The organism is Curtobacterium sp. MMLR14_006, assembly GCF_001864985.1.
Classification (GTDB): domain Bacteria; phylum Actinomycetota; class Actinomycetes; order Actinomycetales; family Microbacteriaceae; genus Curtobacterium.
This window is the reverse complement of record NZ_MJGU01000026.1, coordinates 57,281-114,951: the sequence shown is the minus strand read 5'-3', so window position 1 is coordinate 114,951 and position 57,671 is coordinate 57,281. Positions and strand designations below refer to the sequence as shown.

Sequence of the window (57,671 nt, the reverse complement as noted above, 5' to 3'; positions counted from 1 at the left end):
CGGGCCGTCGCTGCCCCGGCCGAAGCCGGCGAAGCGCGGCGAACGCGCCGTGCTCCGGCAGCCCGACGAGATGACCGTCCTGCTCGACCGCTGGTCCGAGCGGCGTGACGCCGCCGGTGGCGACGTCGTCCGCGGCTGGGACCGCCCGGCGCTCGTGGCCGGCGCCGTCGCGCTGGCCCTGCTGGTGGTCTCGCTGCTCGCCGTGACCCTGGGCAGCTGAGGCGCTCGCCTCCGCGACCACGGACGGACGGGAGGCCCGGTGCCAGCTGGCACCGGGCCTCCCGTCCGTCTCCGCGCGCGTCCACTGCCCCGCTTCGTGAGGAGGAGGTGTCGGGTGCGCGGCCCGGACCCGACCGCTTCTGCTCAGCATCCGATGCGGCGGGCGGGAGGCGGGCCTCCCGTCCGGCACCTTGCGTCCGCCGCCCCGCTTCGTGAGCAGAAGGTGTCGGATGCGCTGCCCGGACCCCCGTGCCAGCGCTCAGACGACGGCGCCGACCCGCTCGGTGAGCAGGTGCTCCTGGTCGGTCTGGATGCACGCGACCCCGCGGCCGTGCACGTCCTGCAGGCGCGGGTCCACGGTGCGGCACTGCTCCTGGCGGCCCTCGTCGAGCAGCTGGTAGAGCGGGCAGCGGGTGCGGAAGCGGCAGCCGTCGATGCGTTCGGTGGGCGAGGGCAGGTCGCCCTCGAGCAGGATCCGGCCGCGCGCTGCCTCGGCCGACGGGTCCGGCACGGGCACCGCGGAGAGCAGCGCACGGGTGTACGGGTGCTGCGGGTCCGAGAACACCCGGTCGCCGTCGCCGTACTCGACGATGCGGCCGAGGTACATCACGGCGACGTCGTCGGCGATGTGCCGCACGACGGACAGGTCGTGCGCGACGAACAGGTAGGACAGTCCGAGCCGGTGCTTGAGGTCCTCGAGCAGGTTGATGACGCCGGCCTGCACGGAGACGTCGAGCGCGGAGACCGGCTCGTCGAGCACGAGGATCTTCGGCTCGACGATGAGCGCGCGGGCGATGCCGATGCGCTGGCGCTGCCCGCCGGAGAACTCGTGCGGGTACCGGTCGATGTAGCTCGGCTCGAGGCCGACGAGCTCGAGGGCCTCGCGCACCCGGCGACGGATCTCGTCCTTCGCCACCCCGTGCACGGTGAGCGGTTCGCCGATCACCGAACCGATGTCCAGGCGCGGGTCGATCGACGCCATCGGGTCCTGGAAGACGACCTGGATGTCGCTGCGGAGCGACCGACGGTCGCTCTTCGACAGCGACGCGGTGTCCACCCCGTTCACCCGGATGGTGCCCTGCTGGGCGCCGGCGAGCTCGAGGATCTCCATGATGGTCGTCGTCTTGCCGCAGCCGGACTCGCCGACCAGGCCGAGGACCTGACCGCGCTTCAGGGTGAGGGAGATGCCGTCCACGGCGTGCACCTCGCCGATCTGCCGGCGGAAGAGCGCGCCCTTGGTGAGCGGGAACGTCTTCACCACGTCGGTGAGCTCGAGCACGACGTCGTCGCCGTGGTCGATGGTCGACTCGGGGACGTCCTCGGGGCGCGGGAAGATCTCCGAGCGCTCGAGGGTGCCGGCGGCGATCTCGTCGCGCCGGATGCACGCGGCGGTGTGCTCGTCGAGCAGGGTGCCGTTGCCGATCGTGGGCACGGCGCCGGTGAGCACGGGGTTGTCGCCGCTCTGCGGGACGGTCGGGGCGACCAGTGCGGGCTCGCCCTCGCGGCAGGCATCGAGGACGGCGGGGCAGCGGTCGGCGAAGGGGCACCCGGTCGGCTTCGCGGTGAGCAGCGGCGGCCGGCCCTCGAGGGGGACGAGCCGTTCGGTGCGCGCCGCGGTCATGTTCGGCATCGAGCGGAGCAGCCCGATCGTGTACGGCATCACCGGCTCGCGGAAGAGCGGTTCGACCGGGGCGGTCTCGACGATCCGGCCCGCGTACATCACGGCGACGCGGTCCGCGTTGCCGGCGACGACGCCGAGGTCGTGCGTGATGAGGACGACGGCGGCACCGGTCATGTCCTTCGCGGTCTGCAGGACGTCGAGGACCTGTGCCTGGATCGTCACGTCGAGTGCCGTCGTCGGCTCGTCGGCGATGATGAGCTTCGGGTCGTTCGCGATGGCGATCGCGATCATCGCCCGCTGGCGCATGCCGCCGGAGAACTCGTGCGGGAATGCGTCGAGCCGGCGGGCCGGGTTCGGGATGCCGACGACGCGGAGCAGCTCCTCGGCGCGCACGCGGGCGGCGTGCTGCGTGAGGGCGCGGTCGTGCAGACGGAGACCCTCGATGATCTGCTGACCGATCGTGTACACGGGCGTCAGTGCCGAGAGCGGGTCCTGGAACACCATGGCGATGTCCCGACCGCGCAACCGCGACAGCTCGCGGTCGTTCTGGCCGAGGAGTTCCTGGCCGTCGAAGCGGATGCTCCCGGTGACGTGGGCGGACGAGGGCAGCAGCCCCATCACGGCCATCGAGGACACCGACTTGCCGGAGCCGGACTCGCCGACGATGCCGAGGAACTCGCCGGGGGCCACCGAGTAGTCGACCCCGCGGACGGCGTAGACCGGCTTCGTCTTCGGGTTGAACGTGACCGAGAGGTCGGAGACGGTCAGCAGCGGCTCAGTCACGGTTGGCTCCGGAGGTCGGGTCGATGGCGTCGCGCAGGGCGTCGCCGAGCAGGCTGGTCGAGAGCACGGTCGCGACGAGGGTCGCGGCGGGCAGGACGAAGAGCCACGGGCGGGTGACGGCGGACTGGCTGCCGGCGGCGAGGAGCGTGCCGAGGGACACGTCCGGCACCTGGATGCCGAAGCCGAAGAAGCTCAGCGAGCTCTCCGCCAGGATCATCGCGCCGACGCCGAGCGTGGCGTCGATGATGAGCAGCGACGCGACGTTCGGCAGGATGTGCCGGCGGATGATCGTGAACGAGGGCACACCCATGAACCGGGCGGCCTTCACGTAGTCGCGTTCGCGCAGGGACATCGTCTGTCCGCGGATCACGCGGGCCATGATCATCCAGCCGAAGATCGCCAGGCCGATGATGAGCGCCAACCAGCTGAGGTTCTTGAACACCGGGCTGAGGAGCACGAGTGCGTAGAAGGACGGGATGACGAGCAGCAGGTCGATGCCCCAGACGAGGGCGCGGTCGATGAACCCGCCGAAGTAGCCCGCGATCGCACCGACGATGCCCGCGATCAGGGTCGCGGCCGGACCGGCGATGAGGCCGATGAGCAGCGACTTCTGCAGGCCGACCAGGGTCTGCGCGTAGATGTCCTGGCCGATGTCGTTCGTACCGAACCAGTGCGCGGCGCTCGGCGGCATGCCGAACGCGAGCCCGTCGGAGTCGACGGCGTTCCAGTGGTACAGGTGCGGGCCGACGAACGCCCAGAGCAGGATGAGCAGCAGGGCGCCGCCGCCGATCCGCGCCCGCCAGGTGCGGAAGACCTTGCGCCAGAGCGGTGTGCGCCCGCCCGTCACCTCGATGACGTGCGCCGGCTCGCCGGCCGAGCCGTCGCCGGGGTCACCGGCGGTGGTCGTGGTCGTGGGGTCGAGTACGGACATGGGTCACACCCTCACTCGCGGGTCGAGCGCGGCGTACAGCAGGTCCGCGAGGGTCCCTGCGATGAGCACGAGGATCGCCGTGAAGAGGATCGTGCCCGACGCCGCGTTGATGTCGTTGTTGGTGATGCTCGTGATGAAGTACTCGCCCATGCCGTGCCAGCTGAACACGAGCTCGGTGATGCTCGCGCCGGTCAGGATGAGCCCGAACGAGTAGGCGAAGAAGGTGGACATCGGGATGAGCGCGACGCGGACACCGTGCCGCATGATGGCCGATCCCCGCGTCCGGCCCTTCGAACGCGCGGTCCGGATGAAGTCGTTCGAGAGCACGTCGAGCATCGCGGAGCGCTGGTAGCGCGAGTACGACGCGACGGCGCCGACCGTCAGCGAGATCGTCGGCAACAACAGGTGCACCAGCCGGTCGCCGAGCACCGGGAAGAACCCGGTCACCCCCGGGGTGTACTCACCGGTGAACCGGATGGCCTGCACGCCGAGGCCCTGGTTCAGGGCGGTCGTCAGGATCATGAGCACGACGGCGATCACGAAGGTCGGCGTCGCGAGGACGGCGAAGGACAGGTAGGTCGACACCTGGTCCGACGCGCGGTACTGCCGGACGGCGTTCCAGACACCGAGCAGCACACCGAGCAGCGCACCGAGCAGGCTCCCGATCACGAGCAGCCGCAGGCTCGTGCCGGACCGGGCGATGATGTCGGCCGTGACCTCGGTGCCGCGCGTGCTGAGCCCGAGCGAACCGTGGGTCACGAGGCCGACCCACCAGTCCCAGGTGCGGACGATCAGCGGGGTCCCCGGATCGGCGCCGAGCTTCTGCAGCGACGCGTCGATCGTGCCCTGCGGCACCGCCGGGTTGCGGCCGAGGAACCGGGCCGCCGGGTTGAGCGTCGTGCTGGCGAGGATGTAGCCGAGGGTGGTCGCCACGATCGTCAGGATGACGTAGTTGACGATCCGCTTCGCGATGAAGGCAAGCATTCGTGTGACCTCGTGGGGTACGGCCGTCCGTCCGGACGGCGTTGTCGGTGGCGACAGGTTAGCCGGTCCGGGCAGGCGGGTGGGACAACGGAAGTGACGCTATGCAACATTCGTTACGAGCATGTTTCGATTGACGGCACAGGCTCTTGTGGAGCCTTCGGATGTGACTAGGGTTCTCAACCAACAGACGTGACGGCCGGGGGTCGGTCGCGTTCCAGCGCTCCGGCGCGAACCACACGAAAGGGAATCCTCGCCATGCGAAAGAGGATCAAGGGCATCGGTGTGCTCGCCACCGCGGCGGCTGCCGTCGTCGTCCTGGCCGGCTGCTCCGGCGGCGGGAGTGCTGGCAACAGCAGCTCCCCGGTCGCCGAGTCGTCGCTGAAGTCGACGGGTTGGACCGTCGCGGACCGCGCCGACGTCAAGGACGGCGGGTCCATCACCCTGCCGATCGACTCGGCTCCGGCCAACTGGCAGCTGCTCAACCTGGACTCGGGGACCGTGGACGACACCACGATCTCGCAGACCTACCTGCCGAGCTTCATCCAGTTCAAGGAGAACGGCGAGTGGGAGGCGAACAAGGACTACGTCGACTCGATCGAGCTGACGAAGGACTCCCCGCAGACCGTCGAGATCAAGATCAACCCGAAGGCCGTCTGGTCCGACGGGACGCCGCTGTCCGCGAAGGACGTCATCGCCAACTGGAAGGCGCTGAACGGCTCGGACAAGGCCTTCGCACCGCTGGCCACCAACGTCTGGGAGGACGTCGACTCGGTCAAGCAGGGCTCCGACGAGCGTGACGTCATCGTCACCTTCTCGAAGACGAACGCCGACTGGGCGAGCGTCTTCACCGCGATCTACCCGTACTGGGCGGTCGACACCCCCGACCACTTCAACAAGGCGTGGGCCAAGGGCCCCTACGAGGCCGACGGGAAGACCTACGTCTCCGGTGGCCCGTACATCCTCAAGTCCTTCGACGCCAACGGTGGCGTCGTGACCTTCGAGAAGAACAGCAAGTGGTGGGGCGACCCGGGCAAGCTCGACACCATCGTCTTCAAGACGGTGTCGCGCGACGGCGTCGCACAGGCCTACGGCAACAAGGAGCTCGACGCGTTCAACCTGAACGGCAGCGCCGACAACTTCAAGACCGCCAACTCGCGCTCCGACTCGAAGATCGAGCGCTCGCTCGGCACCACGCAGCGCCAGATCACGCTGAACGGCACCTCGGACGTCTTCAAGGACCAGGAGGTCCGTCAGGCCTTCGCGCAGGCCATCAACCGCAAGGTGCTGGCCCAGGCCATCCTGTCCCCCGTCAAGAGCCCCGGTGACGTGCTGAACAACCTGACGTTCCTGCCCGGCCAGAAGGGCTACGAGGACGACGTGACGAGCGTCTACGGCTACGACACCGCCAAGGCGAAGAAGAAGCTCGAGGACGCCGGCTACACGATCGGCTCCGACGGCTACGCCACGAAGGGCGGCAAGGCGCTCGAGGTCCGCTTCGTGATCCCGTCGGACAACCCGAACTCGGCCAACGTCGCGCAGCTCGTGCAGCAGCAGACGAAGGCGGCCGGCTTCAAGGTCACCATCGACACCGTCCCGACGGACGACTTCTTCACGAAGTACATCACCACGACGACGCGTGACTTCGACGCCACGTACTTCGCGTGGCAGGGCACGCCGTTCCCGATCTCGTCGCTGAAGTCGATCTACTACCCCGCCGACGCCGGTCAGAACTACACCGGTGTCACCGACGACTCGCTCGGCGAGGCCTGGGACACCGCCAACGGTGAGCTCGACCCCGACGCGCGCATCAAGGACGCGCAGGAGATCGACAAGAAGATCGTCGCCGTCGCCGGCACCATCCCGCTGTTCGCCGAGCCCTACGCCTGGGGGGTGCGGAAGGACCTGGTGAACTACGGTCCCTCGCAGTTCCAGCAGTCCTCGGTGAAGTGGCAGGACGTGGGCTACACCGAGTAGCCACCGGTCGCACGACCCGCGACGACACCCCCGACGTCACACGACGTCGGGGGTGTCGTCCGTCGTCGGAGCGTCACACCCTCACAGCCGTGCCGCGGCGAGGGACGCCGCGACGCCGAGCACCACGAACGCCAGGACGGTCCAGCCGTGGACGCGGTGCGTGATCGGCGCAGCCGTCACGGTCGCCGGGGGCGGGCCGTCCTGACGGACCGGAGCGGGTACCCGGGCCCGGATGCGCGCGGCCGCAGCGTCGACGTCGAGGTGATCCGTGCCTCCCGACCGGGTCTCGGTGCCCGTCCCGAGCACGGCGAGCCGCGCCGTCGGGCGGGTGGCGATCCAGACGCGGCGGACGCCCTCGCTGGTCACCACCTCGAGGCCGTACTTCGTCCGCACGTCCGTGATGCGCGACCACGTGACCTCGCTCGTGCGCCGGACGTCCACGATGCGCAGTGCGTCGGGCGTGAGCTCGAGCCGCGGGCGCCAGAGCGCCGCCCACGCGACGAACGCGACGCAGATGCTCGGGATCGGGGCGAGCCAGGGCGAGCCGCCGCCGACCAGCGCGAGCGGGACCATGACGACGGCCACGATCCACAGGACGACGGCCAGACGGCGGAGACCCAGGGCGACGATCGTGGTGTGCACCGGACGAGGCTACGAGATGCCTCCCCGGGAACGCCCGGGGAGCGGGTGTGACACACCGGCGCGTACCTCCGGACGACCCGATTCCCCGGGGAGGCAGATCCAGTTCGGACCGCTCGTAGACGTCAATGGTCACCGCCCCCAGTTCGGGTGTCAACACCCCACGGGCACCGATTCCGGGATCGCCACGCCGGACGGTGCGTGATCCGGCCGACGGGCCGCGTGCCGGTCAGGCGACGAGGAGCTCCACCTGGTGGCGGATCGCCTCAGCCTTCGGGAACCGCAGGCCGACCAGCCCGACGTGCCGCCAGCGCACGAGTCCGTCCGGGCCGATGACGAACACCGAGCGGCGCAGCGGCAACCCCGGCGCGTTGACCCCGTACGCGCGGATGACCTCGCCGCTCGTGTCGCTCAGCAGGGGGAAGGTGAGCGACGAGCCGCGGGCGAAGGCCTCGTGCGAGTCGAGCGCCTGCGGGCTGATGCCCCACACGACGGCGCCGAGGTCGGCGAAGTCGTCGAGCTCCTCCTGGTAGCTGCAGAGCTGCGCGGTGCAGACCGGGGTGGCGTCGCCGGGGTAGAACGCGAGCACGAGGGGACGGCCGACGACGGACGACCGCGAGTACTCGTCGTCCGCCCGCACGCCACCGCGCACGATCATGCCGGGCAGGGTGAAGTCCGGTGCGGGCTCGCCGACGGCGGGGATGCTCATGCGCTCACGGTAGGGGTGCCGGACGGGTACGTCCCCTCGGCGCGCTGGACGGACACCGTGGATGCGCTCAGGGTCGCCCGTGGGTGCACCGGTGCACGGGCGCTCGTGCTCGGGCGGGCGCTCAGCTGAAGAGCTGCGGGAACGCGTGCGCCACCCAGGGGTAGCCGACGAACACCACTGCGTCGAGCAGGCAGTGCGTGACGACGAGCGGCAGCAGTCGCCCCCACTTCGTGTAGATCCACCCGAACACGATCCCCATCACCGCGTTCCCGACGAACGCGCCGAAGCCCTGGTACAGGTGGTAGCTGCCCCGCAGCACCGCCGTCGACAGGATCACTTGCCACCGGCCCCACCCGAGGTCGCCGAGCCGGGCGTACAGGTACCCGATGACGATCACCTCCTCCTGCAGGCCGGAACGGACCGCGGACAGCAGCAGGACGGGCACCGTCCACCAGTAGGAGTTGAGCGCCGCCGGGTCGACCGCCACCGTGATGCCGAGCGCACGCCCCGCGAAGTACAGGGCGAGGCCGGGGACCCCGATGCAGAGGGCGATGAGCGCCGGCCCGCCGAGGTCCGGCTTCACGCGGAACCGGTCGATCCCGAGCCGACCGAGGTGCGGGCGCGACGAGCTCCAGAGCAGGTAGCAGACGAGCGCCACCGGGGCCAGGTCCACCGCGATCCCGAGCAGCTGCCGCGCCAGGTCGACGTACTGCACCGTCGTCGACGAGGTGTTGAGGGCCGTGGACTGCTCGCCGAGCGGGGTCGGCTGCGACAGGTCGTCGATGATCTGCAGGATCGAGTACAACGCGCTGCCACCGAGTGAGAGCAGGAGCACGATCGTGATCTCGACCCACGTTCGCCGTCGGCTCATGCCCTGTACTCCTGTCGATTGCGAACTACCGGTAGACTGGCGTGTCGGGCGTTCTGCCCACGGGTGCGGTGCTGTCAAGTCGCTGGCCCGACACTCACCCAGAAATCGAAGGATGTCCTGTATGGCGCTCGCCACCCGGTCCGACCTGCGCAACGTCGCCATCGTGGCACACGTCGACCACGGCAAGACCACCCTCGTCGACGCGATGCTCACGCAGACGAACTCGTTCGACGCCCACTTCGAGGGCGAGGACCGGATGATGGACTCGAACGACCTCGAGCGCGAGAAGGGCATCACGATCCTCGCGAAGAACACCTCGGTGCTCTACAACGGGAAGCACGCGACCGAGTTCGGCTCCGACGGTCCCATCACCATCAACGTGATCGACACCCCCGGCCACGCCGACTTCGGTGGCGAGGTCGAGCGCGGTCTGTCCATGGTCGACGGTGTCGTCCTGCTCGTCGACGCGTCCGAGGGCCCGCTGCCCCAGACCCGCTTCGTGCTCCGCAAGGCGCTCGCCGCGAAGCTCCCGGTGATCCTGCTCGTCAACAAGACGGACCGCCCCGACTCCCGCATCGACGAGGTCGTCTCCGAGTCGCAGGACCTGCTCCTCGGCCTGGCGTCCGACCTGTCGGACGAGGTCGACGACCTCGACCTCGACGCGATCCTCGACGTCCCCGTGGTCTACGCCTCGGGTCGCGCCGGTGCCGCGTCGCGCAACAAGCCGGCCGACGGCTCGCTGCCCGACAACGAGGACCTCGAGCCGCTGTTCGAGGCCATCCTGCAGCACGTCCCCGCGCCGAAGTACGACGACCAGCACCCGCTGCAGGCCCACGTCACCAACCTCGACGCGTCGCCGTTCCTCGGCCGCCTCGCGCTGCTCCGCATCTTCCACGGCACGATGAAGAAGGGCCAGACGGTCGCGTGGGTCAAGCACGACGGCACCGTCGCGAACGCCCGCATCACCGAGCTCCTCATCACCAAGGCGCTCGAGCGCTACCCGGCCGAGTCGGCGGGCCCCGGTGACATCGTCGCCGTCGCCGGCTTCGACACGATCACCATCGGTGAGACCCTGACCGACCCCGAGGACGTCCGCCCGCTGCCGACCATCACGGTCGACGACCCGGCGATCTCGATGACGATCGGCACGAACACCAGCCCGCTCGTCGGCAAGGTCAAGGGCCACAAGCTCACCGCCCGCATGGTCAAGGAGCGCCTCGACCGCGAGCTCATCGGCAACGTCTCGCTCAAGGTCCTCGACATCGGTCGTCCGGACGCCTGGGAGGTCCAGGGCCGTGGTGAGCTCGCGCTCGCCATCCTGGTCGAGCAGATGCGTCGCGAGGGCTTCGAGCTCACCGTCGGCAAGCCGCAGGTCGTCACGAAGCGTGACGAGAACGGCAAGCTGCAGGAGCCGTACGAGCACATGACGATCGACACGCCGGAGGAGTACCTCGGCGCGATCACGCAGCTCATGGCCGCCCGCAAGGGCCGCATGGAGAACATGACGAACCACGGCACCGGCTGGGTGCGCATGGAGTTCATCGTCCCGTCGCGCGGCCTCATCGGCTTCCGCACGTCGTTCCTGACCGAGACCCGCGGCACCGGCATCGCGAACGCGATCTCGCACGGCTACGACGAGTGGGCCGGCCCGATCCAGACCCGCATCAACGGCTCGATCGTGTCCGACCGCTCGGGCGTCGTCACGCCGTTCGCCATCACGAACCTCCAGGAGCGGATGACGTTCTTCGTCAACCCGACCGAAGAGGTCTACGAGGGCATGGTCATCGGCGAGAACTCGCGCGCCGACGACATGGACGTCAACATCACGAAGGAGAAGAAGCTCACGAACATGCGTTCGGCGAATGCCGACTCCTTCGAGTCGATGACGCCGTCGCGCCAGCTCTCCCTCGAGGAGTGCCTGGAGTTCGCGCGCGAGGACGAGTGCGTCGAGGTCACCCCCGACGCCGTCCGCATCCGCAAGGTCGAGCTCGACGCGCAGGCCCGCCAGCGCTCGTACGCCCGCCTGAAGCGCCAGGACGCGTAAGCACCAGCGCGAGCGATACCCGGGAGGCCCGTCCTCCGTCCGACGGTCCGGTCACCTGCAACAGGTGGCCGGGCCGTTCGCGGTTGTACCGTGGTCAGCGTGACTCTCGACCTGCTCTCGATCTACCAGGACCTGCACGCCCACCCGGAGCTCGGCTTCCAGGAGCACCGCACCGCCGGTGTCATCACTGCGAAGCTCGCCGAGATCGGCGGGATCGAGGTGACGACGGGCGTCGGCGGCACCGGTGTCGTCGGTGTCGTGTCGAACGGCGAGGGCCCCGTGGTCTGGCTCCGTGCCGACATGGACGGCCTGCCGGTGCAGGAGCGCACCGGGCTGCCCTACGCGAGCGAGCACCGCGGCACCGACGAGGACGGCAAGGACGTCCCGACGATGCACGCCTGCGGCCACGACATCCACGTCACGTGGCTGCTCGGCACGTTGGAGCGCCTGGTGGCGTCCACGGGGGACTGGCGTGGCACGGTCGTCGCCGTGTTCCAGCCCGCGGAAGAAGTGATCTCCGGCGCCCGGGCGATGGTCGAGGACGGCCTGGCCGACCGGTTCCCGAAGCCGGACGTCGTGCTCGGTCAGCACTCCGCCCCGGCACCCGTCGGCATCGTCGCGGTCGGCACCGGCCCCGTGATGGCCTCGAGCGACCGGCTCACCGTCACGTTCAACGGCCGGGGCGCGCACGGCTCGGCGCCGCAGGCGTCCCTCGACCCGATCGTCACCGCGGCCTCGGCCGTGGTGCGACTGCAGACCGTCGTCGCACGCGAGGTCTCGCCCAGCGACGCCGGCGTCGTCACCGTCGGCAGCTTCCACGCCGGCACCCGGGCGAACATCATCCCCGACCAGGCCGTCATCGAGATCTCGACGCGTGCCCGCAACGAGGAGACCCGCGCGCGCATCATCGCCTCGATCGAGCGCATCGTGCGGGCCGAGAGCACCGCGGGTGGCCTGCCCGAGCCGACGATCACCCGCGCGCCGGGCGCCGAGGTGACGGTGAACGACGCCGAGGCCGCCGCCCGGGTGCTCGAGGCGGTCCGCGCCGTGGTGCCCGGGGCCCGCGACCTGGAGATCGGGCTCGCCATGGCGTCGGAGGACGTCGGCCAGCTCGCCACCGCTGCCGGAGCGCCGCTCGTGTACTGGTTCACGGGCATCACCGACCCGGAGCTCTTCCGCCGCGGCGCGGACATCCCGAGCAACCACTCGCCGTTCTACGCCCCGCAGGCCGAGACCGCGATCCCCGTCGGGGTCGACGCCCTCGTGGCCGCCACCCGCGCGTACGTCGGGGAGCGCTGAGGGCTCGGGGCCCTTGTCCGCGCCGAGGCTGCGCCGCGCGCGTGGGCCGCTCGTGCTCCGTGCCGCCTCGACGGACGCATTGAGTGCGCGTTCCGTCCCATCGCACGCGGCATGGGAAGCAGATCCGCGCGTCGGAGGCCAGACCAACCGCCCTCCTACGCGCGGTTCTGCTTCCCACGCGCGGTTCTGCTTCCCACGCGCGGAACGGCCACCCGCGCGCGGGAGGGCTGACCACGCGAGCGGGCGGAACCGGCCACGGCGCGGCAGGACGTTCCCAGGGGACTCACGCCGGGCCTCCCGGATGCTCCGTTACGGTCGCGACATGCGTTCTCTCCGTACCCCGCTGATCGCCGCCGTCGCTGCCGGCATCGCCCTGGCCGGACTCACCGGGTGCTCGTCCGAAGCGGTGCGCCAGGCCACCGACCTCGGTTCCTCGGTCGCGTCCGACGTGGCCGAGGGCGTGCGGGGCATCGACGGGGCTGCCATCCAGGACGGCATGTCCCAGGTGGCGGGCGGCATCGACGGTGCGCTCGACACGGCGCTCAAGGGTGCGGACGTGACCTCGGACGGCAAGGTGCCGGACGGGTTCCCGTCGGCCGGGGTGCCGCTCGTCGACGGCACCGTCCTCGGCGGGGGAGCGGGGCCGAACGGTTCCGGCTGGGTCGTGCAGGTCCGCGCTGCGTCCGTCGACGACTTCACCGCCGCGGCGCAGCAGCTGGCGGATGCCGGGTTCACCGAGTCCGCGAAGCGAGCGGACTCGTCGAGCGCGTTCGGCATGTTCCGCAGCGACGGGTACCGCGTCGTGCTCACGTTCTCGGACGCCGGAGAGGGCGGCGCGGGAGCGACCGCGACGTACATCGTCACACCCCGGTAGTCCCGTACCCTGGGGTGCGATGTCGAAGGCCTCCGTCACCCGTCCCGAGCACGTCCTCTTCGTGCACGCCCACCCCGACGACGAGACGCTCGCGTCCGGTGGGACGATCGCCACGCTGCTCGAGCGCGGCGCACGCGTGACCGTCCTCACCGCGACCCGGGGGGAACGCGGCGAGATGCTCACGGCGCAGCTCGCGCCGCTCGCCGGCGACGGCCCACGGGTCGCCCGGCACCGGGAGACCGAGATCGCCGCGGCACTCGCCGCCCTCGGCGGGCCGTCCCACCTGTGGCTCGGCGGACCCGGTGCGCGCCCGACCGACCTGCCGGAGCGCCGCTACGTCGACTCCGGCATGCAGTGGGGTCCGGACGGCCGGGCCACCGCGGCGGACGACGCACCGGCCGACTCGCTCACCGCGGCCGACCTCGGCGAGGTCGTCGACGACGTCCGCGCGGCGATCCGGTCCACCGGGGCCGACGCCGTCGTGAGCTACGCCGACGACGGCGGGTACGGCCACCCGGACCACGTCCGGGTGCACCACGCCGCGCGGCACGCCGCCCGGGCCGAGGAGGTGCCGTTCTCGATGATCGTCGACCCGGACGGCGGCGACGCCGACCTGACCGTCGACGTCCTGCCGGTCCGTGCGAAGGTCCGCGCCGCCGTCGAGCAGTACCGCTCGCAGGTCACGGTCGACCCCGAGGACCGCGCCGACCCCGGCGCCCTGTCGTGGGTGATGCCGCACGGCGTCCGGCAGCACGCCCCCGCGGTCGAGGCGTACCGCTACGACGCCGACCCGGAGCCGGCCGCCCCGCAGACCTACGCCGAGATGACCGGCCAGGGCAAGGCGACGGCCGTCGTCGTCGCGTTCGTGCTCGGCGCCGTCACGGGCGGCCTCGGCACCGTGACGCACCAGCAGACGGTGGGGTCGTTCCCGATCGGCATGGTGCTCACCACCCTGATCGTCGTCGGCCTGACCGTCGGCGTCCGGCTCGTCCACCGGTCCCGCGCCATGGTCGCGGCGATCGGCATCGGGGTCATCGTCGCGACCCAGGTGATGGTGTCCGTCGGCGGCCAGAGCTCGCCGCTCGTGCTCGCGAACGCCGCCGGGTACGTGTGGACCTTCGCCCCGGCCGTCATCGCCGCGCTCGTGCTGGCCTGGCCGGACCTGTCCGGGCTGCGGTCACGGACGGCCAGCGCCGCCGAGTAGACTCGGACCCGCTCGTCGAAGGGAGCACCCGAACCGTGACCTACGTGATCGCCCAGCCCTGTGTCGACGTCAAGGACCGCGCCTGCATCGACGAATGCCCCGTCGACTGCATCTACGAGGGCGACCGGTCGCTCTACATCCACCCCGACGAGTGCGTCGACTGCGGTGCGTGCGAGCCGGTGTGCCCCGTCGAGGCCATCTACTACGAGGACGACCTGCCCGACGAGTGGGCGGACTACTACAAGGCCAACGTCGAGTTCTTCCAGGAGATCGGTTCTCCCGGCGGCGCCGCGAAGGTCGGTGTGATCCACAAGGACCACCCGGTCGTCATGGCCCAGCCCCCGCGCGCCTGAGCGGGACCGTCCACGTGGCGCTCGACCTCCCCGACTTCCCCTGGGACCAGCTCGTCCCGTTCAAGCAGCGCGCCGCAGCGTACGAGGGCGGCATCGTCGACCTCAGTGTCGGCTCACCCGTCGACCCGACGCCCGAGGTCGTCCGCACCGCGCTGTCTGCGGCCACCGACGCACACGCGTACCCGCAGGTCGCGGGCACCCCGGCACTGCGCCAGGCCATCGCCGACTGGTACGGCCGCCGGCACGGCGTCGAGCTGACCGAGGCGCACACCCTGCCGACGATCGGCTCGAAGGAGTTCATCGCCGGCCTCGCCCTGTGGCTCGGCATCGGACGGGGCGACACGGTCGTGTTCCCCGCAGCGGCCTACCCGACCTACGAGCTCGGCGCGGCCCTGGTCGGCGCGGACGCGCTGGCCTCCGACGACCCGGCCGCCTGGCCGGAGACGACGAAGCTCGTCTGGCTGAACTCCCCGGGCAACCCCGACGGCCGCGTGCTGACGATCGACGCCCTGCGGGCCGCGGTGACCCGTGCGCGCGAGCTCGGCGCCGTCATCGTCGGCGACGAGTGCTACGCCGAACTCGGGTGGGACGACGAGTACGCCACGACGCCCACCCCGACGATCCTCGACCCGCGGGTCGTCGGTGACTCGCTCGACGGCGTGCTCAGCGTCTACTCGCTCTCGAAGCAGTCCAACCTCGCCGGCTACCGTGCGGCCTTCGTCGCGGGTGACGCCGCGATCCTCGCCGACGTCCTCACCGTGCGGAAGCACGCGGGACTCATGCCGCCGCTGCCCGTGCAGCAGGCGATGGTCGTCGCGCTGGAGGACGAGACGCACGTGCAGCAGCAGAAGGCCCGGTACCGCGCACGACGGAACATGCTCCGACGGGCACTCGAGGACGCCGGCTTCCGCATCGACCACAGCGAGGCGGGCCTCTACCTCTGGGCGACCCGTGGCGAGCCCGCGCTCGACACCGTCTCCTGGCTGGCCGACCACGGCATCCTCGTGGCCCCGGGCACGTTCTACGGCGTAGCCGGGGGCGAGCACGTCCGGGTGGCGCTCACCGCGACCGACGAGCGCATCGCCGCAGCAGCGCAGCGCCTGGCCAGCGGCCGCCGACTCGGCGCTGCGTAGCAACGGCGGGCGTCCCGAGCCACCCGTCAAGGGCCGGAACGCAACCGGTGGTCCCCACCAAGTCGTGACCTCGGATGTGTACACGAGCGACAGACGCCGCGATTAGGCTGTCCTCGTGACTGACACTGCCAATGACGCTCAGAAGACGGCCACACCGCCCACGACGCCCGTCCCCGTGAGTCCGACCGCCGAGCAGGCGACCGAGACCGCCACGTTGACGTACCCCGGGGGCTCGGCGGAGTTCCCGATCCTGCGGAGCGTCGACGGTGCCTCGGCGATCGACATCGCGAGCCTCAAGAAGCAGACCGGGCTCAACACGCTCGACTACGGGTTCGTGAACACCGGGGCCACCCGCAGTGCCATCACCTACATCGACGGCGACCAGGGGATCCTGCGCTACCGCGGCTACCCGATCGACCAGGTCGCGGCGAACTGCACGTACCTCGAGGTCGCCTGGCTCCTCATCTACGGCGAGCTGCCGAGCCCCGCCGAGCTCGAGGCCTTCGACGCCCGCATCCGTCGGCACACCCTGCTGCACGAGGACCTGCGCCGACTGTTCGACGCCCTGCCGCACTCCGCGCACCCGATGTCGGTGCTGTCGAGCGCCGTGAGCGCCCTGTCGACCTACTACGAGGACGACATGGACGTCGACGACCCCGAGAAGGTCGAACTGCAGACCGTCCGGCTCCTCGCGAAGCTGCCCGTCATCGCCGCCTACGCGCACAAGAAGGCCATCGGGCAGGCCTTCCTGTACCCGGACAACTCGCTGTCGTTCGTCGACAACTTCCTGCGGCTCAACTTCGGCACGATGGCCGAGACGTACCAGCCGAACCCGGTGCTCTCGAAGGCCCTCGAGCGCCTGCTCATCCTGCACGAGGACCACGAGCAGAACGCCTCGACGTCGACGGTCCGGCTCGTCGGGTCGACGAAGGCGAACATGTTCGCGTCGATCTCGGCCGGCATCAACGCCCTGTACGGCCCGCTGCACGGCGGCGCGAACGAGGCCGTGCTCGAGATGCTGCAGCAGATCAAGGACTCCGGCGAGCCGGTGTCGCGCTTCGTCGAGCGGGTGAAGAACAAGGAGCAGGGCGTCAAGCTCATGGGCTTCGGACACCGGGTCTACAAGAACTACGACCCCCGCGCCAAGCTCGTCAAGGAGTCCGCGCACGAGGTCCTCGAGTCCCTCGGCGTGCAGGACGACCTGCTCGACATCGCGATGGAGCTCGAGCAGATCGCGCTGGAGGACGAGTACTTCGTCAGCCGCAAGCTCTACCCGAACGTCGACTTCTACACAGGCATCATCTACAAGGCGATGGGTTTCCCGCCCCGCATGTTCACCGTCCTCTTCGCGATCGGCCGCCTGCCCGGGTGGATCGCACAGTGGCGCGAGCTGAACAACGACCCGCAGAACAAGATCGGGCGCCCGCAGCAGCTCTACGTCGGAGCCCCGGAGCGCGACGTCCCGAAGCGCTGACCGACCGCGAACGCCCCGTCCCACGATTGCGTGCGGCGGGGCGTTCGTCTATGTGGGGGGCGCGCCCCTCGTCTCGTCTCGTCCGTTCCGTGCTGTGCCGCCCTGCCCCGGGCACCGGCTGGTCGAACGGGCGAAAGACCCGGGTGGCCGGGCGGGTGCGCTGGGGTCTTTCGCCCGTTCGCGGTGCCGGGGGCTCCGCAGGGGCCGCGCTGCGTGCGCAGGGTCGGTCGAGCGGGCGGAAGACCCGGGTGTCGTGCAGAAGTGTCCGGCATTCCGCCCGCTCGCGGTGCCTGCCGTTCGGCAGGGCCGGTGACCCGGGTGCCCGGCGGTCGAGCGGGCGAAAGACCCGAGTGGCCCCCGCAGCTGGGCCCGGCATTTCGCCCGCTCGCGGTGCCGGGCGTTCGGCAGGGCCGGTGACCCGAGTGCCCGCCGGTCGAGCGGGCGAAAGACCCGAGTGACCCCTGCAGATGGGCCCGGCATTTCGCCCGGTCGCGGGCCTGGGCGCTCGGCAGGGCCGGCGATCCGAAGGCCCGTCGGCCGAGCGGGCGGAACGTGGGGGTCACGGAGCGAGCGCACCCGGGCATTCCGCCCGCTCGGGGCCGGCCGGGGGAGGTGGGCTCCCGAGCGCGGGGTCGAGTGGGTACGAACTGTCGCCCGAGCGTGCTCCAGGCGACAGAACGTGCACCCTCGCGGGACACGCACGGCAGGTTGCGACCACTCGGGACGGGCTGTCGGGCTGTCGGGCGAGTGAGCTGCCGGGCGAGCGCGTCCCGACCGGGCGGGCTAGGCGTGCAGCGCCGTGTTGAGCTGGATGCCCTCGCCCGCGCGCTGCATGGCCTCGACGGCGCCGGTCAGGCTGTTGCGGCGGAACAGCACGTTCGGGGCGCCGGAGAGCTCGGCGGCCTTGACGGTCCGCGGGGTGCCGTCCGGGTTGGGGGCGGCACCGACGAGCACGACCTTCGTGCCCGCGGTGACGTAGAGGCCTGCCTCGACGACGGAGTCGTCGCCCAACGAGATCCCGAGGCCGGCGTTCGCACCGAGCAGTGCACGCTCGCCGAGGGAGACGCGGTGCGTCCCGCCGCCGGAGAGCGTGCCCATGATCGAGGCTCCGCCGCCGATGTCGGTGCCGTTGCCGACGACGACGCCCTGGGAGACACGGCCCTCGATCATCGCGTCGCCGAGGGTGCCGGCGTTGAAGTTGACGAAGCCCTCGTGCATCACGGTGGTGCCGGGGGCGAGGTGCGCGCCGAGGCGGACCCGGTTCGCGTCGGCGATGCGCACGCGGTCCGGGACGACGTAGTCGAGCAGGCGGGGGAACTTGTCGACCGCGTGCACGGCGATGCCGGCGCGCTGCAGCGCCGGGCGCAGGCGGTTGAGGGCGTCCGGGTGGACCGGGCCCGCGTTCGTCCAGGCCACGATCGGCAGGTGCCCGAAGACGCCGTCGAGGTTGACGGCGTTCGGCTGCACGTGCAGGTGGCTGAGCAGGTGCAGGCGCAGGTAGGCGTCCGGGGTGCTCGCCGGAGCGGCGTCGATCGAGACGGCGGTGGTGACCGCTTCGATGCGGACCTCGCGGCGGGGGTCCTCGCCGACGTGGGCCTGCAGTTCCGCCGGGAACGCGGCGTCGGCGGGTACGGCGCCGAGGTGCGTCTCCGGGTACCAGGTGTCGAGCGTCGTGCCGTCGGTGGCGATCGTCGCGAGGCCGTGGCCCCAGGCCGCGGTCGGACGGTCGGCGGTCGTGTCGGTGGTGTCGGTCACCGCACCAGGGTACCGAGGCGGCGGGGCCGGCCACCCGACCGGCTGGACGGACGCTGCCCGGCCGCGCCGGGCCTCCCGGACGCCGCCCGGACGCCGCCGGGTCGGTGTGGACGCGGGCCAGCGCGACGCCAGGGGCTGCCGATAAGGTGACCGCATGCCGGAGCAGCTCGACCTCACCGCCTCGTCCATCGACATCACTCGTGCCATCTGCGACATCGAGTCGGTGTCCGGCAACGAGCAGGCGCTCGCCGACGCGATCGAGGCGGTGCTCACGCCGCTGCCGCACCTCGAGGTGATCCGCGACGGCGACGCGATCGTCGCCCGGACGACCCTCGGCCGCGACCGCCGCGTGGTCATCGCCGGGCACATCGACACCGTGCCCCTGAACGGCAACCTGCCGACGGAGTTCCGCACGACCGAGGACGGCACCGAGATCCTCTGGGGTCGCGGCACGGTCGACATGAAGGCGGGCTGCGCGGTCCAGCTGAAGCTGGCGCACGACCTGACCGAGCCGAACGTCGACGTCACGTGGGTCTTCTACGACCACGAGGAGGTCAGCGACGCGCTGAACGGCCTCGGCCGCCTCGCCCGCACCCGACCCGAGCTGCTGGCCGGGGACTTCGCGATCCTCGGGGAGCCGTCCGGCGCCCAGATCGAGGGCGGGTGCAACGGCAACCTCCGCGCCGAGGTGCGCGCGTACGGCGAGCGGTCGCACAGTGCGCGGAGCTGGATCGGGGACAACGCGATCCACAAGGCGGCGCCGATCCTCGCGACGCTCGCCGCCTACGAGCCCCGCACGGTGACCGTCGACGGCCTCGAGTACCGCGAGGGCCTCAACGCCGTGGGCGTCACGGGCGGCATCGCCGGCAACGTGATCCCGGACGAGGTCATGGTCCACGTGAACTACCGCTTCGCCCCGTCGCGCTCCGCCGACGAAGCCGTGGCGCACATCCGCGAGCTGTTCGACGGCTACCAGGTGGACATCGTCGACCTGGCCGCGGGCGCCCGGCCCGGTCTCGACGCCCCGCTCGCGCAGGACTTCGTGGCGGCCGTCGGCGGTCCGGCGCCGCGCCCGAAGTACGGCTGGACCGACGTCGCGCGGTTCTCGGCGCTCGGGGTGCCGGCCGTGAACTACGGCCCCGGCGAGCCGGTCTTCGCCCACCACGACGACGAGCAGGTGCCCGTCGAGCAGATCACCGCGGTCGAGGTCGGCCTCCGTCGGTGGCTGACGGCCTGACGTCCGCCGGGACGACCCGGCGGGGCGCCGTGCCCGTCCGCTGGCGGGCCCGGTACCGCACGATCCCGTGGTGGCTCCGCACCGCGGTCGTCTACGTGCTCGCCCGGCTCGTCACCGGCGGGATGCTGCTCGCCTTCGCGGGGGTGCAGCCGGCGAACTCGTTCACCGGGGCGCGGCCGTCGTACCTGTCGTTCGCGTCCATCTGGGACGGTGCCTGGTACCGGGTGATCGCCACCGGCGGCTACCCCTCGACGCTGCCGGTGGACGCCGCCGGGCACGTCACCGAGAACGCGTGGGCGTTCATGCCGGCGTACCCGTTCCTGGTGCGCGGCCTGATGGTCCTGAGCGGGGCGTCGTTCGAGTTCGTCGCCGTCACGGTGTCGCTCGTCGCCGGCCTGGGCGCGGCCCTCGTCTTCCGACGGCTCGCGGGACGGTTCCTCGACGACTCCCGGGCGTCGTTCGCGACCCTGCTGTTCTGCGTCGCGCCGGTGTCCGCGGTGTTCCAGGTGGCGTACGCCGAGTCGATGGGCCTGTTCCTGCTGCTCGTCGCCCTGCTGCTCGTGGTGGACCGACGGTGGTGGGCGATGCTGCCCGTCGTCCTGCTGCTCGGCATGACCCGTCCGACCGGACTCGCGTTCGCGTTCTTCCTGGTGCTCTTCCTCGGCGCCTGGGCGATCCGGCCGGCATGGGTGCGCGAGTCCGAGCCGCTGACGCTGCGTCGACTCGTGCCCCCGGGCGTCGTCGCGGTGGTGTCCGGGCTGGTCGGGCTCGCGTGGCCGGCGATCGCCTGGGCGGCGACCGGGGTGCCGAAGGCGTACACGGACACCGAGCTGGCCTGGCGGTCGTCGTACATCGGCTGGAAGGAACTCGTGCCCTTCGCGCCGTGGGTGCAGGGCTTCGGCTGGTGGTTCCGGCAGCCGGTCGGCGGGGTCCTGCTCGCCGTGGTGCTCATCGGGTTCGCCGCGTTCGTGGCCATGCCCGCCGCTCGGCGGGTCGGACTGGAGCTCCGGCTGTGGGGTGTCGCGTACCTGGTGTACCTGCTCGCGGTGTTCTTCCCGCAGTCGAGCACCTGGCGGATCCTCGTGCCCCTCGCGCCGCTGCTCGGCATCGTCGCGCTGCCGCGGTCGCGGGTGTACCGGGTCCTCGTGGTGACGGTGTGCATCGGACTGCAGTGGGTGTGGCTGTACCACTGCTGGTGGATCGACGGCTACGACTGGACCCCGCCGTGATCGGTCGTCCGCCCCGCACGGGCGTCGGCGCGGGCACGCAGCCGCTCCGCGGTCGTCGTGCGCTCGCGCTGCGGCACCGTCGCTGACACGGGCTCCGGGTCGCCCGGCCGCCAGGCTGCCGCTGCGGTGACCATGGCGTTGACCGTCGCGATGAAGGGCACCGCGAAGAACGCACCGACGACCCCGGCGATCGCGGTGCCCGCGGTCACGCCGAGCACGACGCCGAGCGGGTGCACCTTGACCGCGCTGCCCGTCAGGAACGGGTGGAGCACGTGGCTCTCGAGCTGCTGCACGACGATGATGATGCCGAGCATGACGAGGGCCGGTCCGACGCCGTTGAAGACCAGGGCGATGACCACGGCGAGCACCCCGGCGACGATCGCGCCGACCACGGGGACGAACGCGCCGAGGAACACGACCACCGCGATCGGGATCGCGAGCGGGATCTGCAGCGCCAGCGCTCCGATCATCACGCCGAGGGCGTCGGTGACGGCCACGACGAGCTGCACGCGGATGAAGCTCGTCAGGGTCTTCCACCCGGCGTGACCGGCGACGTCGATGCGCGCACGGGCCCGACGCGGGAAGATCCGGACGACCCACCGCCAGATCCGGGCGCCGTCGACGAGCACGAAGATCGTCGTGAACACGATGATGAACAGGCCCTCGAGCACGTGCACCGCGCCGGTCCCCGCCGCCTGGAACCCGGACAGGATCGACGAAGCGTGCGACTGCAGGTAGCCGGTGCCGCTCGACACGAGCGAGTCGACGTCCTTCGTGGTGATGCCGAACGGCTGGGTGTCGAGCAGGCTCTGCAGGGACTGGACGCTGTGGTGCAGCCGGCGTTCGAGTGACGGCAGGTCGGCGCGGACCTGCTCGGTGACGAGCAGCCCCAATCCGCCGAGCACGAGCACGAGCGCGACCAGGCTCGACAGCACGGCGAGCCACTTCGGCCAGCGGTGCCGCTGCAGGAACGCGGACATCGGCGAGAGGAGCGCGCAGACGAGCAGCGCGATGAGGAAGGGCACGACGATGTCCTGCAGCAGGACCACGAACGCGACCACCACCGCGATCCCGGCACCGATGACCAGGAGCCGCCACGTGAAGGCCGCGCCGATGCGCAGGCCCTCCGGCACCGGGTCGCCGGACCGCCCGGACCGGCGAGGACGGGCCGCGTCGAGCGAGCGGCGACGCGTGGAGGTGGTGTTCAGCATCCGTTGAGGGTACGAACGCGAACCGCGAGAACGCGGCGATCCGACACCCCCAACCTGGGCGGTTTCGCAGTTGCCCCCTCCGTACGGGATAATGGGCCTGCATTTACTGCACGAAAGGGGACATCTGATGGCAGCCATGAAGCCGAGGACCGGTGACGGGCCGATGGAGGCTGTTAAGGAGGGTCGACTCATCATCGTGCGGGTTCCGCTCGAAGGTGGAGGCCGCCTGGTCGTCTCGGTCAACGACGCCGAGGCCAAGGAACTCCACGACGCACTCGCCGAGGTCGTCTCGGCCTAGTACGTCGAAGCACCAGAACGACGGGCCCGGGGCGTGTACGCCCCGGGCCCGTCGTCTGCCCACGAGTGACCCGAGACGGTCGCGGGGCGACCCGAGGCGGTCGCGGCGGAGGCCGTGACGCTGACACCACCGGCCGCCGCACTGTCGGCACCGTCCGACAGGATGGGTCCGTGCCGAGGACCCACCTGCCCATCCGCCGCATCGAGGAGTACCTCGATCCCGCCCCGATGCCGCGTGACGTGTGGCCCGCCACCCTCGCTCCGGTGCGGCAGGTGCTCGACGAGGGACTCGACCTCGGCCCGGTCACGGTGTTCGTCGGCGACAACGGCGTCGGCAAGTCCACCCTCGTCGAGGCCATCGCACTGCAGTTCGGCATGTCGCCGGAAGGCGGTTCCACCCAGTCCGGACACTCGACGCGGCCGTCCGAGTCGTCGTTGTGGGAGCACATCGTCCTCCGCCGCGACCCCGGCGCCCCGCGCGGCGGTTTCTTCCTGCGCGCCGAGACCATGCACGGGTTCTTCACCTACCTCGAGGAGCACCCGAACCACAGTCGCCCGGAACCGGTGTTCCACGAGCGGAGCCACGGGGAGTCCTTCCTGGACTTCGTCATCGACCGTGCGCGGTGGCCCGGGCTCTGGATCCTCGACGAGCCGGAGTCGGCGCTGTCGTTCTCGGGGTGCCTGACGCTCATCGCCCTGCTGCGGTCGATCGTCGAGACCGGTGTCGGGCAGGTGGTGCTGTCGACGCACTCGCCCGTGCTCGCCGCGTTCCCGGGAGCGACGATCCACGAGGTCGGGGAGTGGGGGCTGCGGCGCACCGAGTGGTCCGACCTGGACCTCGTGCGGAACCAGCGGGCGTTCCTCGAGGCCCCGGAGCGGTACCTCCGTCACCTCGACTGAGCCGGCGGCGGACAGCCGACGCCGAGGCCGACGCCGACGCCCCGGGCACCCGGCCCCGCAGGCATCCACCGCCGACGCGGCAGCGCGTGGCGATCGCGCTACGCGGTGACCTTCGTCAGCTGCAGCAGGCCGTCCCCGGCGGGCGACAGTGCGCTGCGCACGGCCCCCGAGGTCGAGACCTCGGTCAGCAGGAGCCGGAAGTCCGTGGTCGCACGGTCCCGCTTCACCGGGTCGGCCACGCGGCCGCGCCAGAGCGCGTGCGGCACCAGGACGGTGCCGCCGAGGCGCGCGAGTCGCAGCCCGTGCTCGACGTACTCGATGACGTGCTCGGGGTCGGCGTCGACGAGGACGACGTCGTAGGACGCCTCGTTCATCCGCGGCAGCACCTGGTTCGCGCGGCCGGGGATGAGTCGGACGCGTGCCGGCGCGGTGCCGGCGCTGATGAAGGCGTCACGGGCGAACTGCTGGTGGTCGACCTCGACGTCGATGGTGGTCAGGGTCGCGTTCGGCGCGCCGCCGAGCAGGTACAGACCGGAGACTCCCAGGCCGGTGCCGATCTCGATGATGCTCGACGCCCGTGAGGCGGCCGCGATCACCCCGATCTGTGCGCCGATGGCGGGGGAGATCGCCTCGACCCCGAGTTCCAGGGAGTGCTCACGAGCACGGGCGATCGCCTCGGTCTCCGAGACGATGTCCTCGGCGAACTTCCAGTTCGACTCTTTCTCTGACACGCACACTCCGTTCGGGTCACAACTCTAGGGGTGCGACGGAGCAGCACGGGTTAGGCTCGCTTGCGTGAACATCCCGCTCGACAAGATCCTGATCATCGGGATCATTGCCGTGCTCCTGCTCGGGCCGCAGCGCCTGCCGATGTACGCGCAGAAGCTCGCCGAGTTCGTCAAGGCGGTCCGCCGGTTCGCCGACACGGCGAAGGACCGCATGCGCGAGGAGATGGGTCCGGAGTTCGACGACATCGAGTGGCAGAAGCTCGACCCGCGGCAGTACGACCCGCGACGGATCATCCGCGATGCCCTGCTCGACTCCGGCACGTCGAGCGCCGCAGCGGTGCAGACCGCCCAGGTGAGCGCGTCGAAGGTCCGCGCAACTGCGCCGGTCGTCCCGTTGGCGGCGGGCGAGCGCGCACCCTTCGACGCCGAGGCGACCTGACAGCCGTCACGTGACCACCTGACGGACAGGAGGCCCGGTGCCAGCTGGCACCGGGCCTCCTGTCCGAAGGGGGTCGCGCTACTTCAGCGCGGCCAGGAAGCGGTCCGTCCAGGCGAGCGCCGTCGACCCGGTGACCGAGTTGCAGGTCGGCGACGCCGTGCTCTGCGCCGAGGGGCACGGAGTGTCGCGGTCGAGCGACCAGGTGTGCACGCCGGCCAGGCCGTGGGACTTCGCGTACGCCGCGACGGTGTCGACGTCGGCGAGGGTGAAGACCTCGTCCTGGGTGTCGTTCACGCCGATCATCGGGGTGACCTCGATCTTCGACGACGCGATGCCGTAGGTGTGCTGCAGGTTGGTGACGGCCTGGATGGTCGACTGGCCCATCTGGCAGGTCGACCCGGAGAGCACGCAGTTCGCGGCGCTCGCCCGGCCGAAGTCCATCGTCATGAGGTTGACCGTGTAGTTCGTCAGGTTCGACGCCTTGATCGCCTTCACGGTGGCGTCACCGGTGCTGTTCAGCCCGCCGAACGAGCCGTCCGACGCGGCCAGGGTCGCGAGGGTGAACGAGAAGCGCAGGCCCGGGTACTTCGCCTGGGCGAGCGCTGCCGCGCTGACGAGGTTCTGCACGTCCGCGGCGGACTGCCCGCTCTCGATGTCGAAGTCGACGCCGATCATGTGCGGGGAGGCGTAGCGGGCGATGAACGACTGCAGCGCGGTGCCGGAACACTTGAACGATCCGGCCGCGCCACCGGTGCTGACGATGTAGTTCACGCCGGCGGCGTCGAGCTTCGCGATGTTGGCGCTGGCGAAGGCGTCGGCGGCGACCCCGCCCCAGTTCTCGCTGCCGCAGGTGCCGGTGGCGAAGGCGAGCGTGATCGCCTTGAGGCCGGGCTCCCGCGTCGACACGAGGCTGTTCGACGACCCGACCACGGGGATCCTGGTGCCCGTGACCGCGGTGTTCATCACGTTCGTGTTCCAGTCGAGGTTCACGGTGATGTCCTTGTACGGGCTGAAGACCAGCCCGCTCGCGGTCCCCGTGCTGCCGTTGCCCGGGGTGGTGGTGCCGCCGCCGGTGCCCGGGTTCGTGGTGCCGCCACCACCGGTGCTGCCGCCGGTGCACGCGCCCGTCGACGTCCAGGGCTGCCCGCTGCCCGTCGCGCCGGAGTGCGTGGCGGGGTCGTCGCCCTGCGTCCACCAGTTGGCCTTGTAGTTCGAGCCGTTCTCGCTCACGGTCGCGCCGCCGTTGTAGGCGGTGCCGGCGTTCCAGGCGGACGCGCACGTGGCCGTCGCGGCGACCGCCGGTGCTGCGGCGATCGTCCCTCCCACGACGGCTGCGATGACGGCGGCCACCAGGCCGGTCCGCACTCGGGTGTTTCTGTTCACACGGTTCTCCTGTCCTCGGCCGGACGGCGTCGTCCGACGGGTGGAGCTCCTGCGGCCCTATTCCGCAAGAGCATTGTGGAATGCCCTTGCATAATGCGCCCGGGTAGAACGACCTGTCCATGAACAAACGTACAGGAATGCGGAACGGGGACCGGGGAGGCCGTTGAGGGTCGGCATCGGTCCCGCCCGGCGAGCAGCCCTAGGACAGGGACAGCCCGAGCTTCCGACCGGCGAGTCCGCGGCCCATCGTCGTGATCCGGTCGGCGATACCCGCGAGGGCGGTCGCTGCCGGGTCCTCCGGCGCCCCGAGGACGACCGGCAGGCCGACGTCCCCGCCCTCGCGGAGCGGGACGGACAGCGGCACGCTGCCCAGGACGGGCACGGGGGCGTCCTGCCCGCGGGAGAGCCGCGCTGCGGTCTCCGCCCCGCCGCCCTCGCCGAACAGGTGCAGGACCGAGCCGTCGGGCTGCACGAGCCCCGCCATGTTCTCGACGACCCCGATCACCCGCTGCCCGGTCTGCCGTGCGACGACACCGCTGCGTTCCGCGACGTCGGCGGCGGCCGCCTGCGGCGTCGTGACGACCAGGACCTCGGCGTGCGGCAGGAGCTGGCCGACCGAGATCGCGACGTCGCCGGTGCCCGGCGGCAGGTCGAGCAGCAGCACGTCGAGGTCGCCGAACCAGACGTCCGTCAGGAACTGCGACACCGTGCGGTGCAGCATCGGTCCGCGCCACGACACCGCGGTCGAGACGTCGTCGACGAACATGCCGATCGAGACGACCTTCACGTCGTGGGCCACCGGCGGCAGGATCATGCTGTCCACCCGGGTCGGGCGGGGAGCGACACCGTGCGCGTCGGTCAGGCCCATCAACCCCGGCACGCTGAACCCGTGCACGTCGACGTCGACCACGCCGACCCGCAGGCCGCGGCGCGCGAGGGCAACGGCGAGGTTCACGGTGACCGTGGACTTGCCGACGCCGCCCTTGCCGCTCGTGACGGCGATCACCCGGGTCAGCGAGTCCGGGGTGAACTGGACGCCCTTCGGTCGGCCGGCACGCAGGCGCTCGGTGAGCGCGGCCCGGGTGGCCGGGGCCATCACGGAGACGTCGACGGCCACGCTCGACACCCCGTCCACGGAACCGGCGGCCGAGCGGACATCGCGCTCGATCGTGTCGGCGGCCGGGCACCCGACGATCGTGAGCTGCAGGTCGACGCGCACCGAGCCTCCCGGCTGCACGTCGACACCCCGGATCATGTCGAGCTCGGTGACGGGCCGACGGATCTCGGGGTCGATGACGCGGCCGAGCGCGGCGAGGACCGCGGTGCCCAGCTGCTCGTCGGCGCCGGTGGCATCAGCCACGGGCGGACGTGCTCTCGCCGTCCAACGCTGCCTGTTCGGCGTCGCGACGGTCGAGTTCCTCGAGCAGCGAGCGCAGCTCGGCGCGGATGAAGTCCTTCGAGGCCATGTCGCGCATCGCCAGGCGGAGCGCCACGACCTCCCTGGCGAGGTACTCGGTGTCGGCCAGGTTGCGCTCGGCTCGCTGGCGGTCCTGCTCGAACTGCACGCGGTCGCGGTCGTCCTGCCGGTTCTGGGCGAGCAGGATGAGCGGTGCGGCGTACGAGGCCTGCAGCGAGAGCACGAGCGTCAGGGCCGTGAAGCCGATGGCCGCCGAGTCGAACTGCCACGGCTTCGGCGCCAGGGTGTTGTAGCCCATCCACACCACGCAGAACAGCGTGAGGCCGATGAGGAACCACGGCGTGCCCATGCCGCGGGCGATGCCCTCGGTCGCGCGACCGAAGGTGTCCCCGCGACCACGGCGGCGGGTGGGGAGCACACGCGTGCGCATGCCCTTGGGGGAGTCGAGACGGACCTCTTGCCGGTCACGGTCGCGACGGTTCTCATCCGTTCGTGCCACGGGTGGTCCTCCTTCCCGTCGTCACGGGGGTCTTGCGCGGGCGTTGGCGGGGGAGCGGTGAGGGGACACCGTCGCCCTGACTCCGCCAGTCGTCCGGCAGGACGTGGTCGAGCACGTCGTCGATCGTCACCACCCCGACGAGACGGTGGGCGTCGTCGACCACGGGGACGGACAGCAGGTTGTAGGTCGCCATGATGCGGGTGACCTCGGCGGCGCTCGCGTCGACCCGGACCGGCTCGGTCTGCTGGTCGATGAGCGTGCCGAGCCGCTCGTTCGGCGGGTAGCGCAGCATGCGCTGGAAGTGCACCAGCCCGAGGAACCGGCCGGTCGGCGGCTCGTACGGCGGCAGCGTGACGCACACGGCGGCGCCGAGCACCGGCGCGAGCTCGTGCCGACGCACCAGCGCGAGGCCCTCGGCGACGGTGGCGTCCGCCGAGACGATCACGGGCTCGGTGGTCATGAGCCCACCGGCCGTGTCCGGCTCGTACTCGAGGAGCATGCGGACGTCCTGCGCCTCCTCCGGCTCCATGAGCTGCAGCAGTGCCTCGCTCCGGTCGGCGGAGAACTGCGCGAGGACGTCGGCGGCGTCGTCCGGCTGCATCTGGTCGAGGACGTCGGCCGCGCGGGCGTCGGTGAGCCGGGTGAGGATCTCGATGCGCTCCTGGTCGGGCATCTCCTCGAGCACGTCGGCCAGGCGGTCGTCGGGCAGCTCCTCGGAGACCTCGAAGCGGCGCTCGGCCGGCAGGTCGAGCAGCGTCGACGCCAGGTCGGCGGGGAGCAGGTCGGAGTACGCGGCGATGACGTGTTCGGCGGACTGGGCCTCGCCGGGGAGCTCGTCCTCGGTGACCTCGTTCCAGGTCGTGAAGGTCGTCGGCCCCTTGCCGAACGGCGACGGCGTCGTCTTCGGCTTGCGGAGGAAGAGCTGCGCGACCTCCCAGTCGCCCTGCCCGCGGTCCTCGATCGCGACGTCCTCGATGGTGGCGCGGATCCGCTGGTTCTTGATGAGCACCTTGCGGCCGAGCATCTCGGCGATGACGCGGACCTCGCCGCCGCGCTGCTCGAAGCGGCGCATGTTCACGAGGCCGGTGGTGATGACCTGCCCGGCGCCGATCGACGTGATGCGCCCGATGCTGACGAAGATGCGGCGCTTGCCCGGCACCTCGACGATGAGCCCGACGACGTGCGGGGGATCAGCCCGACGGTAGACGACCAGGACGTCCCGGACCCTGCCGACGCGGTCGCCCGCGGGGTCGAAGACGGAGCACCCGGCGAGGCGGGCGACGAAGACCTTCGTGGCGCTCACCCGACCCAGCGTAGTCGCTCGGGTGCGCTGGTCGACGCCTTCCCCGTGCGCGCACGTGTGATCGCAAGGTGTGCGGTGGATGATGGCCGGGTGAGCAATCAGAGCCCCTTCGCCGGCCGGACCGCACAGGCCTTCCCGACGCTGCCCAAGGGCGACGTCCTCGGCACCTACGACAGCTACCCCGACGCGCAGCGCGTCGTGGCGAAGCTCGCCGAGTCGGACTTCCCGGTCAACCAGCTCTCGATCGTGGGCAACGACCTGAAGACCGTCGAGCGGGTCACCGGCAAGATGACCTACGGCCGTGCCGCCATCGCCGGCGCGCTCTCGGGTCTCTGGCTCGGGTTCTTCTTCGGCATCGTGCTGACGCTCTTCTCGCCGCAGGCGGGCGGGCTGTTCTTCGCCGCCGCCCTGATCGGCGCCGCGTTCGGCATGCTCTACGGCATCGTGTCGTTCGCGATCACGAAGCGGCAGCGGGACTTCACGAGCGTGCACCAGGTGCTCGCCACGAACTACCAGATCGTCGTCAACCCGCAGCTCACCGGGCAGGCGCAGAACATCCTCGGTCAGCACGGCGCGACCCCGTCGACGCACTGGAACGACGCCCCAGGCACCGGTGCCCCCGGTGCGCCGTTCCAGGGGCAGCAGCAGCCCTGGCGTCCGGCACCGCCGCAGCAGCCGCCGTACGGCGGACACGCCACGCCCCACCAGGAGCCCCAGCAGCCGCAGCAGCCCGACAGCCGCGCCACCGACGCACCGCGGTACGGCACGAACGACGGCCCGCGCTACGGCACGAACGACGCACCGCGGTACGGCACGAACGACGGCCCGCGCTACGGCGAGACGTCGGGGACCGCCGACGGCGGTTCCGCGCCGACCGCGCCGGCCGTGCCGCCGCGTCGGCCGCAGGACCCGCCGCAGTACGGCGAGCGGGTGCCCGGAGCGCAGTCGCCCGCACCGACACCGTCGCCGGAGTCGGCTCCGGAGCGTCCTGAGGACGACACCCGGCACTGACACGCCGCACCCCACGGTCAGATCGCACGCCGCCCCGGTTCAGGTCGACTGAACCGGGGCGCAGTGCGATCTGAGCGCCCACACGCGGCGCCGCGAGCACCGCGGGCGCCGCGCCCGCGTGTGGGCTAGAGCACCTTCGAGTAGCAGACCGACAACGGAGCGCCGACGTACTGCCCGAAGTTCGCGATCCGGGTGAAGCCCTCGCGCTCGTAGAACCCGACGGCGCGCTTCTGCTCCGTACCGGTTTCGAGCACGAGCGCCGGTGAGCCGAGGTCGAGCGCGGCCTCCTCGAGGCGACGCAGCACCAGCGCGGCGACCCCGGACCCCCGGGACTCCGGCCGGACGTACATCCGCTTCACCTCGGTGATGCCGTCCTCGACAAGGCGCAGCCCGCCGCAGGCGACCGGGGTGCCGGACTCGTCGCGTGCCACGAAGAACACCGCGATCGACTCGGCGGTCGGCTTCTCGCCCGGCTCGGTGTCGGTCCCGTACGCACGCAGGATCTCGAGTCGTTGGGCGGCACGCAGGCGCTGGGCGTCCGGCGAGTCGAAGTGCTCGACCTCGATCGTGAACGCTTCGGCAGGCGCAGCTGCACTCGGGGTCGCGGGCACCGTCGCACGCGGGGGAGAGGCTTCGGGCATCGTCACCCGTCCAGGCTAGCGGCCGGACCGGGCGATCCACCCCTCCACTTCCGAGGGGGTCCGGGGGATGCCGACCGACAGGTTCTCGGCGCCGTCCTCGGTGACGAGGATGTCGTCCTCGATGCGCACGCCGATGCCGCGGAACTCCTCCGGCACGGTCAGGTCGTCCTGCTGGAAGTACAGGCCGGGCTCGATCGTGAACACCATGCCGGCCTGCACGACGCCGTCGAGGTAGAGCTCGCGACGGGCCTTCGCGCAGTCGTGCACGTCGAGGCCGAGGTGGTGGCTGGTGCCGTGCACCATGTAGCGGCGGTGGAACTGGTTGTCCGGCTCGAGGGACTCCTCGGCGGAGACGGGCAGGAAGCCCCACTCGGCGGTCTTCCGCGCGATGACCTCCATCGCGGTGGCGTGCACCTGCCGGAAGGTGATGCCCGGCTTGACGATCGAGAACGCGGCGTCGGCTGCCTCGAGCACGGCCTCGTAGACCAGGCGCTGCACGGGCGAGAAGGTGCCGCTGACCGGCAGCGTGCGGGTGATGTCGGCGGTGTAGAACGAGTCGACCTCGACACCGGCGTCGATGAGGATGAGGTCGCCCGGCTGCACGGCGCCGTCGTTGCGGGTCCAGTGCAGGATGCAGGCGTGGTGGCCCGAGGCAGCGATGGTGTCGTAGCCGACCGTGTTGCCGTCGGCGCGGGCGCGGCGGTTGAACGTGCCCTCGACGATGCGCTCGCCGCGCGGGTGCGCGAGGACGGCGTCGAAGTCGGCGATGACGTCGTCGAAGCCGTGCTTCGTGGCCTCGACCGCCTTGCGGAGCTCGTTGACCTCGTACGGGTCCTTCACGAGACGCAGCTCGGAGAGGTCCCGCGCCAGGACGTCGTCGGTCGCCGGCGCCTCGGCGGTCTCGAGGGCGCCGCCGATCGCACTGCCGATGCGGGCGTCGAGCGAACGGGTCAGGTCGTCGTCGGCTTCCCGCACGAGGAGCGCCGAGCCGTCGAGCTCGTCGGCCACCGCGGTGAAGGCGCCGAGGTCGGCGGTGGCGAGGCCGAGGTCGGCGGCGACCGCGCCGAGCGAGGGACGGGGGCCGACCCAGAACTCGCCGATCTCCGGGTTGGCGTAGAACTCCTCGGAGTCGCGGCCGGCGGTGGCGCGGAAGTACAACGTGGCGTCGTGCCCGGAGCCGTTCGGCGTCATCACGAGCACGGAGCCGACGACGGTGTCGGTGCCCCAGCCGGTGAGGTGGGCGAAGGTCGAGTGCGGGCGGAACGGGTAGTCGCAGTCGTTCGAGCGGACCTTGGCCTGTCCGGCCGGGACGACGATGGTGCGGCCCGGGTGCAGCGCGGAGATGCGCGCACGGCGCTCGGCGGCGTGGGCGGCCTGCTCGCGCGGTTCGCCGAGCGGCTGCTCGCGGTCGGCCCACTGCGACCCGATGAAGTCCTTGAAGGTCGATGACCCGGGGGTCGTGGATCGGTTGCTCGTCGCGCGGGGAGTCGTGTCGGCCATGCCCCCATCATCGCACCGCCCGGCACCGGCGGCCGATCGGGGTGCCGACCTGTGGATAGCATGGACGACGTGCCCGATCCGTTCATCGACCTGCACGCCCACTCGAGCGTGTCCGACGGCACCGAGCGCCCGGCGGAACTCGTCCGGGCCGCCGCCGCCGCGGGCCTCGACGCGGTCGCGCTGACGGACCACGACACGACCGCGGGCTGGGACGACGCCGCCTCTGCCGCGCGCGAGCTGCCGCTGACGCTCGTGCCCGGTCTCGAGCTGAGCACCCGGGTCGGGTGGCGGAGCGTGCACGTCCTCGGCTACCTGGTCGACCCGCTGGACCCCGACCTGCTCGCCGAGACCGAGGGGATCCGCGACGGCCGCCGGTCGCGTGCCCGCCGCATGGTCGACCGCATCGGCGAGGACCACCCGATCACCTGGGACGACGTCATCGCCCAGGCCAGCCCCGGCGCCACCATCGGCCGCCCGCACATCGCGGACGCCCTCGTCGCGCGCGGCCTCGAACCCGACCGCAGTGCGGCGTTCCGCGGGATCCTGCACCCGGCGTCCGGCTACTACGAACCGCACGACGCACCGTCGCCCCTGCGTGGCGTCGAGCTCATCCGTCGCGCCGGCGGCGTCCCCGTCATCGCACACCCGGCGGCGTCGTCCCGCGGCATCGTCATCGACGAGCCGATGCTCCGCGACCTCGTCGACGCGGGGCTCGGCGGCCTCGAGGTCGACCACCGCGAGAACCTGTCCCACGGCAAGCGCACGTTGCTCGACTGGGCGTCGCGCTACGGCCTGTTCGTGACCGGGTCGAGCGACTACCACGGCACCGGCAAGCCGAACCGCCTCGGGGAGCACCGCACGTCGCAGGCCGCCTTCGACACCATCCGGTCGCAGGGCACCGGCAGCAGCCCCGTGGTCGGCCCCGGCTCCCGCCTGTCCTGACCCGAGTCTCGTCACCGTCGCTCCGTCCCACCGAAGCGACAGATCTCGCACGGCGCGGCCTGACCGCTCCGCGGGAGCGACAGATCTCCGCCGACAGTTCGCGGCGTTCTGTCGCTTCCGCGGGCGCAGTCCGCGGGTGGGGACGACGAAGGGCCCGTCGCGTCAGCGACGGACCCTTCGGTCTGGAGGCGCTACTCGCCGTCCGACGTGCCCTGCGGCGCCGAGGCGGTCGCCGCGGCGTCACCGGAGCCGGCTCCGCGACGACGGCGGCGACGGCGGCGCTTCGCGGCGCCGTCCGTGGTCGCGCCCTCGGCCGACGTGCCCTCGGTGGGTGCGGACGTGGGAGCCGCGGACTCGGGTGCGGAGGCCTCGGCGGCGGGCTGCTCCGGGCCTCCTGACCGGGAACGGCTGCGCGAGCGCGAACGCGACGCGTCACGCGGACCGGAGGCCGGTCGGTCGCCGCCCCGCTTCTCGGCGGGACCGCCGGCGGACGCGGCGTGCGACGAGGCGCCGGGCAGGCGGCCCTTCGTGCCCTTCGGGATGTCGAGCTCCTCGAACAGGTGCGGCGACGACGAGTAGGTCTCGACGGGCTCGGGGATGCCGAACTCGAGGGCCTTGTCGATCAGGGTCCACTTGTGCAGGTCGTCCCAGTCGACGAACGTGACCGCGATGCCGGTCTTCCCGGCACGGCCGGTGCGTCCGGCACGGTGCAGGTAGGTGTCCGGGTCGTCCGGGATCGTGTGGTTGATGACGTGCGTGACGTCGTCGACGTCGATGCCGCGGGCCGCGACGTCGGTGGCGATGAGCACGTCGCGCTTGCCGGCCTTGAAGGCGGCCATCGCGCGCTCGCGCTGCTCCTGGTTGAGGTCACCGTGCACCGCTGCGGCGTTGAACCCGCGGTCCTTCAGCTCCTCGACCAGCTTCGCCGCGGCACGCTTCGTGCGGGTGAAGATCACGGTCTTGCCGCGGCCCTCGGCCTGCAGGATGCGGGCGATGACCTCGTCCTTGTCGAGCGAGTGCGCGCGGTAGATGACGTGCTTGATGTTGGCCTGCATGAGGCCCTCGTCCGGGTCCGTCGCGCGGATGTGCACCGGGCGGCTCATGAACCGGCGGGCGAGCGCCACGATCGGCGCGGGCATCGTGGCCGAGAACAGCATCGTGTGCCGGACCTCGGGGACGGCCTGGAAGATGCGCTCGATGTCCGACAGGAACCCGAGGTCGAGCATCCGGTCGGCCTCGTCGAGCACGACCTCCTGCACGTGGGAGAGGTCGAGGAGCCGCTGGCGCTGCAGGTCGATGAGACGGCCCGGCGTGCCGACGACGATCTGCGCGCCGGCCTTCAGCTGCTCGATCTGGCCCTCGTACGCCTTGCCGCCGTAGATCGCCGCGATGGTGGTCGGGCGGTTCGACGTGGCGACCTCGAGGTCCTCGGTGACCTGCACGGCGAGTTCGCGGGTCGGCACGACGACGAGTGCCTTCACGCCGGGCGCCGGGTCGGCACCGAGGCGCTGGATGAGGGGGAGGCCGAAGCCGAAGGTCTTGCCGGTACCCGTCTTGGCCTGGCCGATGATGTCCTGGCCGGTGAGGGCGAGCGGGATCGTCTGCTGCTGGATCGGGAAGGGCTCGAGGATGCCCTTGCCCGCGAGCGCGTCGACGATGTCCTGCTCGATGGAGAGGTCTGCGAAAGTCAATGGATCACCTTAGTCCTGGTGGAAGTCCCGGCCAGTCTACCGACGGGCGGGTGCGCCGGGGTCCGCCCCCTATGCTGGACGCGTGGTGTCGTGGTGGAACCGGAAGCGCGCGGCGCAGCTCGCAGCCGCGTGGTTGGCGTCGCGGAACCCGCGGAACGCCCAGGTGGAGCGGCTCGCGCTCGACGACGTCAGCCCCGAGCTCGACGTCTACCTGGGCCAGGCCGCCTACCTGCAGCTCTCCGTCTACGAGACGATGGGCCGCGCGGGTGCCTCGGCCCCGACGATGTCCGGACGCCTCGTGACCGGAGTCCTCGCGACGACGGCGCTCGAGCGGCACCGCACGATCGTCGCCGAGATCGAGCGCATCGGCGCCGAGCCCGCGGCCCTGATGGCCCCGCACCGCGAGGCGATCGACCTGTTCCTCGAGCGCACGAGCGGCGCCGACTGGTACGAGTCGATCCTGACCGGCTACGTCACGGCCGGCATCCTCAACGACCTGTTCGGCAACCTGCTCCGCTCGCTGCCGATCGACGTGCGGCAGCGGCTGCGCACCGTGTTCGACGCGCGTGAGGAAGCCGCCGTGGTCGAGGAGCTCACCGCACGCATCGCCGAGGACCCGGAGGTCGGGTCACGGCTGGCGATGTGGGGCCGCCGGCTCGTCGGGGACACCCTGCTCGTCGCACGATCGGCGCTCGCGTCGCACGCCCGCGAGGACCAGGAGCGGCTCGAGCCGGTCTGGACCGAACTCATCGCCGCGCACACCCGACGGATGGACGCGCTCGGCCTGACGGCCTGACGGCCGGTCCGCCTGCCGTTCGTCGGCTGCGGTCGCCCGGGTCAGGCGCCGCGGGTCTTCAGCCGGTCGTAGAACTCGGCGTCACGCCTGGTGCGCTGCCGGCCGAGCACGAACTCGACGACCAGCGCCGCCGCGGCGGCGCCGAGCAGCGCCACGACCCAGATCCAGGTGCCGTCGTACGGCCACCCGGCCCAGGTCAGGGCCTCCCAGAGGACGGCGGCGACGATGCCGCCGACCGCCGGGCCGACCAGGGTGCCGCGGGTCGCACGCCAGGGCAGCACCACGTGCGCGATCGCACCGAGGATGACGCCGCCGAGGACGGCGAAGAGCAGCTCCACGTCGTCAGGCGACGAAGCCGATGCGGCGTGCTTCCTCGGCGCCGACCTCGACGTAGGCGAGCGACGCGACCGGCACGATGAACCGGCGGCCCTTCTCGTCCTGCAGCGACAGGTGCGTCGCCTGCTCGGCGAGGGCCTGCGACACGGCCTTCTCGATCTCGTCGGCGGTCTGGGAGGTCTCGAACGCGATCTCGCGCGGGCTGTTGATGATGCCGATCTTGATGTCCACGACGACAGCGTATCCGAGCGGCCCCGGACGGTCCGGGCCGTTCGCCGCGGGCGCACTCGCCGTCCCCGCCCGCCGCTCCCGCGCGTCGGGGGCCTGCCCTGTCGGCGGCGGTCGGTACCGTACGAGCGTGCCGCAGACCACGCTGACGCCCGCCCCCGCACACGCCGGGCCCGCGCGTGCGCTGACCGACGACGCCGCACAGGCCGCGGTGCTCGCCCTGCCCGACGGCCGGCACGCCGCCGTGTTCGGCGCCCCGGGCACCGGCAAGACCACGACGCTCGCCCGCTTCGTCGCCGACCGGATGCACCGCGCGGACGCGATCAGCCCCGACGGCCACGCGACCGTCCTCGCGCTGACCTCGTCGCGCACCGCGGCGACGGCGCTCCGCGACCGGCTCGCGGCGGCCGTCGACCGGGTCGTCCCCGGCGCCCTCGCACGGACGGTCAACTCGCTGGCGTTCCAGGTCGTCGCGCACGCCGCGGCGGTGCAGGGGCAGGACGCGCCGACGCTCCTGACCGGCGGCGAACAGGACCGGATCATCGCCGACCTGCTCGCCGGGCACGAGGTCGACGGCACGGGTCCGGCGTGGCCCGACCCGATCACGAGTGTCGTGCGGGAGCGCGCCGGCTTCCGGACCGCGCTCCGCGACGTCATGATGCGGGCGGTCGCCGCCGGGGTGGAACCCGAGGACATGCGCGAGCTGGCCGACGAGCACGGTCGCCCCGAGTGGCGGGCGATCGGCGACTTCGTCGACGACTACCGGGCGTCGGTGACGGCGTTCCGCGCGACCAGCCTGGACTCCGGCGAACTCGTGGCCTTCGCCACGGCCGCGGTCCTGCGCGGCGAGCTCCCGGCCGACGTGGCCGCCCTGCGGGTGGTCGTCGTCGACGACACACAGGAGCTCGTCGAGGGCGAGATCGCGCTCCTCGGCGCCCTGGCCCGCTCCGGCGTGCAGGTCGTCGCGTTCGGCGACCCCGACATCGCCGCCTCGGCCTTCCGCGGCGCCGAGCCCGACGTGCTCGGCCGGCTCGCCGTGCGGCTCGGGGTCGACCGGGTCGACGACCTGTTCCTCGGCACGGTCCACCGGCACCCGGCCGCGATCCGCGCGCTCGTCTCCGGCGTGACCGCGCGCATCGGCACGGCGGCCGCCGGACGGCAGCGCGCCGCCACCGCCGGCCCGGACGACCGGCCCGACGCCGTCCTGCACCTCGAGGCGGCGAGCCGTTCCGCGCTCGTCGTCGCGATCGCCCGACGGCTCCGCGAACACCGGCTGCTCGACGGCGTCCCGTGGCACCGGATGGCCGTCGTCACCCGCAGCGGTGCGGCGATCCCGGAGCTCGTCCGCGCCCTGTCGGTGGCCGAGGTGCCCGCGACCGCCGGTGCCGCGCCCGTGCGGCCACGCGACGACTCCGCGGCGCGTGCCCTGCTCGACGCCGCTGCGGTCGCCCTCGGCGTCCTGCCGCTCGACGCCGCCCTCGCGACGGCCTTCGCGACCGGACCGCTCGGCGGGCTCGACACGCTGGCGATGCGCCGCCTGCGGTTGGCGCTGCGTCGCGAGGAACTCGCGGGCGGGGGCACCCGCACCGCCGACGAGCTCCTCGTCGACGCGCTCGGCGCCCCGGAACGCCTGGCCACGCTCGACGCCGGGTTCGCCCGCCGTGCGACGCGGCTCGCCCGCAGCCTGGTGCAGGCGCACAGCGACGCCGACGCCGGCGCGAGCATCGAGGAGATCCTCTGGGGGCTCTGGGAACGCAGCGGCCTGGCCCGCACCTGGGGTGCGCAGTCCGCGGCCGGTGGCGTCGGCGCGGGCGAGGCCGACCGGCACCTCGACGCCGTGGTCGGGCTGTTCACCGCGGCGAAGCGGTTCGTCGAGCGCACCCCGGACGCCCCGGCGCGCGTCTTCGTCGACGACCTGCTCGGAGCCGACCTGCCCGAGGACTCCATCGGCCCGGACCGCACCGCCGGCCGCGTGCGGGTGCTCACCCCGTCGGCGACGGTCGGGCTCGAGTGCGACGTCGTCGTGGTGCTCGGGCTGCAGGACGGCGTCTGGCCGAACACCCGGGTGCGCGGCAGCCTGCTCGACCCGGACGGCCTGGTGCGCGCAGCAGCCGGCGTCGAGCGGTCGCCGATCGACGACCGCGCCGCCGTGGTCGCCGACGAGCTCCGGCTCTTCGCCCGCGCCGTCTCCCGCGCGACGACGCAGGTCGTGATCGGCACCGTCGCGAACGACGACGAGTCCCCGTCGCCCTTCGTCCGTCTCGTGCCCGTGCCGCCGGACCGCCAGCCGACCGTGCACCCGCTCTCGTTGCGCGGGCTCGCCGGGTCGCTGCGCCGTCGGGTCGTCGCCTCGGGCGACCACGAGGCGGCGTCGGCGCTCGCCCGCCTGGCCGAGGCCGAGGTGCCCGGTGCGTCGCCGGACGACTGGTACGGACTCGCCGAACCGACCACCGACGAGCCCCTGGTGGACCTCGACGCCGACCCGGTGCCCGAGGTCGAGGGCGGCGAACCGGTGGCACCCACCGTGTCGGTCTCGCCGTCGCGGATCGGCACCTTCGACGAGTGCCCGGTGCACTGGTTCGTGCAGACCTTCGGCGGCGGGGCCCCGAGTCCGGCGATGGGCATCGGCACGATCGTGCACGAGGCGATGGAGCACGCCACCGCGATCGACGTCGAGTCGCTGTGGCAGCGGGTCGAGGCCCGGTGGGACGAGCTCACCTTCGAGTCCCCGTGGGTCGCCGACCGCGAGCGCGCCCGCACCCGGCGGATGATCGAGGGACTGAGCGACTACCTGCGCACCTTCGCCGGTGCCGGTCGTCGGGTGCTCGGCGCCGAGACCTCGTTCGCCCTGGTGACCGGGCCGGCCCGGATGCGCGGCAGCATCGACCGCATCGAGGTCGACCCCGAGGGGCGCGTGAGCGTCGTCGACCTGAAGACCGGCCGCTGGATGCCGAGCGAGAAGAACGACATGCCGGAGCACCCGCAGCTCGGCGCGTACCAGCTCGCGGTCGAGGACGGCGCGGTCGAGGGCGTGCCCGCCGGATCGCCGATGACGGACGCGCGCCTGGTGTTCGTGCAGAACCCGCGGTCCGGGCGGGCGTACTCGGAACGCACGCAGCACGCCTTCGACGCCGAGGCCCGCGACGCCTACCGCGAGCGGTTGCACGAGGTCGCGCGGGGGATGGCCGGCCGGACCTTCCTGGCGAACGTCGACGACCACTGCGAGAAGGCCCGCACCGGCGTCGAGTGCCGCATCCACGTGGTCGCGGAGGTGACTTGGTGACCGACACGACCGACACGACCGACGTGACCGATGTGACCGACACGGTGGACACAGCCGCGAGCGCGGAGCCCACCCCGGTGGTCCGGCACGGCGCCGATGCCGTCGCGGACGCGCTCGGCCGCCCCCGCCCCACAGCACAGCAGCGCGCCGTCATCGAGTCGCCGCTCGCCCCGGCGCTCGTCGTCGCCGGGGCCGGCAGCGGCAAGACCGAGACCATGGCCTCGCGCGTGGTCTGGCTCCTCGCCAACGGCCTGGTCCGTCCCGACGAGGTCCTCGGCCTGACGTTCACCCGCAAGGCCGCCGGTGAGCTGTCGGTCCGGATCAACGACCGGATCCGAGCGCTCGAGGACGTCGGCCTGGTCACCGCCGGCGACGCGTTCGAGGCGCCGACCGTGTCGACCTACAACGCGTTCGCCAACGCTGTCTTCCGCGAGAACGCCCTGCTCGTCGGGCGCGACGGGGAGTCGCAGGTGCTCACCGAACCGTCCGCGTGGCAGCTCGCGCGCCGGGTCGTCGTCGCCGCCCGCGACGACCGGCTGGCCGGCCTCGACCGCGACGTCGACACCCTGACGGCCGCCGTGGTGGCGCTCGCCGGTGCCACGTCGGAGCACCTCGTCGACCCTGACGACCTGCGCCGCTTCGCCATCGAGTTCTCCGAGCTGCTCGAGCTCCCCGGCAACCGCGGCAAGCCGTACAAGGCGATCACCGACGCCGTCGCCGCGATCGGGTCGCTCGAACCGCTGGCCGACCTGGTCGTCGAGTTCCGACGGCAGAAGGTCGACCGCGGCTTCGTCGAGTTCTCCGACCAGATCGCCCTGGCGCTGGCCGCCGCCGAGTCCGCGCCGCGCGTCGTGACCGAGCTCCGGCAGCGGTACCGGGTCGTGCTGCTCGACGAGTACCAGGACACCTCGGTCGTGCAGACCCGGTTCCTCGCACGGCTGTTCCGCGACCACCCGGTGATGGCCGTGGGGGACCCGCACCAGTCGATCTACGGGTTCCGCGGCGCGAGTGCGGCCAACCTCGCCCGGTTCCCGCGCGACTTCGGCGGGAGCGACGCCGGATCGCCCACCCCGGTCACGTTCGCGCTCTCGACGAGCTGGCGGAACCCGGTCGACGTCCTCGCTGCCGCGAACGCGGTCGTGGAACCGCTGTCAGCGGCGTCCGAGGTGGCGGTCGAGCGGCTGGCACCGCGACCCGGTGCGGACGCCGGTCGGGTGGACGTCGTGTTCCCGGAGACCCTGCCGGACGAGGCCGACGCCGTCGCGACCTGGTTCCGGGGCCACCGCGAGCGGGACCCCGGCGCGTCGATGGCCCTGCTGCTCCGCGCACGGAAGGACCTCGCCGCCTTCACGGCGGCGCTCGGTGCCCGCGGTGTGCCGTACCACGTGCTCGGTACCGGTGGGCTGCTCCAGCGCCCCGAGATCGTCGACCTCGTCGCCTGCCTGCGGGTGCTGCACGACCCGTCCGCCGGCAACGACCTCATCCGGCTGCTCGCCGGCTCCCGGTGGCGGGTCGGCGCGGCGGACGTCGTCGCCCTGCACCACCTGGCCCGGTGGCTGTTCCAGCGGGACCACTCGCAGCAGCGCCTCGACGACGAGCTCACCGCGGCCTTCCGGGCCTCCGTCGCCGCGGGTGAGCACGGGTCGATCGTCGACGCCCTCGACTTCGTCGCGACGGCCCCGGACGAGCACGGCGCGCTCGAGGGCATCACCGCGGCCGGACGTGCCCGGATGCGCGCCCTGGGCGGTCAGCTCGCGGCCCTGCGCTCCCGCGCCGGCGGCGACCTCGTCGACTTCGTGACGCTCGTCGTGCAGGAGATGCGCCTCGACATCGAGGTCGCGGCGCACGAGCAGGGCAGCGGCGCCTACCTCGACGCGTTCGTCGACGAGCTCGCCGGTTTCGTCGCGACCGACGACCGGGCGGACCTCGGGTCGTTCCTCGGCTGGATCGACGCCGCCGCCCGCCGCGACGACATGGGTCCGCGGTCCGAGGAACCCGAGGCCGGGACGGTCCAGATCCTGACGATCCACGGCTCGAAGGGCCTCGAGTGGGACGCCGTCGCCGTGCCCCGCATGGTCGAGGGCGGGCTGCCGGCACGACCCCAGGAGGGCTCGTCCGGGTGGCTCGGCTTCGGTCGGCTGCCGTACGAGTTCCGGGGCGACGCCGCCGAGCTCCCGGCCCTCGGCTGGCGCGGCCAGGAGACCCAGAAGGACGTCACCACCGCGATCGACGCCTTCAAGGAACAGGTCAAGGCCCGCAACGAGGACGAGGAACGCCGACTCACCTACGTCGCGCTGACCCGGGCCCGGCACGACCTGCTCGTCTCCGGGTCGTTCTGGGCAGGCGGGGTGAAGCCGACCGAGCCGAGCCGGTACCTGCGCGACCTCGTCGACGCGGGCGTGCTCGACGGTGCCGCGATCCCCGAGACGACCGTGCACGAGGAGAACCCCCTCGGGGCCGACGGCGCCACGCAGACCTGGCCGCACGTGCCCTTCGGGCAGCGCGCCCCGCGGGTGCTCGCGGCGGCCGAGCGCGTCCGGAACGCCAACCCCGGTGCCGCCGGCCGGTTCGCCGCCGACATCGACCTGCTGCTCGCGGAGCGCCGCGCCACCCGCGACGCGAAGCACGCGGTGGTCGTCCCGCACCGCGTGCCGGCCTCCGGCTTCAAGGACTACCTCTCCGAACCGGACGCGGTCGCCGAGCGACTCCGACGCCCGATGCCGGAACGGCCGTACCGCGCCACGCGGCTCGGCACGCTCTTCCACCAGTGGGTCGAGCAGCGCGCCCGGAGCGGCGGGTCCCTCGAGACCCTCGACGTCTGGGACGGCGAGTCGGACCTGGACACCGACGACCTTCCCGACGCGTCACCGGACGCCGTGGTCACCGACGACGACGCCCGTCGGCTCGCCGACTTCCAGGCCACCTTCGCCCGGTCACGCTGGGCCGGGCGGACCCCCGTCGAGGTCGAGCGGGAGATCCACATCCCGTTCCTCGGGCACAGTGTCGTCTGCAAGCTCGACGCCGTCTACGAGATCGACGGGCGTGCCGAGGTCGTCGACTGGAAGACCGGCAAGGCGCCGACGGGCGCCGACGACCTCGCGCGCCGCACCCTGCAGCTCGCGCTGTACCGCGTCGCGTACGCCGAGTTCACCGGCCGTCCGCTCGACGAGGTCGATGCGGTGTTCTACTTCGTCGCCGACGACTTCGAGGTGCGGCCGACGGAGCTGCTGGACCGTGCCGGACTCGAGCGTGCCTGGCGGCAGGCGATCGGCTGACCACCGGGGTCGTGCGTCCGACGCGCGCTGCGCCGGTCGAGCCCAGCGCCGGTCGAGCCCAGCGCCGGTCGGACCTCGTGCCGGTCCGGCCGCGCGCCCGTCGGGATCCGTGACGGTCCGGCCGCGCACCGGTCGGGCCGCGCACCGGTCGGGCCGCGCACCGGTCGGGACCTGCGCCGGTCACGCTGCGTGCCCGACGCGCTCCGCACTGGAGGCCCGGTGCCGGTCCGCCGGGCCGGCACCGGGCCTCCAGACGGTCACGTCCGGTGACCCGGCGCGACGGTCGACGCGGCGACGGTCGACGCGGCGACGGAGCAGGCCGTGCGGTCAGCCGTGCCGACGCTCGGTCGACGACAGCAGCTGCTCGACCTCGCCGATCTCCATCGTGTCGGGGGAGACGGACTGCAGCGGCTCGGCGCTCGGTGCGTGCACCGCGTCGACCAACCGGTGCATCATCGCGACCGCGTCGTCCACGATCTCGGTGCTCTTCGCCTGCACGCCGTGCAGCAGCCAGTGCGCCGTCTCGAGCTCGTGGTGCACCCGCGCGCGCTGCGCGAGCTGGCGGTCCCGGCCGCCGCCGTTCGCCTCGTAGGCGCTGAGGACGGTGTCGAAGGCGTCGCGACTGCCGGCGAGGACCCACGCCAGGTCCTTCGCGGGGTCACCGAGGCGCAGCTCGCCCCAGTCGAGGACTCCGCTGACGGCGTCGCCGTCGACGAGCAACGCACCCGTGCCGAGCGAGCCGTGCACGACGGTCGGGGTGAACTGCCAGAGCTGCTGGTCGCGGGCCGCGCCCTCCCAGCGCTCGACGAGGGCGGCGGGGACGAGCTTCGTCGCCACCGCGCGGTCCATCACCGAGACGGCGGACCGCAGCACCTCGAACGGCGTCAGCGACGGCAGGCCGGCGTCCGAGACGAAGCTCGTCGGCAGCTGGTGCACGGCCGCGACGGCGCGGCCGACGCTCGTCGCGAGGTCCGGCTGCTCCGCGAGCGAGCGCAGGGTCGGGTGCGTGCCCGGCAGGCTGGTGGTGACGATGGCGCGGGTCGACCCGATCGGGGCCTGGCCGCGGTACTCGACCACGCCGAACGGCAGCCGCGTGCGGATCCCGGCGCTCAACGCCCGGATCGCGACGAGGTCCGCCGACTGCCGTGCCTCGGCCCGCTGGTTCCGCGGGCGGCGGATGACCAGCTCGACGCCGTCGGCGTCGCGGAGGAGGGCGGACTCGTAGTCGCCGGCCGCGGCCGAGCCGAGCGTGCGCGTGCCCGTGACGACGAGACCGGGCACGGCCGTCGTCGCCAACGCGGCTAGAGTGAACTGGGATCCCGCCATGCCCATCAGGGTAGGTCCGTGTCGTCGCCTTCGGGGCGCGCCACGCTGACCCGGGCGCTCCCGGCCGAAGCCGCTGATCTGAGGAGCCCTCTGCCGTGACCGTCGAGTTCGCCTCCCGGCTCCCGCTGTCCCGCAACGAACTCGACCGCGACGCCGAGTTCCGCACCACCCCCGACCTCGAGCGCGTCCTGCGCGAGGACGGGCAGACCCGGTTCCTGCCGGTGCACGGCGCCGAGGTGCTGCGGAACGCCGACGGCGCCCTGCGCTTCGTGACCGCATCCGACGTGCCGGAGGGCACCGTCGTCCTGTACCTCGGCCGGGCCGTGTCCGACGCCGACGACGCCCCCGCCGGCACCCGCTTCGTCGCCGCACTGGTGGACGACGACACCGCGGCCGCGATCGAGCCCTCCGCCGACGCGTGGGAGAGCCTGCGCATGTTCGGCACCGAGCTCTCGGCACGCGACCAGGGGCTGGCGGTCGAGGCGGTCGCGATGGCGAACTGGCACGCCGTCCACGGGTTCTCGCCCCGCACCGGCTCGGCCACCGACGTCCTCACCGGCGGCTGGGTGCGCCGCGACCCGCAGGGCCACGAGCACTTCCCGCGCACCGACGCCGCGATCATCGTCGGCGTGGTCGACGCCGACGACCGGATCCTGCTCGGCTCGAACGCCGCCTGGGACGCGAACCGGTACTCGCTGCTCGCCGGGTTCGTCGAGCCGGGCGAGTCCCTGGAGGACGCGGTCCGCCGCGAGGTCTGGGAGGAGTCCGGCGTCCGCGTCGAGGAGCCCGAGTACCTCGGCTCGCAGCCCTGGCCGTTCCCGGCGTCCCTGATGGTGGGCTTCCGCGCACGCGCGCTCGACGGCGACCCGTCGACGGCGCGGCCGGACGGTGTGGAGATCCTCGACGTCCGCTGGTTCTCGCGCGACGAGATCCGGGAGCGCGCGGGGGACACCCTGCTGCTGCCCGGACGCACCTCGATCGCCCGCGCCATCATCGAGGAGTGGTACGGCGGGCCGCTGGACACACCGTGAGCGGTCCGGGGTGGGGCGCGGCCGGTCCTCCGGGTGCTGGTGCCGGTGCTCCGGGTGCTCGTGCCGGTACCGGTTCTCCGCGTGCCGGTGCCGGTTCGCCGGGTGCTCGGGCTGGTGCCGGGGCGCCCGAGGTCCGTCCGCCGTCGCCCGACGAGCTGCTCGCCGCGCTCGACGCCGAGCAGCGCACCGTCGCGAGGACGCTGCTCGGCCCGGTCGCGGTCCTCGCCGGTGCCGGCACCGGCAAGACCCGCGCCATCACGCACCGCATCGCCTACGGCGTGGCGACGGGCACCTACGCCCCGAACCACGTCCTCGCCCTGACGTTCACGACCCGCGCAGCCGGTGAGCTGCGCTCCCGACTGCGCTCGCTCGGGGCCGGCACGGTCCAGGCGCGCACCTTCCACGCGGCAGCGATGGCGCAGCTCAGCTACTTCTGGCCGGACACGGTCGGCGGGCACGCGCCGAAGATCGTCGAGTCGAAGGGCCGGATGATCGCCCACGCCGCGGACACCGTCGGCATGTCCGTGGACACGCCCGTGCTCCGCGACCTGGCCGCCGAGGTCGAGTGGCGCAAGGTGCAGATGCTCTCGCTCGAGGAGTACGAGGCCGCCGCCGCCGACCGCGTCATGCCGCGCGACACCTCGCCCCGGCGGGTCATCGACCTCATGAAGGCGTACGAGCGGCTCAAGGACGACCGTCGGCAGCTCGACTTCGAGGACGTCCTGCTCACGACGCTCGGCATGGTCGAGTCCGAGCCGCGGGTGGCGTCGTACGTGCGGCAGCAGTACCGGTTCTTCGTCGTCGACGAGTACCAGGACGTCTCGCCCGTGCAGCACGACCTGCTCCGGGCGTGGCTCGGTGGCCGCGACGACCTGTGCGTCGTCGGTGACGCCAGCCAGACCATCTACTCGTTCGCGGGCGCCTCGAGCGACTACCTGCTCGGCTTCGGTTCGGAGTTCCCCCGCGGCTCGGTGCTGCGACTCGAGCGGAACTACCGCTCCACCCGGCAGGTGGTGCACGCCGCGAACGCCCTGATGCGCGGCCAGCCGGGCGCGCTCGACCTCGTCGCGCAGTCCACGGAACCCGGACCGGAACCCGTGGTGGTGCCGTGCGTCCACGACGGCGACGAGGCCCAGACCATCGCCCGCCGCATCGCGGAGCTCGTCGACGGCGGCGCGTCCTACGGTGACTGCGCCGTCCTGTTCCGCGTCGGGGCGCAGTCCGCCGCCCTCGAGTCCGCTCTCGGGCGCAACGGCATCCCGTTCCGGGTGCAGGGCGGCACCCGGTTCTTCAACCGGCCGGAGGTCAAGCTCGCGGTGCACCACATGCGCGGCGAGGCGATCCGGCAGACGGACGACGAGCTGACCCGTCGGGTGCGCCTCGTGCTGCAGGTGAGCGGCTGGACGCCCACCGCCCCCGAGGGCACCGGCGCCGTCCGCGAGCAGTGGGAGGCCCTGCAGGCGATCATGGGCCTCGCCGAGGACGCACCAGCCGGCACCACCATGCAGCAGTTCACGCAGGACCTCGTCGACCGCGCCGCGACGCACCACGAACCCGACGTGGACGCCGTCACCCTCGCGACCCTGCACTCCTCCAAGGGTCTGGAGTGGCCGCACGTCGTCATCGCCGGCGCCGCCGAGGGGCTGCTCCCGATCTCGCACGCCACCACCGACACCGAGGTCGACGAGGAGCGGCGGCTCTTCTACGTCGGATTGACCCGCGCTCGTCACTCGATCACCATCACGTGGTCGAGACAGGGGTCCACGCGTGGGGGAGCCCGGACCCCGAGCCGGTTCCTGGCAGCGCTCGGCACGCGCAGCGTGGATGGGGCCGCACCGGCGTCCGGTTGACCGACAGGTCGTCGCGGTCGAAGACGAGTTGGTCCGGGTCGGCGCGCTGCGTCCGCAGCGGCAGGCGTTCGACGAGCGCGCGGGTGGCAGCGGCCGCCACCGCGGCGACCCGCCACGGCGACAGCGGTGCCGCCGGGCGTCCCCACAGCTGGGAGGCGATGGTCGGCCAGGCCGGGTCGGCGTCGGTCCGCCCGAGCTCCGCGCACTGGAGGCACGGCCCACCACCCGGCACGACGAACGGCCCGAGGCGGATGCGTCCGTCGCCCACCACCACCGGCAGGTGCGGCACGCCCCTGCGGGTCCAGGCGGCGCGCAGCGCCGGGTCGACGACGTGGTCGGCGACCACGACGGCGAGCCGTGGGTCGTGCCCCGGCAGGTGGACCGGGCCGCCCCTGGGCGCGGTCGTCCGGACGACGGTGACGCCCTCGCCGCTCAGGAACCCTGCGATCGCGTCGGCGAGGGGACCCCGCCCGTGCACCTCGACCCGCTCGAGCGGCTCGGGGAGCACGTCGACCACCGCCGGTGACGCCGCTCCGAGGACCCGAGCGGCGACGTCCGGCGGGCAACCGGACGCCGTCGCCACCCCGGACAGCGCGTCGCGCCCGGTCTCGCGGCGGAGCGCGCACAGGAAGCGTTCCTCGGCCGTGCTCGGCACGTCGACGAGGGCGCGCGGCGGGTCCACGCCGAGCTGCACGGTGGCGGGGTCACGCCAGACGAACTCGAGCGCCGGATCGATGCGGATGCCCATGACCCCACGCTGCCCGTTCGACGGGGCGGCGTGGGGTCGTGTGGTCGATCTGTGGAGAACTCAGCGGCGGTCGGTGTCGTCCGTGCCGTCGGTGTCACCGGGCTCCTCGGCGACGTGCCCGGACTCGTCCTCCTGGGGGCGGGCGCCGGTGGCGTCGTTGAGCAGGTCCTCGAGGGCCTTGTCGAAGGCGTCGTCCTCCACGGTCTGCTCCGGGTTGCGCAGGCGGGCGACGAGCGCCTCCGGCGCGTCGACGTCCTCGGACGTCGGCACGAGGTCGAAGTGCGACCAGAGGGCGTCCCGCTGCTCGGCGCCGAGCTCGTCGGTCACCCGCTGCCACATCGCGGCGGCCTCGCGCAGGCGGCGCGGTCGCAGTTCGAGTCCGACGAGGGTCGCGAACGCGGACTCGGCGGGGCCGCCCGCGGCACGGCGGCGGCGGACCATCTCGGCGATGGCGCCGGCCTTCGGCAGCCGGCTCGTCGCCGCGGCCGTCACCGTGTCCACCCAGCCCTCGACCAGGGCGAGCATGGTCTCGAGCCGGGCGAGTGCGGCGTCCTGCTCCGGCGTGCGGGGCGGGATGAGGGCACCCGAGGCGAGTGCGTCGCGCAGCTGCTCCTGGTTCGTCGGGTCGATGTCCGCCGCGAGTTCCTCCACGCGGTCGAACGGGATGTGGATGCCGCGTGCGTACTCGGTGATCGACGAGATGATGTGCAGGCGCAGCCACCGCGCGGAGCGGAACAGCCGGGCGTGCGCGAGCTCGCGGACGGCCAGGTAGATGCGGACCTCGTCCTCGGGCACGTCGAGCCCCTCGGCGAACTCGGACACGTTCTGCGGCACGAGCGCTGCGACCTGCTCGTCGAGCAGCGGCACGCCGACGTCGCCACCCGACACGACCTCCTTCGCGAGCTGGCCGACGACCTGACCGAGCTGGATCGCGAACAGTGCGCCGCCGACGCCGCGCATCGCCTTCGAGACGTCGCCGAGCATGGCCTTGAGCTCTTCCGGGGCGCGCTGGTCGATCGCCTCGGTCAGGGCGTCCGCGATGCTGAACGCGACCGGCTCCGCGATCTGGGTCCACACCGGCGTCGTCGCCCGTGCCCACTGCTCGCGGGTGTACAGGCTCGGTGCGGCGGTGAGCTCCGCGACGGTCGTGACCTCGTCGAGCCAGAGCGCGGCGACCTGGAACGCCTGGTCGGCGGCCTGCGAGGTCGCCGGGTCGACCGGGTGACCGCCGTCGCGGGCGATCGCGGTCGCACGGTCCGCCGTGGCGGAGAAGTCGATGCCGTCGCCGCCCGACTGCGCCGCGTGCTGCAGCTGGCTCATCAGGTTCGCCACGAAGGCCGGGTCGTTCGGCAGGCCGGCGGCTCCGGCGAGCTGCGACGGGTCGATCTGGCCCTCGCCCGAGAGCAGCTTGCGCAGCATCTCCTGGAAGTCGTCGTCCGGCCCAGGCTGGGGTTCATCAGGCATGCCGACTACGCTAATCGCTGCTCACGGGCACGGACCTGGGACGCCCCCGTGGGAACGCCCGAACCGCTGCGCCGAGGGCGAACACCCCACTCCGGAAGGATCCTGCGTGACCCTCTTCGCCCCCGCGCCCCGTCGTCGATCCCGCGCCAGGACGGTCGGGTGGTCGTTCGTGGTCGGTGCCGTGGTCCTCGGCATCGTCGCGAGCCTGCTCCCGAGCCCGTACCTGATCGAGGTGCCCGGCCCGGTCTACAACACCATCGGCACGCAGCAGCAGGGGACGGGCAAGGACGCGAAGGACGTCAAGCTCATCCAGATCTCCGGGCACGAGACGTACCCGACCTCCGGCGCGCTCGACATGCTCACCGTCGGCATCCAGGGCGACGCGACGAACCGACCGTCCTGGACGAGCGTGGTCCGCGCGGTCTTCACCCGGTCGCAGGCGGTGATCCCGGTCGAGGCCGTCTACCCGAGCGGCACCACCACCGAGCAGGTCAACAAGCAGGACTCCGCCGACATGCAGGCGTCGCAGCAGTCCGCCGTCGCAGCGGCCCTCGTGCAGCAGGGCTACGACCTGCCCACCGAGCTGCAGGTCGGCACCGTGCAGGAGGGGTCCGCTGCCGACGGCACGATCCGGCAGGGCGACGTCATCACCGCCTTCGACGGCACGTCCCTGACCACGAACGCCGACGCCACCTCGTTGCGCGAGGCCGTCGCGGAGCACGGCACGAGCAGTCCCGCGACGATCACCCTGCGACGCGACGGCGCGACGAAGCAGGTCCGCGTCACCCCGCGCGACGAGCAGGGCACCGCGCTCCTCGGCGTCGGGGTGACCGAGCGCTACGACTTCCCGTTCCGGGTGTCGATCACGCTGCAGGACGTCGGCGGCCCCTCGGCCGGCATGATGTTCGCGCTCGGGATCATCGACGAGATCACGCCCGGCGAGCTGAACGGCGGCGAGCACGTCGCGGGCACCGGCACGATCACGGCCGACGGCGAGGTCGGCGCCATCGGCGGCATCCGCCAGAAGCTCTACGGCGCGAAGCAGGCCGGGGCCACCGTGTTCCTCGCGCCCGCGGCCAACTGCGACGAGGTCGTCGGCCACGTGCCCGACGGACTCGACGTGTACAAGGTCTCGACGCTCGACCAGGCCGTGACGGACCTGCAGACGATCGCCGACGGCGGGAGCACCGCGAAGCTGGCCCGCTGCGGGTCCTGACGCGCATCCTGAGTCCCCGTACAGTTTCACCATCGGTCCGGTCCCATAGGATCGGTGGCACTGACGGCCCGCCACGTGCCGGGCCCGCCGGTCCGACACGTCTGGAGCACATCAAGTGACGACAACCTCGTCCACCTCGGGGCGGCGTTCGCCGCGGGTCCCGATCGTGGTCACGATCATCGTGCTGGCCGCACTGGTGATCGGCTTCTTCATCTTCGCCAGCCTGTACACCGACTACGCGTGGTTCGCGCAGCTCGGCTTCCAGCAGGTCCTCACCACGCGCTGGACCGCCAGTGCGCTCATGTTCGTCGCCGGGTTCCTCGGCATGGCGATCCCGGTGTACGCGAGCATCGCGCTCGCGTTCCGGTTCCGCCCCGTCTACGCGAAGCTGAACTCGCAGCTCGACCGCTACCAGCAGGTCATCGAGCCGCTCCGCCGTGCCGTCATGATCGGCATCCCCGTCGTGCTCGGCATCTTCGCCGGGCTGTCGACCGCCGGCCGCTGGAGCATGGTGCTCGAGTACTTCAACCGGACGCCCTTCGGCAAGAAGGACCCGCAGTTCGGCCTCGACATCGGCTTCTACGTCTTCGAGCTGCCGTTCTGGCGCTCGGTCGTCGCGTACTCGTCGGCCGTCGTGCTCATCGCCGGCCTCGCCGCGCTCGCCGCCTGCTACCTCTACGGCGCCCTGCGCTTCGGACAGCGCGAGGTCCGGGTCTCCCGGGCCGCACGCGTGCAGCTGGCCGTGACCGCTGCGGTCTACGTCGCCCTGCAGGCCGTCAGCCTCTGGCTCGACCAGTACGCGACCCTCATCAAGGACAACCCGCGGATCACGGGTGCGCAGTACACCGACGTCAACGCGGTCATCCCGGGCCGCGAGATCCTGGCCGGCATCGCCGCGATCGTGGCGATCCTCTTCATCCTCACGGCGGTCATCGGTCGCTGGCGCATCTCGATCGTCGGCACCGGGCTGCTGCTCGTCGCGGCGATCGTCGTCGGCGGCATCTACCCGTGGATCGTCCAGCGACTGCAGGTGAAGCCCTCGGAGCGAACCTACGAGTCCGCCTACATCGAGCGGAACATCAAGGCGACCAGGGACGCGTACGGCGTCTCCGGGGTCGAGGAACAGAACTACGACGCCACCACCGAGGCGAGCTCCGGCGCCCTGGCAGAGGACGTGCAGACGACGGCGAACATCCGCCTCATCGACCCGAAGATCGTCTCCGACACCTTCAGCCAGCTGCAGCAGTACCGGCAGTACTACCAGTTCCCGAAGCAGCTCGACGTCGACCGGTACGACGTCAAGGGCAAGACCGAGGACACCGTCATCGCGGTGCGTGACATCGACCTCGGCGGCCTGAGCAACGCGGCGAACACGCAGTACAACCGGGCCTTCGTCTACACGCACGGCTACGGCGTGACCGCGGCGTACGGCAACCAGCGCGCCTCCGACGGCAAGCCGGTGTTCCTCGAGTCGGGCATCCCGTCGAACGGTGCGCTGGGCGAGTTCCAGCAGCGCGTCTACTTCGGCGAGACCTCGCCGCCGTACTCGATCGTGGGTGCGCCGGAAGGCTCGAAGGACGTCGAGCTCGACTACCCGTCCGGCTCCGACGACGACACCGACAACGGCGGCAACGCGACCACGACCTACGCAGGCCAGGGCGGGCCGAGCATCGGCAACTTCTTCAACCGCCTGGTCTACGCGGCGAAGTTCCAGTCGGAGCAGATCCTGCTCTCGGACGCCGTCAACCAGAAGTCACAGATCCTCTACGACCGTGACCCGCTCACCCGTGTGAAGAAGGTCGCGCCGTACCTGACGGTCGACAGCGACGCCTACCCGGCGATCGTCGACCACCGCATCCAGTGGGTCGTCGACGGCTACACCACGAGCGACGCCTACCCGTACTCGCAGAGCCAGAGCCTGTCGGACAGCATCGCGGGGGCCGAGAGCTCGGCGTACCGCACCGACCAGGTGAACTACATCCGCAACTCGGTGAAGGCCACCGTCGACGCGTACACGGGCAAGGTGACCCTCTACGCATGGGACACCGAGGACCCGGTGCTCAAGACGTGGCAGAAGATCTTCCCGACCGCGATGCAGCCGGTCTCGAGCATGAGCGCGGAGCTCCTCGACCACGTCCGGTACCCCACGGACCTGTTCAAGGTGCAGCGTTCGATCCTCGGCACGTACCACGTCACGAACGCGAACTCGTTCTACTCGGGTGACGACGCGTGGAACACCCCGCAGGAGCCGACGACCACCACGGCGGCGAACACGGACACCGACACGGACACGACGGGCACGGGTTCGAACTCGAACTCGCAGGTGCAGAACAACGCACTGAACGCCCAGTCGTCGTCGACGAGTGCGAGCAACCTGCAGGACCCGTACTACCTCACGATGAAGGTCCCAGGGCAGGGGACGGCGTACTCGCTCTACACGACGTACATCCCGCAGCAGACGGCCGGCGACAACAACCGCAACGTGCTGACCGGCTACCTCGCCGCGAACTCCGACGCCGGCGGTGCCGGCAAGGGGAAGAAGGGTTCCGGCTACGGCACCCTCACCCTGCTGACGATGCCGAAGACCGACAACATCCCCGGTCCGGTGCAGGTGCAGGGTCTCTTCAATGGTGACTCGCGGGTCTCGCAGCAGCTGAACATCCTGAAGCGCGGCAACTCGACCGTGAAGCAGGGCAACCTGTTGACCCTCCCGGTCGGCGGCGGCTTCCTGTACGTGCAGCCCGTGTACGTCCAGTCGACGTCGAGCGGCTCGTACCCGCTGCTGCAGAAGGTCCTCGTGGCCTTCGGCGACCGGGTCGAGTTCGAGAACACCCTCGACGAGGCCCTCGACGCCCTGTTCGACGGCGACTCCGGCGCGACCGCCGGTGACTCCGGCACCGGGGGCTCGGGCAGCGGCTCGACCGACGAGGGATCCGACTCCGGTTCGGGCTCGGACGCCGGGTCGGGCTCCGGTTCGACCGGTGGCTCGACGGGTTCCGGCACGGTCGACAACGACGCGCTGCAGAAGGCGCTGTCGGACGCGAACGACGCGCTGCAGGACCGCCAGCAGGCCTACGCGGACAACGACCTGGTCGCCGCGGCCGAGGCCGACCAGCGCCTGCAGGACGCCATCGAAGCCGCCACCGCGGCCGAGAACGGCGAGTGACACACCGTGGCGGGGCACTCGATTTGTGCCCCGCCACGGGCCCGTGTAGGCTGTTCAACGTGCCGCGGGGTGGAGCAGTTCGGTAGCTCGCTGGGCTCATAACCCAGAGGTCGTAGGTTCAAATCCTGCCCCCGCAACCAAGCGTCACAGCAAAGGCCCCGGTCCACTCGGACCGGGGCCTTTCGCATGTCCGGGACATCGCCGAGCACGATCGATGCGGAGCCGCACGGCCCGTTCCCGCACACCGCCCGGCTACGCTCAGCGGATGGGCATCCTCACGATCGCGGCCGCGCAGTTCGCGCCGGTGGACGACACGAACGCCAACCTCGAGACCGTCCGCACCGCCGCCACCGAGGCAGCCGCACGCGGAGCCGACCTGTTGGTGACGCCGGAGTACACCTCGTACTTCACGGCCGACATCGACGACCGCTTCGTCGCCGCAGCCGAACCGCTCGACGGCCCCTTCGTCACCGGGCTCCGCCGAATCGCGCGCTCGACCGGCATCGCCCTCGTGGTCGGCGTCGCCGAGACCGCCGACACCCCGGAACGCTTCCGGAACACCCTGGTCGCCGTGCTGCCCGACGGGACCATCGCCGCGACCTACCGCAAGGTCCACCTCTACGACGCGTTCGGGGCACGGGAGTCCGACCGCATCGAGCCCGGCGACCCCGAACAGCTGCCCGTCTTCGAGCTCGAGGGCGTGCGCGTCGGCCTCGAGACCTGCTACGACCTGCGGTTCCCCGAGGTCACCCGTCGGCTCGCCGCCCCCGAGGTCGGCGCCGCAGACGTCGTCGTCCTGCCCGCCGAGTGGGTCAAGGGGCCGGGCAAGGAACACCACTGGCGCACCCTGCTCACCGCCCGCGCGATCGAGAACACGATCTGGGTCGTCGGCGTCGGGCAGACCCCGCCGATCGGCATCGGCGGCTCCGTGGTGCTCGACCCTTCCGGCGTCGCCGTCGCGTCCGCCGGAGCGACCCCGGGCACGCTCGTCGCCACGGTGGACACGGCCGTCACCGCTTCCGTCCGTCAGGTCAACCCGTCACTGTCGCTCCGTCGGTACGACGTCGCGCTGCGCGTCCGGCCAGGAGGCCCGTCCCACCTCTGACACGCACGTTCCGTCCCATGGCGCGCGCTGTGGGAAGCGGGTCCGCGCGTGAGAGGGCGGAACGTCGGGCCGCCTCCGCGCGGTTCGTCCACCGCCGCGGGGAACCGTTGCGGAGGTCGTCCCATCGCCTCCCGGGCGCGCACGTTCCGTCCCATCGCGCGCGCTGTGGGAAGCAGGATCGCGCGTGGGAGGGCGGAACGTCGGGCCTCCTAAGCGCGGATCCTCCTTCCACGCGCGGAACGACCACCCACGCGCGGAACTGTCTTGAAGTGTGTCTCTGCCAGGAGGCCCGCCCCGCCTCCGCCACGCACGTTCCGTCCCATCGCGCGTGCTGTGGGAAGCGGATCCGCGCGTAGGAGGCCGGAACGTCGGGCCTCCTACGCGCGGATCCGCCTTCCACGCGCGGAACGTCCGCCCACGCGCGGAACTGTCTTGAAGTGTGTCTCTGCCAGGAGACCCGCCCCGCCTCCGCCGCGGACGTTCCGTCCCATCGCGCGTGCTGTGGGAAGCAGGATCGCGCGTGGGAGGTCGGACCGTCGGGCCTCCTACGCGCGGATCCGCCTTCCACGCGCGGAACGACCACCGACGCGCGGAACAGCGCCCCGGCGTTCCCACGGGCCGGGACGGGTCAGGACGCGGGACGGAGGGCGGTCAGGCGCTCGGCGGCCTCGGCGAGCACGGAGCGGCGCTTGCAGAACGCGAACCGCACGAGCGAGCGGTACCCCGCGGCGTGCTCCGGCCGGACGAACGCCGACACCGGCACCCCGACGACCCCGGTCAGCTCCGGCGCCCGCAGGCAGAACTCCCGGGCGTCCTCGTAGCCGAGCGGGGCCGTGTCCGCGAGGACGAAGTACCCGCCGTCCGGTCGGAGCACGTCGAACCCCGCTGTCCGGAGCCCGGCGGCGAGCAGGTCGTGCTTCACGGACAGGTCGGCGGCGATCCCGGTGAACACCGCGTCCGGCAGGCGCAGGCCAGCGGCGATCGCCGGTTGGAAGGGCGCGCCGTTCACGAACGTCAGGTACTGCTTGACGGTCGTGATCGCTTCGACGAGCAGCGGGGGAGCGGTCAGCCAGCCGATCTTCCACCCGGTGGTGCTGAAGGTCTTGCCCGCGCTCGAGACGGACACGGTGCGCTCGGCGGCACCGGGCAGCGTCGCGACGGGCGTGTGCGGGACCGTGAACGTGAGGTGCTCGTAGACCTCGTCGGTGACGATCACCGCGTCGTACTGCGTGGCGAGGTCGACGATCGTCCGCAGCACCTCGACGGGCATGACGCGACCGGTCGGGTTGTGCGGCGTGTTCACCAGGACCACCCGTGTCCGGTGCGAGAAGGCGGCGCGCAGGGTGTCCTCGTCCGGCAGGAAGTCCGGCGCGGTCAGCGGCACCGTGACGTGGACACCGCCGGCGAGGCGGATGAGCGCGCCGTAGGCGTCGTAGAACGGCTCGAAGGTGACGACCTCGTCGCCGGGTTCGACGAGGGCCAGGAGCGTCGCGGCCAGGGCCTCGGTGGCGCCGGCCGTGACGAGCACCTCGCGGTCGGGGTCGACCTCGAGACCGTACCAGTGCTGTTGGTGGCCGGCGACGGCCGCGCGGAGGTCCGGCGTGCCCCGGCCCGGCGGGTACTGGTTGGCGCCGTCCCGGATGGCCTGCACCGCGGCTTCGAGCACCTCGGCCGGACCGTCCTCGTCGGGGAAGCCCTGGCCGAGGTTGATCGCACCGGTGCGCGCCGCGAGGGCGCTCATCTCGGCGAAGACGGTGGGCGCGGGGACGCCGTCGGGTCCGAGGAGCATCGCGCCCTCGGCCGCTCGCAACCAGGGTCCTTGCTGTCGCATCTCGTCTCCTGCCCTGCCGGCGACGACGTGTCGCGCTGAACGGACCCCAACCTAGCTGGCCGTCCGCCGCGGACCGGGGACCCGCTGCACAGCGCACGCATAAGATCGGCAGAGGTTGCTCGCAGCCTCGCCAGAAGCATCGTTCAGGTGGCTGGGACAGACTGCACGAGCTTGAAAGGAGCACGTCCAGCATGACCGACACCACGCCCAACGGGCAGGGCGACGACCTCCGTCCGGACGATGCGGCATCGCCTGCCGCCAGTGAGGACGCCGCACAGGCGGCCACGAAGGGGAACACGTCGATGCAGAACGACTCCGACCAGCCGGACGACGCGGGCCGAGCACGACCCGACGCCGCGTCGACGCCCGACCACACCGATGTGATCCCATCGTCGACGGAGCACCCGACCGACCGCTTCACCGCGCCCTACCCGCGGGTCGACCAGGCCCCGTCGTCGCAGGGCGGCTACGGCCAGCAGGCGACGCCCTACGGCCAGCAGCACGGCGAGCAGCAGTCCCAGCAGTCCCAGTACGGTCAGCCGGCCCAGCAGCAGTACGGGCAGCAGCACCAGGGCCAGCAGCCCCGCTACGGCGAGCAGAGCCAGCAGGCGCAGTACGGCCAGCAGCAGTACGGCCAGCAGCCCCAGCAGCCCCAGCAGCCGCAGTACGGGCAGTCGCAGTACGGCCAGCAGCCCCGGCAGCAGTACGGCCAGCAGCCGTC

At 72.0% G+C, this 57,671-nt stretch carries 47 protein-coding genes and 1 tRNA gene (1 of these 48 cut by a window edge); 26 read left to right on the top strand and 22 right to left on the bottom strand.

Features of this window, described 5'->3' with window-relative positions:
* On the top strand, positions 1 to 220 hold the final stretch of the coding sequence (locus BIU94_RS16605) for a PH domain-containing protein (protein ID WP_071263407.1). The gene continues 284 nt to the left of window position 1, outside the view; the window shows 220 of its 504 coding nt (coding positions 285-504); the start codon falls outside the window, past its left edge; it ends in the stop codon at positions 218 to 220.
* A 258-nt stretch (positions 221 to 478) separates the two neighbouring features.
* Here BIU94_RS16605 and BIU94_RS16600 read toward each other — a convergent pair whose 3' ends face one another.
* From BIU94_RS16600 to BIU94_RS16590, 3 genes are read right to left on the bottom strand one after another with little or no spacing between them, the layout of a single operon-like run.
* On the bottom strand, positions 479 to 2,623 hold the full coding sequence (locus BIU94_RS16600; RefSeq protein ID WP_071263404.1) for an ABC transporter ATP-binding protein: 2,145 nt from the start codon (positions 2,621 to 2,623) through the stop codon (positions 479 to 481).
* On the bottom strand, positions 2,616 to 3,554 hold the full coding sequence (locus BIU94_RS16595; protein WP_083404931.1) for an ABC transporter permease: 939 nt from the start codon (positions 3,552 to 3,554) through the stop codon (positions 2,616 to 2,618). Before BIU94_RS16595 ends, BIU94_RS16600 begins: the two co-directional genes overlap by 8 nt.
* Positions 3,555 to 3,557: 3 nt before the next feature.
* Positions 3,558 to 4,538, bottom strand: coding sequence for an ABC transporter permease (locus BIU94_RS16590; RefSeq protein ID WP_071263395.1), 981 nt, complete (start codon positions 4,536 to 4,538; stop codon positions 3,558 to 3,560).
* Positions 4,539 to 4,793: 255 nt separating this feature from the next.
* On the opposite strand from BIU94_RS16590, the gene BIU94_RS16585 reads away from it, so the two are divergent.
* Complete coding sequence (locus tag BIU94_RS16585) at positions 4,794 to 6,512, top strand: ABC transporter family substrate-binding protein (protein WP_083404930.1); 1,719 nt, start codon at positions 4,794 to 4,796, stop codon at positions 6,510 to 6,512.
* 81 nt (positions 6,513 to 6,593) lie between these two features.
* On the opposite strand, the gene BIU94_RS16580 is transcribed toward BIU94_RS16585, so the two are convergent.
* The 3 genes from BIU94_RS16580 to BIU94_RS16570 form a co-directional block, all read right to left on the bottom strand.
* Positions 6,594 to 7,154: a PH domain-containing protein gene (locus tag BIU94_RS16580; protein ID WP_071263391.1), complete on the bottom strand. Its 561-nt coding sequence runs from the start codon at positions 7,152 to 7,154 to the stop codon at positions 6,594 to 6,596.
* Between the two features lie 226 nt (positions 7,155 to 7,380).
* Complete coding sequence (locus BIU94_RS16575) at positions 7,381 to 7,860, bottom strand: peroxiredoxin (protein WP_071263389.1); 480 nt, start codon at positions 7,858 to 7,860, stop codon at positions 7,381 to 7,383.
* Between the two features lie 121 nt (positions 7,861 to 7,981).
* Entirely contained in the window at positions 7,982 to 8,731 is a 750-nt protein-coding gene (locus BIU94_RS16570; protein WP_071263387.1) for a CPBP family intramembrane glutamic endopeptidase, read from the bottom strand.
* Positions 8,732 to 8,852: 121 nt separating this feature from the next.
* On the opposite strand from BIU94_RS16570, the gene typA reads away from it, so the two are divergent.
* From typA to BIU94_RS16535, 7 genes are all read left to right on the top strand, one after another.
* On the top strand, positions 8,853 to 10,775 hold the full coding sequence (gene typA / locus BIU94_RS16565; protein ID WP_071263385.1) for a translational GTPase TypA: 1,923 nt from the start codon (positions 8,853 to 8,855) through the stop codon (positions 10,773 to 10,775).
* Between the two features lie 99 nt (positions 10,776 to 10,874).
* The gene (locus tag BIU94_RS16560) at positions 10,875 to 12,074 is read left to right on the top strand and encodes an amidohydrolase (RefSeq protein WP_071263642.1); all 1,200 of its coding nucleotides are present in this window, start codon (positions 10,875 to 10,877) and stop codon (positions 12,072 to 12,074) included.
* Between the two features lie 322 nt (positions 12,075 to 12,396).
* A complete protein-coding gene (locus BIU94_RS17935; protein ID WP_175472151.1) occupies positions 12,397 to 12,948 on the top strand; it encodes a hypothetical protein in 552 nt (183 codons plus the stop codon).
* 19 nt (positions 12,949 to 12,967) lie between these two features.
* Positions 12,968 to 14,152 carry a PIG-L family deacetylase gene (locus BIU94_RS17545; protein ID WP_071263380.1) on the top strand — a complete coding sequence of 395 codons (1,185 nt, stop codon included), beginning with the start codon at positions 12,968 to 12,970 and terminating at the stop codon, positions 14,150 to 14,152.
* A gap of 35 nt (positions 14,153 to 14,187) precedes the next feature.
* Positions 14,188 to 14,505, top strand: coding sequence for a ferredoxin (fdxA, locus tag BIU94_RS16545; RefSeq protein ID WP_071263377.1), 318 nt, complete (start codon positions 14,188 to 14,190; stop codon positions 14,503 to 14,505).
* 14 nt (positions 14,506 to 14,519) lie between these two features.
* Positions 14,520 to 15,638, top strand: coding sequence for a succinyldiaminopimelate transaminase (gene dapC / locus BIU94_RS16540; RefSeq protein WP_071263373.1), 1,119 nt, complete (start codon positions 14,520 to 14,522; stop codon positions 15,636 to 15,638).
* Between the two features lie 175 nt (positions 15,639 to 15,813).
* Complete coding sequence (locus tag BIU94_RS16535; protein ID WP_083404929.1) at positions 15,814 to 17,112, top strand: citrate synthase; 1,299 nt, start codon at positions 15,814 to 15,816, stop codon at positions 17,110 to 17,112.
* Positions 17,113 to 17,895: 783 nt separating this feature from the next.
* Here the strand turns inward: BIU94_RS16535 and dapD are convergent.
* Positions 17,896 to 18,867 (bottom strand): 2,3,4,5-tetrahydropyridine-2,6-dicarboxylate N-succinyltransferase, encoded by a 972-nt coding sequence (dapD, locus tag BIU94_RS16530; RefSeq protein ID WP_071263371.1) that lies wholly within the window; start codon positions 18,865 to 18,867, stop codon positions 17,896 to 17,898.
* Positions 18,868 to 19,021: 154 nt separating this feature from the next.
* Between dapD and dapE the strand changes: the two genes are divergently transcribed.
* Both dapE and BIU94_RS16520 read left to right on the top strand, forming a co-directional pair.
* Complete coding sequence (gene dapE / locus BIU94_RS16525; protein WP_071263369.1) at positions 19,022 to 20,104, top strand: succinyl-diaminopimelate desuccinylase; 1,083 nt, start codon at positions 19,022 to 19,024, stop codon at positions 20,102 to 20,104.
* Entirely contained in the window at positions 20,089 to 21,333 is a 1,245-nt protein-coding gene (locus BIU94_RS16520; protein ID WP_071263367.1) for a hypothetical protein, read from the top strand. The genes dapE and BIU94_RS16520 overlap by 16 nt, the downstream gene beginning before the upstream one ends.
* Here BIU94_RS16520 and BIU94_RS16515 read toward each other — a convergent pair.
* A complete protein-coding gene (locus tag BIU94_RS16515) occupies positions 21,312 to 22,544 on the bottom strand; it encodes an AI-2E family transporter (RefSeq protein WP_071263365.1) in 1,233 nt (410 codons plus the stop codon). The two genes, BIU94_RS16520 and BIU94_RS16515, sit on opposite strands and share 22 nt — an antisense overlap.
* A gap of 127 nt (positions 22,545 to 22,671) precedes the next feature.
* Here BIU94_RS16515 and BIU94_RS16510 point away from each other — a divergent pair, with 127 nt between their 5' ends.
* Positions 22,672 to 22,842, top strand: a complete 171-nt coding sequence (locus BIU94_RS16510; protein ID WP_017887054.1) for a DUF3117 domain-containing protein — start codon at positions 22,672 to 22,674, stop codon at positions 22,840 to 22,842.
* A 170-nt stretch (positions 22,843 to 23,012) separates the two neighbouring features.
* A complete protein-coding gene (locus BIU94_RS16505) occupies positions 23,013 to 23,741 on the top strand; it encodes an AAA family ATPase (protein WP_071263363.1) in 729 nt (242 codons plus the stop codon).
* A 98-nt stretch (positions 23,742 to 23,839) separates the two neighbouring features.
* On the opposite strand, the gene BIU94_RS16500 is transcribed toward BIU94_RS16505, so the two are convergent.
* Positions 23,840 to 24,472, bottom strand: a complete 633-nt coding sequence (locus BIU94_RS16500; RefSeq protein ID WP_071263635.1) for an O-methyltransferase — start codon at positions 24,470 to 24,472, stop codon at positions 23,840 to 23,842.
* Positions 24,473 to 24,536: 64 nt separating this feature from the next.
* Between BIU94_RS16500 and BIU94_RS16495 the strand changes: the two genes are divergently transcribed.
* The gene (locus tag BIU94_RS16495) at positions 24,537 to 24,908 is read left to right on the top strand and encodes a twin-arginine translocase TatA/TatE family subunit (protein ID WP_071263361.1); all 372 of its coding nucleotides are present in this window, start codon (positions 24,537 to 24,539) and stop codon (positions 24,906 to 24,908) included.
* 78 nt (positions 24,909 to 24,986) lie between these two features.
* On the opposite strand, the gene BIU94_RS16490 is transcribed toward BIU94_RS16495, so the two are convergent.
* The 4 genes from BIU94_RS16490 to BIU94_RS16475 form a co-directional block, all read right to left on the bottom strand.
* The gene (locus BIU94_RS16490) at positions 24,987 to 26,291 is read right to left on the bottom strand and encodes a carbohydrate-binding protein (protein ID WP_071263359.1); all 1,305 of its coding nucleotides are present in this window, start codon (positions 26,289 to 26,291) and stop codon (positions 24,987 to 24,989) included.
* Between the two features lie 199 nt (positions 26,292 to 26,490).
* Positions 26,491 to 27,651 carry a P-loop NTPase gene (locus BIU94_RS16485; protein ID WP_071263357.1) on the bottom strand — a complete coding sequence of 387 codons (1,161 nt, stop codon included), beginning with the start codon at positions 27,649 to 27,651 and terminating at the stop codon, positions 26,491 to 26,493.
* Positions 27,644 to 28,138, bottom strand: a complete 495-nt coding sequence (locus BIU94_RS16480) for a DUF1003 domain-containing protein (protein ID WP_071263355.1) — start codon at positions 28,136 to 28,138, stop codon at positions 27,644 to 27,646. The genes BIU94_RS16485 and BIU94_RS16480 overlap by 8 nt, the downstream gene beginning before the upstream one ends.
* Before the next feature lie 52 nt (positions 28,139 to 28,190).
* The gene (locus tag BIU94_RS16475; RefSeq protein ID WP_071263352.1) at positions 28,191 to 29,510 is read right to left on the bottom strand and encodes a CBS domain-containing protein; all 1,320 of its coding nucleotides are present in this window, start codon (positions 29,508 to 29,510) and stop codon (positions 28,191 to 28,193) included.
* 90 nt (positions 29,511 to 29,600) lie between these two features.
* On the opposite strand from BIU94_RS16475, the gene BIU94_RS16470 reads away from it, so the two are divergent.
* The gene (locus tag BIU94_RS16470; RefSeq protein ID WP_071263350.1) at positions 29,601 to 30,521 is read left to right on the top strand and encodes a general stress protein; all 921 of its coding nucleotides are present in this window, start codon (positions 29,601 to 29,603) and stop codon (positions 30,519 to 30,521) included.
* 125 nt (positions 30,522 to 30,646) lie between these two features.
* Here the strand turns inward: BIU94_RS16470 and BIU94_RS16465 are convergent, their stop codons facing one another.
* Both BIU94_RS16465 and BIU94_RS16460 read right to left on the bottom strand, forming a co-directional pair.
* Positions 30,647 to 31,162 carry a GNAT family N-acetyltransferase gene (locus BIU94_RS16465; protein ID WP_083404940.1) on the bottom strand — a complete coding sequence of 172 codons (516 nt, stop codon included), beginning with the start codon at positions 31,160 to 31,162 and terminating at the stop codon, positions 30,647 to 30,649.
* A gap of 15 nt (positions 31,163 to 31,177) precedes the next feature.
* Positions 31,178 to 32,662 carry an aminopeptidase P family protein gene (locus BIU94_RS16460; RefSeq protein ID WP_071263347.1) on the bottom strand — a complete coding sequence of 495 codons (1,485 nt, stop codon included), beginning with the start codon at positions 32,660 to 32,662 and terminating at the stop codon, positions 31,178 to 31,180.
* Positions 32,663 to 32,722: 60 nt separating this feature from the next.
* On the opposite strand from BIU94_RS16460, the gene BIU94_RS16455 reads away from it, so the two are divergent.
* Entirely contained in the window at positions 32,723 to 33,604 is an 882-nt protein-coding gene (locus tag BIU94_RS16455) for a PHP domain-containing protein (protein ID WP_071263345.1), read from the top strand.
* Positions 33,605 to 33,795: 191 nt separating this feature from the next.
* Here the strand turns inward: BIU94_RS16455 and BIU94_RS16450 are convergent, their stop codons facing one another.
* Positions 33,796 to 35,295: a DEAD/DEAH box helicase gene (locus BIU94_RS16450; RefSeq protein ID WP_071263341.1), complete on the bottom strand. Its 1,500-nt coding sequence runs from the start codon at positions 35,293 to 35,295 to the stop codon at positions 33,796 to 33,798.
* 82 nt (positions 35,296 to 35,377) lie between these two features.
* Here BIU94_RS16450 and BIU94_RS16445 point away from each other — a divergent pair, with 82 nt between their 5' ends.
* Positions 35,378 to 36,091: a ferritin-like fold-containing protein gene (locus BIU94_RS16445; RefSeq protein WP_071263337.1), complete on the top strand. Its 714-nt coding sequence runs from the start codon at positions 35,378 to 35,380 to the stop codon at positions 36,089 to 36,091.
* A gap of 41 nt (positions 36,092 to 36,132) precedes the next feature.
* Here the strand turns inward: BIU94_RS16445 and BIU94_RS16440 are convergent, their stop codons facing one another.
* Both BIU94_RS16440 and BIU94_RS16435 read right to left on the bottom strand, forming a co-directional pair.
* Complete coding sequence (locus BIU94_RS16440; RefSeq protein ID WP_071263331.1) at positions 36,133 to 36,429, bottom strand: hypothetical protein; 297 nt, start codon at positions 36,427 to 36,429, stop codon at positions 36,133 to 36,135.
* Between the two features lie 4 nt (positions 36,430 to 36,433).
* Entirely contained in the window at positions 36,434 to 36,658 is a 225-nt protein-coding gene (locus BIU94_RS16435) for a DUF3107 domain-containing protein (protein ID WP_071263329.1), read from the bottom strand.
* 127 nt (positions 36,659 to 36,785) lie between these two features.
* Here BIU94_RS16435 and BIU94_RS16430 point away from each other — a divergent pair, with 127 nt between their 5' ends.
* Complete coding sequence (locus BIU94_RS16430; RefSeq protein ID WP_175472152.1) at positions 36,786 to 39,938, top strand: UrvD/REP family ATP-dependent DNA helicase; 3,153 nt, start codon at positions 36,786 to 36,788, stop codon at positions 39,936 to 39,938.
* The gene (locus BIU94_RS16425) at positions 39,935 to 43,213 is read left to right on the top strand and encodes an ATP-dependent DNA helicase (protein WP_254783021.1); all 3,279 of its coding nucleotides are present in this window, start codon (positions 39,935 to 39,937) and stop codon (positions 43,211 to 43,213) included. Before BIU94_RS16430 ends, BIU94_RS16425 begins: the two co-directional genes overlap by 4 nt.
* A gap of 327 nt (positions 43,214 to 43,540) precedes the next feature.
* Here the strand turns inward: BIU94_RS16425 and BIU94_RS16420 are convergent, their stop codons facing one another.
* Positions 43,541 to 44,539, bottom strand: a complete 999-nt coding sequence (locus tag BIU94_RS16420) for a phosphotransferase (RefSeq protein WP_071263618.1) — start codon at positions 44,537 to 44,539, stop codon at positions 43,541 to 43,543.
* 95 nt (positions 44,540 to 44,634) lie between these two features.
* On the opposite strand from BIU94_RS16420, the gene nudC reads away from it, so the two are divergent.
* A complete protein-coding gene (gene nudC, locus BIU94_RS16415) occupies positions 44,635 to 45,570 on the top strand; it encodes an NAD(+) diphosphatase (RefSeq protein WP_071263327.1) in 936 nt (311 codons plus the stop codon).
* Positions 45,567 to 47,420 (top strand): ATP-dependent helicase, encoded by a 1,854-nt coding sequence (locus BIU94_RS16410; RefSeq protein WP_254783022.1) that lies wholly within the window; start codon positions 45,567 to 45,569, stop codon positions 47,418 to 47,420. Before nudC ends, BIU94_RS16410 begins: the two co-directional genes overlap by 4 nt.
* Here BIU94_RS16410 and BIU94_RS16405 read toward each other — a convergent pair.
* The gene (locus BIU94_RS16405; protein WP_071263325.1) at positions 47,311 to 48,168 is read right to left on the bottom strand and encodes a TOMM precursor leader peptide-binding protein; all 858 of its coding nucleotides are present in this window, start codon (positions 48,166 to 48,168) and stop codon (positions 47,311 to 47,313) included. The genes BIU94_RS16410 and BIU94_RS16405 overlap by 110 nt on opposite strands.
* Before the next feature lie 60 nt (positions 48,169 to 48,228).
* Complete coding sequence (locus tag BIU94_RS16400; RefSeq protein ID WP_071263322.1) at positions 48,229 to 49,632, bottom strand: zinc-dependent metalloprotease; 1,404 nt, start codon at positions 49,630 to 49,632, stop codon at positions 48,229 to 48,231.
* Positions 49,633 to 49,738: 106 nt separating this feature from the next.
* Here BIU94_RS16400 and BIU94_RS16395 point away from each other — a divergent pair, with 106 nt between their 5' ends.
* From BIU94_RS16395 to BIU94_RS16380, 4 genes are all read left to right on the top strand, one after another.
* Positions 49,739 to 50,848 carry a PDZ domain-containing protein gene (locus BIU94_RS16395; RefSeq protein WP_071263319.1) on the top strand — a complete coding sequence of 370 codons (1,110 nt, stop codon included), beginning with the start codon at positions 49,739 to 49,741 and terminating at the stop codon, positions 50,846 to 50,848.
* 166 nt (positions 50,849 to 51,014) lie between these two features.
* Positions 51,015 to 54,014, top strand: a complete 3,000-nt coding sequence (locus tag BIU94_RS16390; RefSeq protein WP_175472153.1) for a UPF0182 family protein — start codon at positions 51,015 to 51,017, stop codon at positions 54,012 to 54,014.
* A gap of 63 nt (positions 54,015 to 54,077) precedes the next feature.
* Positions 54,078 to 54,154: transfer RNA gene (locus tag BIU94_RS16385), tRNA-Met, on the top strand.
* Between the two features lie 125 nt (positions 54,155 to 54,279).
* Positions 54,280 to 55,119, top strand: a complete 840-nt coding sequence (locus tag BIU94_RS16380) for a carbon-nitrogen hydrolase family protein (protein WP_071263317.1) — start codon at positions 54,280 to 54,282, stop codon at positions 55,117 to 55,119.
* A 628-nt stretch (positions 55,120 to 55,747) separates the two neighbouring features.
* On the opposite strand, the gene BIU94_RS16375 is transcribed toward BIU94_RS16380, so the two are convergent.
* Complete coding sequence (locus tag BIU94_RS16375) at positions 55,748 to 56,950, bottom strand: aminotransferase class I/II-fold pyridoxal phosphate-dependent enzyme (RefSeq protein ID WP_071263315.1); 1,203 nt, start codon at positions 56,948 to 56,950, stop codon at positions 55,748 to 55,750.
* Between the two features lie 191 nt (positions 56,951 to 57,141).
* Here BIU94_RS16375 and BIU94_RS17930 point away from each other — a divergent pair.
* The coding region (locus tag BIU94_RS17930; RefSeq protein ID WP_217639518.1) for a hypothetical protein at positions 57,142 to 57,671 on the top strand (530 nt) is incomplete at its 3' end.

Excerpts from the sequence above, each read along its gene's own strand:
- BIU94_RS16595 (WP_083404931.1), bottom strand. The coding sequence starts at position 3,554 with ATGTCCGTACTCGACCCCACGACCACGACCACCGCCGGTGACCCCGGC.
- BIU94_RS16465 (WP_083404940.1), bottom strand. The coding sequence starts at position 31,162 with ATGCCCGAAGCCTCTCCCCCGCGTGCGACGGTGCCCGCGACCCCGAGT.
- BIU94_RS16570 (WP_071263387.1), bottom strand. The coding sequence starts at position 8,731 with ATGAGCCGACGGCGAACGTGGGTCGAGATCACGATCGTGCTCCTGCTC.
- BIU94_RS16460 (WP_071263347.1), bottom strand. The coding sequence starts at position 32,662 with ATGGCCGACACGACTCCCCGCGCGACGAGCAACCGATCCACGACCCCC.
- BIU94_RS16455 (WP_071263345.1), top strand. The coding sequence starts at position 32,723 with ATGGACGACGTGCCCGATCCGTTCATCGACCTGCACGCCCACTCGAGC.
- BIU94_RS16380 (WP_071263317.1), top strand. The coding sequence starts at position 54,280 with ATGGGCATCCTCACGATCGCGGCCGCGCAGTTCGCGCCGGTGGACGAC.
- typA (WP_071263385.1), top strand. The coding sequence starts at position 8,853 with ATGGCGCTCGCCACCCGGTCCGACCTGCGCAACGTCGCCATCGTGGCA.
- BIU94_RS16420 (WP_071263618.1), bottom strand. The coding sequence starts at position 44,539 with ATGGCGGGATCCCAGTTCACTCTAGCCGCGTTGGCGACGACGGCCGTG.
- BIU94_RS16480 (WP_071263355.1), bottom strand. The coding sequence starts at position 28,138 with ATGCGCACGCGTGTGCTCCCCACCCGCCGCCGTGGTCGCGGGGACACC.
- BIU94_RS16375 (WP_071263315.1), bottom strand. The coding sequence starts at position 56,950 with ATGCGACAGCAAGGACCCTGGTTGCGAGCGGCCGAGGGCGCGATGCTC.
- BIU94_RS16575 (WP_071263389.1), bottom strand. The coding sequence starts at position 7,860 with ATGAGCATCCCCGCCGTCGGCGAGCCCGCACCGGACTTCACCCTGCCC.
- BIU94_RS16590 (WP_071263395.1), bottom strand. The coding sequence starts at position 4,538 with ATGCTTGCCTTCATCGCGAAGCGGATCGTCAACTACGTCATCCTGACG.
- BIU94_RS17545 (WP_071263380.1), top strand. The coding sequence starts at position 12,968 with ATGTCGAAGGCCTCCGTCACCCGTCCCGAGCACGTCCTCTTCGTGCAC.
- BIU94_RS16400 (WP_071263322.1), bottom strand. The coding sequence starts at position 49,632 with ATGCCTGATGAACCCCAGCCTGGGCCGGACGACGACTTCCAGGAGATG.
- BIU94_RS16510 (WP_017887054.1), top strand. The coding sequence starts at position 22,672 with ATGGCAGCCATGAAGCCGAGGACCGGTGACGGGCCGATGGAGGCTGTT.
- BIU94_RS17935 (WP_175472151.1), top strand. The coding sequence starts at position 12,397 with ATGCGTTCTCTCCGTACCCCGCTGATCGCCGCCGTCGCTGCCGGCATC.
- BIU94_RS16515 (WP_071263365.1), bottom strand. The coding sequence starts at position 22,544 with ATGCTGAACACCACCTCCACGCGTCGCCGCTCGCTCGACGCGGCCCGT.
- BIU94_RS16405 (WP_071263325.1), bottom strand. The coding sequence starts at position 48,168 with ATGGGCATCCGCATCGATCCGGCGCTCGAGTTCGTCTGGCGTGACCCC.
- BIU94_RS16585 (WP_083404930.1), top strand. The coding sequence starts at position 4,794 with ATGCGAAAGAGGATCAAGGGCATCGGTGTGCTCGCCACCGCGGCGGCT.
- dapE (WP_071263369.1), top strand. The coding sequence starts at position 19,022 with ATGCCGGAGCAGCTCGACCTCACCGCCTCGTCCATCGACATCACTCGT.